Raw genomic sequence first — 56105 nt, forward strand, 5'->3', positions numbered from 1 at the left:
CTGCGATGTCGAAGATCAAGCCCAGCAAGGGTGCCCCGTACGCGCGCATCCTCGGTGTCGGCGGCTACCGCCCGATCCGTGTGGTGCCCAACGAGGTGATCCTGGAGACGATCGACTCCTCCGACGAGTGGATCCGGTCGCGCTCGGGCATCGAGACCCGGCACTGGGCGGGCCCGGACGAGACCGTCGCCGCGATGTCCATCGAGGCCTCCGGCAAGGCGATCGCGGACGCGGGCATCGACGCCGAGCAGATCGGCGCCGTGGTCGTCTCGACCGTCTCGCACTTCAGCCAGACCCCGGCCGTCGCCACCGAGATCGCCGACAAGCTGGGCACGAACAAGGCGGCCGCCTTCGACATCTCCGCCGGCTGCGCGGGCTTCGGCTACGGCCTGACGCTCGCCAAGGGCATGGTGGTGGAAGGTTCCGCCGAGTACGTGCTCGTCATCGGCGTGGAGCGGCTCAGCGACCTGACCGACCTGGAGGACCGGGCCACCGCCTTCCTGTTCGGCGACGGCGCGGGCGCGGTCGTGGTCGGCCCCTCGCAGGAGCCGGCGATCGGCCCGACGGTCTGGGGCTCCGAGGGCGACAAGTCCGAGACCATCAAGCAGACCATCCCCTGGGACCGTTTCCACTTCGGCGACAGGGCCGAGCTTCCGCTGGACAGCCAGGGCAACGTCAAGTTCCCGGCGATCACGCAGGAGGGCCAGGCGGTGTTCCGCTGGGCCGTGTTCGAGATGGCGAAGGTCGCCCAGCAGGCGCTGGACGCGGCCGGGATCAGCGCGGACGACCTGGACGTCTTCATCCCGCACCAGGCCAATGTGCGGATCATCGACTCGATGGTGAAGACTCTCAAGCTGCCGGAGCATGTCACGGTCGCCCGTGACATCCGCACCACCGGCAACACCTCGGCCGCCTCGATCCCGCTCGCTATGGAGCGGCTCCTGGCGACCGGCGAGGCGAAGAGCGGCGACACCGCGCTCGTCATCGGGTTCGGGGCGGGTCTCGTCTACGCCGCCACTGTCGTTACCCTCCCCTAGGCACTCCGTGCCGGATCATGCATCCGGTGCGGGAACGCCGACTGCAACACCGCAGCAACCGTCTGGAACATCTAAGAAGGAGCGCCTGACATGGCCGCCACTCAGGAAGAGATCGTCGAAGGTCTCGCCGAGATCGTGAACGAGATCGCCGGCATCCCGGTTGAGGACGTCCAGCTGGACAAGTCCTTCACCGACGACCTGGACGTCGACTCGCTGTCCATGGTCGAGGTCGTCGTCGCCGCTGAAGAGCGCTTCGACGTCAAGATCCCGGACGAGGACGTCAAGAACCTCAAGACCGTCGGCGACGCGACCGGCTACATCCTCAAGCACCAGGCCTGAGGCAGTTAACTAGCCTCCGGCTGCAATGCCCCGCCACCCGGCGGTGGCGCCGTCGAATCCCGTATCCGTTGGAGAAAGAATTCCCGTGAGCCCGACCAATCGCACCGTGGTCGTCACCGGTATCGGCGCAACCACACCGCTGGGTGGCGACGCAGCTTCGTTCTGGGAGGCCCTGGTCGCCGGCAAGTCCGGCGTCCGCCTCCTGGAGCAGGACTGGGCGGCCGAGCTGCCCGTCCGTATCGCGGCGCAGATCGCCGTCGAGCCGGGCGAGATCATCCCTCGTCCGCAGGCCCGCAAGCTGGACCGGTCCGCGCAGTTCGCGCTGATCGCCGCCAAGGAGGCCTGGAAGGACGCCGGTTTCACCGCCAGGGCCGGTGAGGACGCGTCCGCCGACCCCGACCGGGTCGGCGCGGTCATCGCCTCCGGCATCGGCGGTGTGACGACCCTGCTGGACCAGTACGACGTGCTCAAGGAGAAGGGCGTACGCCGTGTCTCCCCGCACACCGTGCCGATGCTGATGCCCAACTCGCCGGCCGCCAACGTCGGTATCGAGCTGGGTGCGCGGGCCGGTGTGCACACGCCCGTGTCGGCCTGCGCCTCCGGCGCCGAGGCCATCGGGTACGCCATCGAGATGATCCGCACCGGGCGTGCGGACATCGTCGTGGCCGGCGGCACGGAGGCGGCGATCCACCCGCTGCCGATCGTCGCGTTCGGCAACATGATGGCGATGTCCAAGAACAACGACGACCCCGAGGGTGCGTCGCGTCCCTACGACTCCGGCCGTGACGGCTTCGTCCTCGGTGAGGGCGCGGGCGTGATCGTCCTGGAGTCCGAGGAGCACGCGAAGGCGCGCGGGGCGCGCATCTACGCCGAGGCGGTGGGCCAGGGCATCTCGGCCGACGCGCACCACATCACGCAGCCGGAGCCGTCGGGCAACGGGATCGCGCACGCGCTGCAGAACCTGCTCGACAGCACGGATCTGAAGCCGGCCGAGATCGTGCACGTCAACGCGCACGCCACGTCCACGCCGCAGGGTGACGTGGCCGAGATCAAGGCGCTGCGGAAGGTGTTCGGCGACGACGTCGACCACATGGCCATCTCCGCGACCAAGTCGATGACCGGTCACCTGCTGGGTGGTGCCGGTGGTATCGAGACCGTCGCGTCGATCCTGGCGCTGGTGAACCGGACGGCTCCGCCGACCATCAACCTCGACGACCTCGATCCCGAGGTCAACGCGGACGTGGTGCGGGGCGAGGCCCGGCAGCTGCCCGAGGGCAGGATCGCCGCGCTGAACGACTCGTTCGGGTTCGGCGGGCACAACGTGGTCCTTGCGTTCCGGACGATCTGAGAAACGCCGTTTCAAAGCTTGTGGCCCGGACTCCTTGTCGGAGTTCGGGCCACTTCGCGTTTCGTTGTCGGCTGACAGCCCGGTGGGGGCTGATCGCGCAGTTCCCCGCGCCCCTAAAAGACCAGGGGCGAGCGCCCCTTCAGGGGCGCGGGGAACTGCGCGATCAGCCACGACGGCGCCGCAGACGGCAACCGGCGTCAGACCACCTGGTGGAGCCAGCGGACCGGGGCGCCCTCGCCTGCGTAGCGGAAGGGCTCCAGTTCGTCGTCCCAGGGCTTGCCGAGGAGTTTGGCGATCTCTGCTTCCAGGTTGGTCTCGCCGCGCTGTGAGCGGGTCAGGGCGGCCCTCAGGCGGTCCTCAGGGATGAGGATGTCGCCGTGGATGCCGGTGACCGCGTGGAAGATGCCGAGGTCGGGGGTGCAGCTGTAGCGCTCGCCCTCGGCCTTCACGCAGGGCTCGGCCGTGACCTCGAAGCGGAGCAGGTGCCAGCCGCGCAGTGCGGACGCCAGTTTGGAGGCCGTGCCGACCTCGCCCTGCCAGGAGAACTCGGAGCGCCAGGTGCCGGGGGCGGCCGGCTGGCGGATCCAGTCGAGGTTGACGCGCGTGCCTAGCACCCCGGCGACGGCCCACTCGACGTGCGGGCACAGCGCGCGCGGCGCGGAGTGCACGTACAGAACTCCACGTGTCGTCACCGGAACCTCCGGGCAGAGCGGGACATCTTGCTGGCTGGCTGGCTGGCGGCAGTGGCACGACGGCCGCGTTGATGGCGAGGCTACCGTGCGGTGGCGCAAGGAGTGTGACGTACCGTCGGTCCCACAGCCAGGAAACCCCCGCCATTCACCCAGGGGGACGCTTGTACGGGGGTGGTCCGTTGCAGCGCGCGGGGCGGGAACTCCCGTGCGTTGTTATGAAGGGGGACGAACAGGACGACGGAGAGGACCGACGGGGTATGCGCAAGCAGCGACGCCGGCGTTCGCGTGCCCTGGCAGGCGCCGTCGCCGTCACCGCCGCGCTGGGGGTGGCCGGATGCGATGTCCTCGGGGGTTCCTCCGGCGCGACCGGGAGCGAGAAGACGCGGGCCGCCCGGACCGTGCAGGTCTGGGACCGCAGCCCGGCCTCGATCGCGGCCGTCGGTGACTCCATCACGCGCGGCTTCGACGCCTGCACGGTGCTCTCGGACTGCCCGGAGGTGTCCTGGGCGACCGGCACCAGCGACCAGGTGGACAGTCTGGCGGTACGGCTGCTGGGGCGGGCGCAGGCGGCCGACCACAGCTGGAACTACGCGGAGACCGGCGCCCGGATGGCCGACCTGCCGGGACAGATGGCCGACGCGGCCGTACGCAGGCCGCAGTTGGTGACGGTGATGGCGGGGGCGAACGACGCCTGTCGTACGTCGGTGCGGGCGATGACCTCGGTGGCCGACTTCCGCAGCGAGTTCGAGGACGCGCTGGGCACCCTGCGCAGGTCGCTGCCGAAGACGCAGGTGTACGTGGCGAGCGTGCCGAACCTGAAGCGGCTGTGGTCCGAGGGGCGGACCAATCCGCTGGGCAGGCAGGTGTGGAAGCTGGGCATCTGCCCGTCCATGCTGGCCGACGCGGACGATCTGACCAGCGTGGCGACCGTCCGCCGGGACAAGGTGCAGCAGCGGGTCGAGGAGTACAACAAGGTGCTGAAGGAGGTCTGCGCCAAGGACCGGCGGTGCCGTTTCGACGGCGGGGCGGTGTACGCGTACCGCTTCGGGACCGACCAGTTGAGCCATTGGGACTGGTTCCATCCGAGCACCGACGGCCAGTCGAAGCTCGCGGCGATCGCCTACCGGGCCATCACCGCGAAGGACCCGGTGGACTAGACCCTTGGCTTAGGGTTTCCCCATGAGCGAACTTTTCGGCACCCTTTCCGACGGCACCGCGGTGCACCGCTGGACGCTGGAGCGGGCGGGGACCCGGGTGCGGGTGCTGTCGTACGGCGGGATCGTGCAGTCGGTCGAGGTCCCGGACCGGGCCGGGCGGACGGCGGACGTGGTGCTGGGCTTCGCCGGCCTGGACGGCTACCTGGAGAACCCCGGGCCGTACCTCGGCGCCCTGGTCGGCCGGTACGCCAACCGGATCGCGGGGGCCCGCTTCCCGCTGGACGGCGTGACCTATGCCCTGGAGCCGAACAACGGACCCAACTCCCTGCACGGCGGCGCCCGTGGCTTCGACAAGCGGGTGTGGGAGGTGGCCGCCGTCGAGCACGGGGTGCGGCTGTCGCGGGTGAGTCCGCACGGGGAGGAGGGGTTCCCGGGGCGGCTGGAGGTCGCCGTGACGTACACGCTGGACGGCTCGGGCGCGCTGCGCGTCTCCTACGAGGCGGTCACCGACGCGCCGACCGTCGTGAACCTCACCAACCACAGCTACTTCAACCTGGCGGGCTCCGGGAACGCGGGCGGCCAGGAGCTGCGGATCGCGGCCTCGCACTACACCCCCGTCGACGGGGACCTGATCCCGACGGGGTCGCTTGAGGACGTCTCCGGCTCCCGTTTCGACTTCCGTACGGCCCGCAAGGTCGGCTCCGGCTACGACCACAACCTCGTCCTCGACAAGGGGGTGACCAAGGCTCCGGTGGAGATCGCCGAGCTGCACGACCCGGCGTCCGGCCGCACCCTCACCGTGGCGACCACCGAACCCGGCATCCAGCTCTACACCGCCGAGCACCTGTCCGGTCCCTTCGCCCCCGGCGACGGTGTCGCCCTGGAGACCCAGCACTTCCCGGACTCCCCGAACCGCCCCGGGTTCCCGAGCACGCGGCTGGATCCGGGCGGGAGCTACCGTTCGGAGACGGTGTACGGCTTCGGGGTGCGCGACTGACGCCACCGGCACGCAAGCCCCGGTCCAGGGGTCAGGTCCCGGACCGGGGCTGCTCAAGGGGGACTCGTCCCGGCTCCGACCTTAGCCGTGGCTGTGCGGCGACGGCCGGTCATCGGGCGTCGCGCCGCGATCTCGTACGAACCCTTCACAAACGCCCGCGCCCCGTGCCCGGCCGGGCACGGCCTCAGCCGGCCACCGCCGCCACGACCTCCACCTCCACCATCGCCTCCGGCCGGAAGAGGCGCGGCACCTCGAAGGTCATGCTCGTCGGCGGGGTGCCGGTGAGGAACTCCCGGCGCACGGTGCCGTAGTCGGCGAGCCGGGAGATGTCGGTCAGGTAGGTGCGGATGTTGACGACGTCGGCCAGGGTCGCGCCGTGGGCGCGGAGCAGGGCGGCGAGGCCCTCGAAGACGCCCCGGGTCTGCTCCGCGAGGGTCGCGCCCGGGGCGATCTGCCCGGAGACGAACAGCAGGGCGCTGCCGTCGGCGTGTTCGACGCGGGCGACCTGGGAGTAGTAGGGGCTCGCGGGCTGCGGCGCGCCGGCCGGGTTGTCCAGGGTGACCTTCACAGGGGTCCTTCCGGAGGGGTCATTCAGGGGGTCCTTCAGGGGTTCCGGATGCGGGCGGCGGCCCGGCTGATGTCCGCCTGTGCGAGGGCGGGGTCGTCGGCGGCCCGGCGGTAGTCCGCCAGCACGGCTTCCAGGGCGGGCAGTTCCGTCGTCTTCGTCGCCAGCACCAGGTCCTTCATGGCGAGGGCGGTGCCGAAGTGCACCCCGTCGGCGAAGGTGCGGGCGACGGCTCCGCCGATCGGGCCGTTCGCGAGGGCGGCGCGCGCGGTGTCGCCGTCCACGCCGAGGGCGTCGGCGAGCCGCAGCGTCTCGGCCACCAGCGCGACGGCACCGATGACGGACGCGTTGATGACGAGCTTGAGGGCGGCGGCGGTGCCGAGGGCACCGGTGCGGGTGACCGTGCCCAGGCGGGCCAGGACGTGCTCGACACCGGCCGTGTCACCGCCGGCGAGGATGCCCAGCTCGCCGGTCGCCGCCCGGTCGGTGCTGCCCATGACCGGCGCGTCGACGAGGGTGACACCGGCATCGAGGCGGGCGGCGAGTTCCCGTACGGCGTCCGGACCGACGGTCGACATCTCGATCCAGCGGGCGCCCGGGCGCAGCGCGGGCACGATCTCGCCGGCGACCGCGTCGAGTGCGGCCGGGTCGGCGAGCATCGTGACCACCACGTCGGCGTCCCGTACGGCGTCGGCCGGGGCGGCGGCGAGCACGGCGCCCTCGGCGACCAGCGGTTCCGCCTTGGCGGCGGTGCGGTTCCAGACGGTCAGGGGGTGCCCGGCGGCGAGGAGCCTGCGGGCCATGGGGGCGCCCATGTGTCCGAGGCCGAGAAATGCGATCTGTTCCATACCGTCGACGCTAGGCGGGGGCGAGCGATGCGACAAGCGAATGTCTAGCATGGAAGACATGCCGAATCAGCATCCCAAAGCTCCCGCAGGGTCCGCCGGGTCCGCAGGGTCCGCAGGGTCCGCAGGGTCCGCAGGCCCCGCAGGGTCCGCCGGGGTGGTCGCCGCGCCGCCCGCCGTCGGCCTCCCCGACGTCTCCACCGTCTGGCTGCGCGTGTTCCTGGACGTCGCCCGGCACGGTTCGTTCACCGTGGCCGCGCGGACGCTCGGGTGGACGCAGTCGGCCGTGTCCCGGCAGATCTCCTCGCTGGAGGCGGCGCTGGGCGGCGGCCCGCTCTTCGACCGGCTGCCGCGCGGGGTACGGCTCACGGAGGCCGGGCGGGTGCTCGTCCCGCACGCCGAGGCCGTCACCGAGGCACTGCACGGCGCCGCCCGTGAGCTGACCGAGCTGCGTGAGGTGGCGGGCGGGCGGCTGCGGTTCGGGGCGTTCGCCACGGCCGACGCGGCGCTGGTGCCGCAGGCCCTGGCCGCGTTCCGCGCCCGGCACCCCGGCGTGCGGCTGACCCGCGAGGAGGGGATCACGCCCGGGCTCCTGAACCGTCTGGACTCCGGCCACCTGGACCTCGCCGTCGTCTCGACCACGGGCCGCACCCCGCTGGAGCCGTACGAACTCCACCATCTCCTCGACGAGTCGCTGTACGTCGCCGTCCCCGCCGGCCACCCCCTGGCGGGCGCCACCGGCCCGGTCCGGCTCGGCCGGCTCGCCGACGACGACTGGATCTCCGGCAGCTCCCGCCCCGAGGGCACCCTCCTGGACGCGGCCCTGCGCCAGGGTTTCCGCCCGCAGGTGACCCACGTCGTCGGCGAGTGGACCGCCAAGCTGGGCTACGTCGCCGCGGGCCTCGGCGTGACCCTGGTCCCGGCGCTCGCCGCCGCGTCCGTACGCCAGGACGTCGCCCTGCTGCCGGTGCTCGACGAGGGCGCCCCGGCCCGCGCGGTGTACGCGGCCACGGCTCGCGGCCGGTCCATGGCCCCGGCCGCGGCGGCCTTCCTCGGGGCACTGCGGGAGGCGGCCGCCCGCATCCCGCGCTGGGGCCCCGGGGGCACCATGGCGTAGCCCCGTTCCGTCAGGCGATACTGCGGCCGTCCGGCACCACGCACCCCACTGCGACGGAAGGCCAACTCCCTTGAGTTCCCTACGCGTTCGGATCGGCGTCCTCGGAATCGTGCTGCTGGCCGGGGCGCTCGCGCCCACCGCGGCGCAGGCCGCGGCCGCCCCCTCCCCCACCGTCGAGGAGCAGCGGCTGGACCAGGCGGTGCCGCAGGAGATACTCCGCCGGTCCGGGTTCGACGACGTGGCACCGGAGTTCGCACGAGCGCTGGAGAGCGCGCACTCCTACGCACAGGCCCGGCGGGTCGTGGCACGGCAGGGGACGGTGCTGTGGCGGCGGGCCGTGGACCGGGCGCAGGGGCGGGGGCCCACCGGGGGTGATCTGAGCCGGGACGACGACCGGCCGCTGTACTGGGCGCGGCTCGGGATGACCCGTCAGGTGCGCACCTGGGAGCCGGGGTTCGGGGTGAGCGAGCGGCAGCGGGCGGCCCTGCTGGACGCGCTGGAGCGGACCTCGCGCGGGCAGACGGACATCCGGTATCCGGGCAAGGGCGTCCGGCGGATCCTCGTCACCGGGTTCGACCCGTTCACGCTGGACCGGGACATCCGGATCTCCAATCCGTCCGGGGCGAGCGCGCTGGCCCTCGACGAGACGGTGATCGAGACCGACGAGGGGCCCGCACGGGTCGAGACGGCCGTGTTCCCGGTGCGCTGGGACGACTTCGCGGCGGGCACGGTGGAGCGGACCCTGCGGCCGTACCTGCCGAAGGCGGACCTGTTCGCGACCGTGAGCCAGGGGCGGGTCGGGCGGTTCGACGTGGAGCGGACGAACGGGGCCTGGCGGGGCGGGTTCCCCGACAACGACAACATCGGCCGTACCGAGACCGTCCCGGTCACCGACCCGGCCTCGCAGCCCCAGTGGACGACCACCACGCTCCCGTACGCCGCGATCACGGCGGCGGACACGGGGCGTTTCCCGGTGTACGACCACACCGAGGTGACCGAGATCCCCGCGGGAGGGACCGATCCCGTCGTCCGGGCGGACGGGCCGACCGCCGAGTCGACGGCACGGGCCGGAGGGGGCGGGAACTACCTCTCCAACGAGATCGCCTACCGGGCCACCCTGCTGCGCGACCGGCTCGGACTGCACGACACGCTGCCCGGCGGGCATGTGCACACGCCGGTGCTGGAGTTCGGTGCCGGGAACACCACGGAGGTGACCGACCCGGAGTTCGTGCGGAACCGGGTGGACATCATCGACCAGGTGCGGGCGATCGTGACCGTGGCGGCGGACGCGTCCTTCAGGAGGTGACGGGTTCGCCGGTGGTCCGCTCGTCCTCCTCGGCCGTCTCCTCGCCCAGCAGGTCACGGGCGAGGAGGGTGGCGCCCGCGACCGCGCCCGGCATCAGGAACACCGCGACGAACGGGACCAGGAAGGCCAGGCCCAGCGGGGTGCCGAAGCCCCACACCAGGGTCCTGCGGGAGCGCAGCAGGGCGAGCCGGGCGCGCAGGTCGACGCCCCGGCGCTGGAGGGCGACGGCGGCGAGTTCCTCGGTGAGGAAGAAGCCGGTCACGAGGAAGCCGATGACGGGTACGACGGTCTGTCCGACGAAGGGCAGGAAGCCGAGGGCGAAGAGCAGGACGCCCCAGAGACCGGCGCGGAGCAGGATGCGCAGGCTGTCGCGGGCCGAGATCCACAGCTCGCGCCAGAACGGCAGCCCGGACTCGGGCGCGGTGCCGTCGGGCGAGACGTCCGCGTCGACCTTCTCGGAGAGGTTCTCGTAGAACGGCTGGCCGATCAGCAGGGTCACCGCGGTGAAGGTGAGGACGGCGCCGAGGAGGCCGAGGGCGAACAGGACGGCGGTGAGGAAGCCGCGGAAGAGGCCGAGCCAGGGGCTGGACCAGTCGTCGGCGAACGGGGTGGCCCAGCCGACGAAGTCCTCCCCCCATATCGCGAGGGCCACCAGGGCCGCCGCGTAGAGGACGAGGGTGATCAGGCCGGGCAGCAGACCGAAGCCGAACTGCCTGCCGTGCCGGCCGACCCATCGCTGGCCCTTGAGGAGATATCCGAAACCCGCCCCGAGATCACGCATGGCGAAAACTTTACCGGGGGCCGGGCAGCGCCCCGAAGGGGCGCGAGGAACTGCGCGACCGGCCACGACGGCGCCGCGGACGGACGACGGGGCATCCCGGCCATGCCGGCGGAGCGCTTACGCCGGCGTCACCGCCACCACCACGCCCCGGTCCGCGGCCGGGCTGACCGCCGCCGACACCCGTACCGCCGTCGCCCGTGCCGTCCGGCCCGCGCGGGCCGCGGTGGCCAGCAGGACGGGCTGGAGGCGTTCGAGTCCGGTCACGGCGAGTTCCTCGGCGGCGATCAGGGCCGGGCCCGCCGCCCTCGCCGTCCTCGCCGCCGCCTCCGTCAGGTCGGCCAGCGGCGGCAGCGCGGCCCGGACCACGCCCGCGCCCGCCGTGGCCGCGCGGTCGGCCAGGGCCACCTGGAGGGGCATCAGCGGGGCCACGGCCGAGGTGACGGCGTCGGCGATGCGGTGGAGTTCGGGGGCGGAGTCGCGCAGCACCCCGGCCGCCGTGCGCAGCAGCGGGGTGAGGGCCAGCAGGACGCCCGCCGCCCCGCCCGCGGCCGCCGGCAGCAACGGGGCCAGGGCCTCGGTCAGTTCGCGGAGCGCCGCCGCGAACTCCTCGACGGCCGGTTGCACCGCGTCCAGCAGCGGCAGCAGACCGTCTCTGAGGGCCGCCAGCAGCGGCTCGCTCACCGGGTGCACGGCCAGCGGGGCACCGCTGGTGCCGAGCCGGGCGAGGGTCTCGACGATGCGGTAGAAGGCCTCCTGCGCCCCCGGTGCGGCACTCGCCTCGGCCAGCTCCGCGGTGGTACGGCGCAGGACGCGCAGCAGTTCGGGGGCCGAGCCCGCGCGCGGGTCCAGGGTGTTGACCGCGATCCTCGTGAGGTTCCCGGCGGTGTCCAGGAGCTGGCCGGTGATGTCGGTGGTGCTGCGGGCCATGCGCAGCACGTCCGCCCTGCCGGGAAGTGAAGGAATCGTCGCCATGGGCCGGGCCCTCCGCCGCTGTGGGGTCTGTCCGCGGTGTGTCCGCCCTCAGCATGCCCCGGTTGAGTCGAACGGGTACATCTCGCCGTACCGATCTCAGGAACCGGCAGAGGAGGTACACGTGCACCCGGCACCGGCCTCTGTTGCGGGATCGTCCGATGGGGTAGGTCGCCCGGGTGGGTAGGGCGTTGTTCACAGTGGGAGCTGCCCCGGCGGCTCGGTTGAGGAGAACGGATGACGCAGGAGATCACCGTCCAGGGCACGGTCGCGGAGGGCTTCGAGGCGGTGCGCGAGGAGTTCGCCGCCTTCGTCGCCGGCGAACCGGCCGACTACGAGGGACAGTTGTGTGCGTTCGTCCGCGGCCGGCGGGTCGTGGACCTGTGGGCGGGCGAGGGGGCCGGCGGGGACTCCCTGTACGGCGTGTTCTCGTCCACCAAGGGGGCGGCGCACCTGGTCGTGGCGATGCTGGTGCAGGACGGCACGCTGGAACTGGACCGCAAGGTCACCTACTACTGGCCGGAGTTCGGTGCCGAGGGCAAGGGCACGCTGACCCTGCGGGACCTGCTCGCGCACCGGGCGGGCCTGGTCGGCACCGACACCGGGTTCAGCCCGCAGGAGCTGACCGACGACCGGGCGATGGCCGAACGCCTCGCCGACCAGCGGCCGTTCTGGCGCCCGGGCACGGCCTTCGGCTACCACGCCCTGGTGATCGGGGCGCTCACCGGCGAGGTGGTACGGCGCGCGACCGGCCGTACGCTCCAGGACGTGTACGAGGAGCGGGTCCGGGCACCGTACGGCCTCGACTTCTTCCTGGGGCTGCCGGCCGCCCACGAGCCGCGCTTCCGCACGACGCAGCCGATGCGGCCGACACCGGAGCAGCAGGCCCTGCTCGGGTCCGCCCCGTCCGGCCCGCAGACCCTTGCGGGGATCGCCTTCAACGCGCACTCGGCCGAACCAACGGACCTGGCGGCCCTCCCGAACGTCCGGCTGGTCCGCGCCAAGGGCCCGGCGTCCTTCGGCGGGGTGGCGTCGGCGCGCGGCCTGGCCGGGATGTACGCGGCCCTGCTCAGTGAGATCGACGGCAAGGCCCCGCTGCTCAAGGAGGACACGGTGGCCGAGTTCGGCCAGTTCCACTCGGTCGGCTACGACCTGGTGGCCCGGGTCCACAAGTCGTACGGCCTGGGCTTCCAGGCGACGGCGGACACCTGGCACCCGTTCCTGGGCGCGGGCACGATCGGCCACAGCGGAGCAGCGGGCTCCCAGGCCTTCGCGGACCCGAGGAGCGGGGTCGCCTACGGCTACACGAGGCGAAGGTTCGCGTTCCCGGGAGGCGCGGCACCGGAGAACGACCGGCTGGTACTGGCCGTGCACAAGGCAGCGCTGAACTCTTAAGGAGCGCCGCCTGAACGCGCCCCTTCAGGGGCGCGGGGCTGTATAAATTTGCGGCTCCGCCGCGTGGGCGCGAGCAACCACCCACGACCCGCACCCGGCACTGATTCGGCACCCGGCACACGAGAGGCCGCACCCCACGTCCAAGGGTGCGGCCTCCGCCCTGCACAACGACAGTCGAGGGACCGGCGTCACGCGCTCGCGTCAGAGCTTGACGATCATCTTGCCGGTGTTGTCGCCGCGCAGGACCCCGAGGAACGCCTCCACGTTGTTCTCGATGCCCTCGACGACCGTCTCGCCGTACTTCAGCTGCCCGGAGGCCACCCACGGGCCGACCTCGGCGACGAACTGCGGCTGCAGGTCGTAGTGGTCGCCGACCAGGAAGCCCTCGATCCGGCCGCGGGTCTGGATGAGACGGGCGAGGTTCTTCGGGCCGGGGACGGGCTCGGTGCTGTTGTAGACGGAGATCATGCCGCAGACCGCGATCCGGCCGTCCCGGTTCAGCTGGCCGATCGCGGCCTCCAGGTGGTCGCCGCCGACGTTGTCGAAGTAGACGTCCACACCGTCCGGCGCGGCGGCGCGGAGCTGCTCGGCGACAGAGCCGTTCTTGTAGTTGAAGGCGGCGTCGAAGCCGTACTCCTCGACCAGCAGCTTGACCTTCTCGTCGGAGCCGGCCGAGCCGATCACCCGCGAGGCGCCCTTGAGCTTCGCGATCTGGCCGACCTGGCTGCCGACCGCGCCGGCCGCGCCGGAGACGAAGACGGAGTCGCCCTCCTTGAAGGAGGCGGTGCGCAGCAGGCCCGCGTAGGCGGTGAGGCCGGTCATGCCGAGGACGCCGAGGTACGTCGACAGGGGCGCGGCCGCCGCGTCGACCTTGACGGCGTTCTTCGCGTCCACGACCGCGAACTCGCGCCAGCCGAAGAAGTGCAGGACGTGGTCGCCGGCCGAGATGCCCTCGGCGTTCGACTCGACGACCTCGCCGACCGCGCCGCCCTGCATGACCTTGCCCAGCTCGAAGGGGGCGACGTACGACTTCGCGGCACTCATCCGGCCCCGCATGTACGGGTCGACGGAGAGGTACTTGTTCCGCACCAGCACCTGCCCCTCACCCGGCGTGGGGACCTCCGCCTCGACCAGGGCGAAGTCCTCGGGCTTCGGCCAGCCGACGGGACGGCTCTGGAGGTGCCACTCGCGGTTGATCATGACATGCGCCTTTCCGAAATACTTCAGTACCTGAAACAACCATGCTCCTGAATATTTCAGGATGTCAAGTAACGCGGTACCCTGGAGTGCATGTCGTCCACACAGTCCACCCCCGCGCAGACCCGCCGCCCCGACGCCCTGACCCTGGAGGTCGTCGAGCTCATCGGGGACGTCGTGGCCCGTTTCTACGCGGACTACGAGGAGGCGGCGGGCGAGCACACGCTCACCGGGGCGCAGGCGCGGCTGCTCAGCCTGCTGTCGCTGGAGCCGCTGCCGATGCGGAAGCTGGCACAGAAGCTGAAGTGCGAGCCGTCCAACGTGACGGGGATCGTGGACCGGCTGGAGGCACGCGGGCTCGTGGAGCGGCGGCCCGACCCGACGGACCGCCGGGTGAAGCTGGCCGCGGCGACGGACGAGGGCCGACGGGTCGCCCGTGACCTGCGCGAGGGGTTGCGCTTCGCGCGCGAGCCGCTGGCGGGGCTGTCGGACGAGGAGCGGCTGTCGCTGCGGGATCTGCTGCGGCGGATGCTGACGGCGTGACCGCCGAGGGGCCGGCACATCACGGCGGCGGCCCCCTTTCGGAGAGTTACGCGTGCTGACCCGGCCGGTAGTCGCCGGCCGGGATCTGGAAGATGACGTTCAGCCTGTTGAAGGCGTTGATGGCGGCGATGGTCGCCACGATCGCGATGAGCTGGTCGTCGTCGTAGTGCTTGGCCGCGTTCTCCCAGACCTCGTCCGGCACGCCGCCCGCCGCGTCGGCGATCCGCGTGCCCTGCTCGGCGAGTTCCAGAGCCGCGCGCTCGGCCTCGGTGAACACGGTGGCCTCGCGCCAGGCGCCGACCATGTGGAGGCGCTGCTGGGTCTCGCCGGCGGCGGCCGCGTCCTTGGTGTGCATGTCGAGGCAGTAGCCGCAGCCGTTGATCTGACTGGCGCGGATCTTCACGAGCTCCAGGGTGGCCGGGGGTACGCCTGCCTCCGCGGTGACCGCGCCTGCGGCGACGAAGTGCTTGACGAGCTTGTTCGCGACGGGGCTGGCGAAGGGGTTCAGACGGGCTTCCATGGTGTGCTCCCTGTCGTGTGGGTCAGCGGGTTGCACACCTATGACGGAGCGGGTTCGTCGAATGTGACACGTTTGCTGGATTTGCTGCGGTGGATGCTTCGGGTGCGGGCCGGTGGGGGTTGCTCGCGCCCACGCGGCGGAGCCGCAAATCGATACAGCCCCGCGCCCCTAAAGGGGCGCGTTCAAGGGGCCCCTTCTATGTGCACCACCACAGGAACCTGTTGCACGTCTGGCTCGGTGACGGGGCGGGGGCCGACGTCGTCGGGTCTGCCGTCGGGGGCGATGCCGTCGTGGTTGTCGGGGTGGCCGCCGGGGCCGTCGTCGTGCCCGAACCCGTCGTCGCCGACTGGCCCTCCGTGTCCTTCGGGGACGCCGACGGCGAGTCGGACGCCTTGTCCTTCGAGGAGGAGGGGGACGGTGACGCGGAGGGGTCGGCCGAGGCGGAGCCCGCCGCGCCGGTCGCGCCGGAGGTGTCGTCCAGGGGCTGGGCGGTCGTACCCGGGGACGACGTCGAGGTACCGCCGTCGGTCGTGCTGCCGCCGCCCGCGGCCGTGTCCGGGGTCGTGAACGGTATGGCGTCGGTGCCGAGTTCGGCGAGGCTCAGGCCGCCCGCCGCCAGCACGCACGCCGCGGCCACCAACAGGACTCTGCGGCGCCGCCGGCGATGGGCCGCGGCCTTGCGGTCGCGACGGCTTCCGTCGGGGCCGGACGGCTCCTCGGGATCCTCGGCAGGGCTCCCGGCGGCCCGCCCCCGGCTCCGGTCGCCGCGTCCGCGCGCCGCCCGCCGCCGCTCGGCCCGGCCGCCCGCCGGCGCTTCGTCGTCCTCGCCGCCCGTACCGTCGTGGCCGTCGCCGCTCTCGGGGTCGTACCCGTCGGCGGCGAACTCCGGCTCCGCGTACGGCGTCTCACCGGGCAGAGCCGGTCCGGGGGCGGCCGCTTCCGGCGCGGACGCGCGTAGCGTTTCGATCGGTGTGCCGCACCCCGGGCAGGCGAGGGCGCCGTTGAGGTGCCGTCGGCACGGGTGGCAGTAGTCCATGACGCGGGAAGACTAAGTTCCCCACGGGTCACATAACCAGCCACCACTGTGAAGGTTCTGTGGGGGACCGAAAAACCTATCGCAAGCCTTGCCGAAACCGTTACCTGTTCGACCCATTGACACCCCCACCGCCCCGTCCTTACTGTCACGCCAGCATTTCGAACGCGTGACGAAATCTCGAACAGCTGAGGGGCAACTGCCGTGCGCATCACCGGAATCAGCACACACGTGGTCGGGACGCCGTGGCGCAACCTGACGTACGTCCAGGTGCACACCGACGAAGGGATCACCGGAGTCGGCGAGACCCGGATGCTCGGTCACACCGACGCGCTGATCGGCTATCTCCGGGAGGCCGAGGCCAACCACATTCTCGGTTCGGACCCGTTCGCAGTGGAAGACCTCGTACGCCGGATGAAGTACGGCGACTACGGCCGGGCGGGTGAAATCGTCATGTCCGGGATCGCCGTCATCGAGATGGCCTGCTGGGACATCAAGGGCAAGGCGCTGGGCGTGCCCGTGTGGCAGCTGCTCGGCGGGAAGGTCACCGACAAGGTCAAGGCGTACGCCAACGGCTGGTACACCACCGAGCGGACCCCGGAGGCCTACCACAAGGCCGCCCAGCAGGTCGTGGAGCGCGGGTACAAGGCGCTGAAGATCGACCCGTTCGGTACCGGCCACTTCGAGCTGGACCACGAGCAGACCCTGTACGCCGTGTCGCTCATCGAGGCCGTGCGGGACGCCATCGGGCCGGACGCCGAGCTGATGCTGGAGATGCACGGCCGGTTCTCGCCCTCGACCGCGGTACGGCTGGTGCGCGAGCTCGCGCCCTTCAAGCCGGCCTGGCTGGAGGAGCCCTGCCCGCCGGAGAACCTGAAGGCGCTGGAGAAGGTCGCCGCCAAGGTGGACATCCCGGTCGCCACCGGTGAGCGCATCCACGACCGCATCGAGTTCCGCGAGCTCTTCGAGAGCCAGGCCGTGGACATCATCCAGCCGGACGTCGGCCATATCGGTGGAATCTGGGAGACGCGCAAGCTCGCCGCCACCGCCGAGACGCACTACGTACTGGTCGCCCCGCACAACGTCGGCGGGTCCGTGCTGACCGCCGCCTCCCTCCAGGTCGGGTTCACCTCCCCGAACTTCAAGATCCTGGAGCACTTCAACGACTTCGCCGACGCCGAGATCAAGAAGGTGGTCAAGGGGGCGCCGGAGGTCGTGGACGGGTACTTCCACCTGTCGGACGCGCCGGGGCTCGGGGTCGAGTTCGACGCCGACGCGGCCGCCGAGTTCCCGCAGCAGCAGGCCCGGTTCGACCTGTGGGCCGAGGGCTGGGAGCAGCGCAAGCCCAAGGGGACGTCGAAGTGAGTTCCCAGGTCGTCGTCGAGGCGCCCGGCGCCCACCGGGTCGAGGCGCACACGCCCCGCGAGCCCGGTCCCGGCGAGGCGCTGGTCGCCGTGCACGCGGTCGGGATTTGCGGGAGCGACCGCGAGGTGTACCAGGGGAACCGGCCCGAGGGGTATGTGCGATACCCGTTGACGCCGGGGCACGAGTGGTCGGGGACCGTGTCGGAGGTGGGCTCCGGGGTGCCGGCCTCGCTCGTCGGCCGCAAGGTCGTCGGCGAGGGGTTCCGGAACTGCCAGGTGTGCGACCGCTGCCACGCCGGGGAGACCACCCTGTGCACCGACGGCTACGAGGAGACCGGCTTCACCCAGCCGGGCGCCATGGCCGCCACCCTCACCCTCCCGGCCCGCCTGCTGCACGCCCTCCCGGACGACGCGGATCTGACCGCCGCCGCCCTCCTTGAGCCCGCCGCCTGTATCGCGGCGGCCGCGCTGAAGGGCAACGCCCAGCCGGGCGAGCGGGTCGCGGTGGTCGGCACCGGGACGCTGGGCATGTTCGCCGTGCAGTTCCTGCACGCGATCTCACCGAGCGAACTGCTGGTGGTCGGCACCCGGAACGACCGGGAGGCGCTCTCCCGGCAGTTCGGGGCCACCGACTTCCGTACCAAGAGCGCCGAAAGTCCAGCGCTCCCCGACGACTTCGACGTCGTCATCGAGACCGCCGGGTCCGCGTCCGCCGCGCGCACCGCCGCCTCCCTGCTCAGGCGCGGCGGACGCCTGGTCCTGACCGGCATCCCGGCCGCCGGCGCCGAGGGCCTGGACCCGACCGACCTGGTCGTCCGGCAGCTGGAGGTGCACACCGTCTTCGGGGCACCGCCGGACGCCTGGGCGCACACGGTACGGGTCTTCGGGGCCGGTCTCCTCGATCCGCTGCCCCTGATCACGCACGAGCTGCCGCTGACCGAGTTCCCGCAGGCCATCGAGCTGATGGGGGCCGGAGATCCGAAGGTGGGCAAGGTGCTGCTCCGCCCCTAGTCGTACGCCGGTCGCGGCGTGCCCTGACCTCGCCGTGACCGGCGTACCACCAAGCCGTTTTTGCTACCCAGAGCCGCGAACCTTGTCCGAAATACCGAACATGAAGGACAGCTTGTGACGACCGACGCTTCCGTTACGGCGGCCCGCCGACCCGGTGAGCAGGCGCTCGCCGCCCTCGGCCTGGGTGCGCCCGCCCTCGACCCCGCCGACGCCTCCGCCCACAGTTTCCCGGGCGGCGGCAAGTGGCGCACCGAGATCCCCTCCTGCGAGGGTCCCGAGGCGCTGGCCGTCGTTCTCAAGGAGTCCTCGCGCCTGGACGTGCCGATCCACCGGATCAGCCAGGGCAGCGGCGTGTGGATGCTCACCGACGCCGAGATCACCGAGATGGTCGAGGCGACGAACGAACGGGACATCGAGCTCTGCCTGTTCACCGGCCCGCGCGGCACCTGGGACATCGGCGGCTCGGTGCGCTCCGACTCGCGGGGCGCCGGACTGCGCGCCCGCGGCCACGACGCCGTCGCCGGGTGCGTCGAAGACGCGGTCCGGGCGACCGAGCTGGGCGTCAAGTGCCTGCTCGTCGCCGACGAGGGCGTGCTGTGGACGCTGCACCGGGCCCGGCAGGCCGGGATCATCCCGGCCGACACCACCCTGAAGGTGTCCGCGCTGATCGGACCGGTCAACCCGGCCTCGTACTCGGTCTTCGAGCACCTCGGCGCCGACTCCGTCAACGTACCGAGCGATCTGACGCTCGACCACCTCACCGAGATCCGCCGGGTGTCCGGCGCCCCCCTGGACATGTACATCGAGGCCCCCGACGACCTCGGCGGCTACATCCGGATGTACGAGGTCGCCGAGCTGATCCGGCGCGGCGCCCCGATCTACCTGAAGTTCGGCCTCTCCAAGGCCCCCGGCATCTACCCGTGGGGCACCCACCTGCGGGACGTGACCCTGAACACCGCCCGGGAGCGGGTGCGGCGCGGCCGGCTCGCCCTGGACCTGCTCGCCCGGCACGGGGCGGACGGCGACATGGCGCCGCTGGGGTCGCGGCTGCCGGGGGTTCTCAACCGGTTCCCCGTCGAGGGTTCCGCCTGATGAACGTTGGGGACTGCAGGTCCGTCGTGGCTGGTCGCGCCCACGCGGCGGAGCCGCAAATCAACTGCAGCCCCGCGCCCCTCAAAGGGCGCTTCAAGTGACCTTGCTTGCAACATCTCAACGACGAGAAGAACAGGGACCGATCACATGCGCACTCGTAGAAGCGCCCTTACCCTCATAGCCGGGGCCGCCTCCCTCGCTCTGACCCTGTCCGCGTGCGGCCAGAGCAGCGACGGCGGCAGCAAGACCGAGGGTGGCAGCGCCAAGGGCGGCACCATCGGTATCGCCATGCCGACCAAGTCCTCCGAGCGCTGGATCGCGGACGGCAAGAACGTCGTCAAGGACCTGGAGTCCAAGGGCTACAAGACCAAGCTGGTCTACGGCGAGGACGACCCCGACACCCAGGTCTCGCAGATCGAGAACCTGATCACGCAGGGCGTCAAGGGCCTGATCATCGCGGCCATCGACAACAAGTCCCTGAACAACGTGCTCCAGGAGGCCGCGGACGCCAACATCCCGGTCATCGCCTACGACCGGCTGATCCTCGGCACCAAGAACGTCGACTACTACGCGTCCTTCGACAACACCAAGGTCGGTGTCGAGCAGGGCACGTACATCGTGCACAAGCTGGGCCTGGACAGCGGCAAGAAGGGCCCGTTCAACATCGAGCTGTTCGCCGGCTCGAACGACGACAACAACACCAAGTACTTCTTCAACGGCGCGATGAGCGTGCTCCAGCCGTACATCGACAAGAAGGAGCTGGTGGTCAAGTCCGGCCAGACCGCGCTGAACAAGGTCACCACCCTGCGCTGGGACGGCGCGACCGCGCAGTCGCGCATGGAGGACATCCTCACCTCCTCCTACAAGTCCGCCAAGGTCAACGCGGTGCTCTCGCCGTACGACGGCATCTCGATCGGCATCCTCGCCGCGCTGAAGTCGGACGGCTACGGCTCCGGCAGCCAGCCGCTGCCCGTCATCACCGGCCAGGACGCCGAGCTGGCCTCGGTGAAGTCGATCATCGCGGGCGAGCAGACGCAGACCGTCTACAAGGACACCCGGCAGCTCGCCAAGGTCGCCGCGACCATGGTCGACGACGTCCTGAACAAGAAGACCCCGCAGGTCAACGACACCAAGACGTACGACAACGGCTCCAAGGTCGTCCCCGCCTACCTGCTGCAGCCGGTGAGCGTCGACAAGTCCAACTACGAGGACGTCCTGGTCAAGGGCGGCTACTACACCGACGCCGAGCTCAAGTAACCGCCACTCCCTACTGATTGGAAGGCAGACCATGGCGGGCCCCGTCCTGGAAATGCGCTCGATCGTCAAGACCTTTCCCGGTGTCAAGGCGCTGTCGGACGTCACGCTGACCGTCCGCCAGGGCGAGGTCCACGCCATCTGCGGGGAGAACGGCGCCGGCAAGTCGACCCTGATGAAGGTCCTCTCCGGCGTCCACCCGCACGGCAGTTACGAGGGAGACATCCTCTTCGAGGGGGAGCTCTGCAAGTTCGGTGACATCCGGGCCAGCGAACAGCGCGGCATCGTGATCATCCACCAGGAGCTGGCGCTGTCGCCGTACCTCTCGCTCGCGGAGAACATCTTCCTCGGCAACGAACACGCCAGGGGCGGGTTCATCGACTGGCGGGAGACCCTGCGGCACGCCACCGAGCTGCTGCGCCGGGTCGGTCTCGACGACCACCCGGAGACCCGCGTCACCGACATCGGCGTGGGCAAGCAGCAGCTGGTGGAGATCGCGAAGGCGCTGTCGAAGAAGGTGAAGCTCCTCATCCTCGACGAGCCGACCGCGGCCCTGAACGACGAGGACAGCGGCAAACTCCTCGACCTGATCCTGGAGCTGAAGAACCAGGGCATCACCTCGATCATCATCTCGCACAAGCTCAACGAGATCCGCCGGGTCGCCGACTCGGTGACGATCATCCGCGACGGCCACTCCATCGAGACCCTCGACGTGAAGTCGAAGGAGACCACGGAGGAGCGGATCATCGCGGGCATGGTGGGCCGCGACCTGGACCACCGCTTCCCGGAGCGGACCGCGTACCAGGGCGAGGCGGACGCGGCACCGGCCCTGGAGATCCGCAACTGGACCGTGCGGCACCCGATCGACCAGGAGCGCAAGGTCGTCGACGACGTGTCGGTCCACGTCCGGCGCGGCGAGATCGTCGGCATCGCGGGCCTGATGGGCGCCGGCCGCACCGAACTCGCGATGAGCGTCTTCGGGCGGACCTACGGCCGCTACGACGGCGGCTCGGTCCTCAAGGACGGCACGGAGATCCGTACCAAGTCCGTCGCGGAGGCGGTCGGGCACGGCATCGCGTACGTCACCGAGGACCGCAAGCACTACGGCCTCAACCTGATCGACACCATCAACCGCAACATCTCGCTGACCGCGCTGAACAAGGTCGCCCGGCGCGGGATCGTGGACGAGCACGAGGAGCGGCAGGTCTCCGAGGGCTACCGCACGTCCATGAACATCAAGGCGCCGACGGTTTTCGAGCCGGTGGGCAAGCTGTCCGGCGGCAACCAGCAGAAGGTCGTCCTCAGCAAGTGGATCTTCGCCGGTCCGGACGTGCTGATCCTGGACGAGCCGACCCGCGGGATCGACGTGGGCGCCAAGTACGAGATCTACACGGTCATCGACCAGCTCGCCGCCCAGGGCAAGGCGGTCGTCTTCATCTCCTCCGAGCTGCCCGAACTGCTCGGCATGTGCGACCGCATCTACACCATGGCCGCGGGCCGCCTGACCGGCGAGGTGCCCAGGGCCGAGGCCACGCAGGAAGTGCTGATGCGCCAGATGACGAAGGACAAAGAGGTATCGCGATGAGCACGGATGTCACCGCCAAGAGCCCGGCCCCCGTGCCGCCGGGCTGGAGCGAGCCCGGCGACGACGGCGGCCTGCTCCAGCTGGTGCTGAACGGGCTGCGCCGCAACATGCGCCAGTACGGCATGCTGATCGCGCTCGGTCTGATCGTCGCCCTGTTCGCCGTCTGGACCAACGGGGACCTGCTGCTGCCGCGCAACGTCTCCAACCTGGTCCTGCAGAACAGCTACATCCTGATCCTCGCCATCGGCATGATGATGGTGATCATCGCCGGGCACATCGACCTGTCGGTCGGCTCGCTGACCGCGTTCGTGGGCGCCTTCGCGGCCGTCCTGACGGTCAATCACGGGATTCCGTGGCCGGTCGCACTGCTCCTGTGTCTGGCGATGGGTGCCGTGGCCGGCGCGCTGCAAGGGTTCTTCATCGCCTACCTGGGCATACCGTCGTTCATCGTCACCCTCGCCGGGATGCTGCTCTTCCGGGGTCTCACCGAGATCCTGCTCCAGGGGCAGACCATCGGCCCGTTCCCGAACGGCCTGCAGAACCTGGGCAACGGCTTCCTCCCCGAGGTGGGCCCGCACACCAACTACCACAACATCACGCTGCTGCTGGGCATCGTGCTGATCGCCGCCGTGGTCTGGCAGGAGTTCCGCGACCGGCGCCGCCAGCAGGAGTTCTCCCTGGACGTCCTGCCCACCCGGCTCTTCCTGGTCAAGCTGGTCGCGCTGGGCGCCGCGATCCTCGTCCTCACCCTGCTGCTCGCCAGCTACAAGGGTGCGCCGATCGTCCTGATCGTGCTGGGTGCGCTGGTCGTCGGCTACGGCTACGTGATGCGCAACGCGGTCTTCGGCCGGCACATCTACGCGATCGGCGGCAACCTGCCGGCGGCCAAGCTGTCCGGCGTCAAGGACAAGAAGGTCACCTTCTACGTCTTCCTGAACATGGGCGTGCTCGCGGCCCTGGCCGGTCTGGTGGTCGCCGCCCGGCTGAACGCGGCCTCGCCGAAGGCGGGCGACGGCTTCGAACTGGAGGCGATCGCCTCCTCGTTCATCGGCGGCGCCTCCATGAGCGGCGGTGTCGGCACCATCCTCGGTGCCATCATCGGCGGCCTCGTCCTCGGCGTGCTGAACAACGGCATGAACCTCCTCAGCGTCGGCACCGACTGGCAGCAGGTCATCAAGGGCCTCGCCCTGCTGGTGGCGGTCGGATTCGACGTGTGGAACAAGCGCAAGTCCGGTTCGTAAGTCAGCGATGACGCTCCGCTGGGAGGGCCGAATGAAAACTGCAGGCCGGCGGGGGCTGGTCGCGCCCACGCGGCGGCAGCCGCACATTCGAGACCGTCCCGCGCCCCTTCGGGGCGCGGGACCCGGTGGGCGCCTTTCAACTCTCTTTTTAAGGAGCCGCTAGATGGAACTGAACAGACGCACGGTCATTGCAGGCGCGGCAGCCGCGGGCATCGCCGCCACCACTCTTGGCACCGGTACCGCCGAGGCCGCCTCGGGAGGCAGGAAGCCGGTGAAGGAGTCCTTCGGGAAGCTCGCCGACGGCACGAAGATCTACCGCTGGTCGCTGGAGAACGGCGGCACCCGGCTGAAGGTCCTCAACTGGGGCGGAGTCGTCCAGACCCTGGAGATCCCGGACCGCCGCGGCCACTACACCAACGTCGCCCTGGGCTTCGACAACATCGACGACTACGTCGCCAAGACCCCGTACTTCGGCGCCCTGATCGGCCGCTACGGCAACCGCATCGCCAAGGGCCAGTTCACCCTCGACGGCAAGAGCTACCAGCTCTCCGTCAACGACGGTGTGAACAGCCTGCACGGCGGCACCCAGGGCTTCGACAAGCACGTCTGGGACGTCGAGCCGTTCGTGAAGGGCTCGGACGTCGGGCTCGTCCTGCACTACACCAGCGTCGACGGCGAGATGGGCTACCCGGGCACGCTCAAGGCCAAGGTGACGTACACCCTCACCAGGCGCGGCGAGTGGATCATCGACTACGAGGCCACCACCGACAAGGCCACGGTCGTCAACCTCACCAGCCACGTCTACTGGAACCTCGCCGGCGAGGGCAGCGGGACCATCGAGGACCACGAGCTCACCATCGCGGCGGGCAAGTACACGCCGACGGACTCCGGGCTGATCCCCACCGGTGAGCTGGCCACCGTCCACGGCACCCCGTTCGACTTCCGCGAGACGAAGACGATCGGGCGGGACATCCGGGCCGGGCACGTCCAGCAGGTGCAGGCCAAGGGCTTCGACCACAACTGGGCCCTGGACAAGGGCATCACCGCGAAGCCCGAGCACGTGGCCACGCTGCGCGACCCGCGCTCCGGCCGCACCCTGAAGATCGCCACCGACCAGCCGGGGCTCCAGTTCTACTCCGGGAACTTCCTCGACGGGACGCTGACCGGCACGGGCGGGCGGACGTACCGGCAGGGTGACGCGCTGTGCCTGGAGACACAGCACTTCCCCGACTCGCCGAACCACGCCAACTTCCCGTCGACGGTGCTCCGGCCGGGGCAGGTCTACAGGACGCGGACGGTTCACACGTTCGACGCCTGAGTCAGCGTGGGCGCGGCCGGTAAGGGGCTGGTCGCGCCCACGTTGGGGAAGAAACGTAAACTCACACTTTTTTCACACTGGTTGAACGGCGCCGCTCGCGCCTCCGTACTCAAAGGCGGCCCGTGCTCCCCCGCGCGGGCCGCCCAAGACGACGGGCCCGGACGTCCCCATCGGGCCCGCCTCATACGGAGGTTCAATGGCCGGCAGCGTCACCTCGTTGTTCCGCAGCGGTGCTCACAGCCCGTCGATGGCGGCGCTGGCACGCGAGGGGGGCGACGGAACCGGTCCGGTCGACTTCTGCATTCCCTGCAACCCGTACTTCCCCACCCCGGCCATGATGGAAACGATGGCGGCCCGGCTGAAGGACATCATCACCTTCTACCCGAGCAGCGCCGACACCATCACCGCCGAGCTCTGCCAGCTCCTCCAGCTCCCGCCGCAGGCCGTGGCCATGGGCAACGGCTCCACCGAGCTGATCACCTGGATCGACCACCTGCTGGTCCGCGAGTCCCTCGCCATCCCCGTCCCCACCTTCGGCCGCTGGACCGACCAGCCGATGGAGACCGGCAAGCGCGTCGACATGTTCCCGCTCCAGGAGTCCAACGGCTTCGCCCTGGACCTCGCGCAGTACGCCGAGTTCATCCGCAAGCGGGGCACCAAGGTCGCCGTCATCTGCAATCCCAACAACCCCGACGGCGGCTTCCTGCACAAGCAGCAGCTGGTGCAGTTCATGGACGCGATGGCCGACCTGGACCTGATCGTCATCGACGAGTCCTTCCTGGAGTTCGCCGACGCCGAGGCCGAGCCCAGCGTCGTCCAGGAGGCCATGCTGCGGCCCAACGTCATCGTGCTGCGCAGCCTCGGCAAGAACTTCGGCCTGCACGGCATCCGCTTCGGCTACATGGTCGCCAACCCCGCCCTGGCCGGCAAGGTCCGCTCGATGCTCCCGAAGTGGAACCTCAACGCCTTCGCCGAGTACGTCGTCTTCATGCTCAAGGAGCACGGCGCCGAGTACGCGCAGAGCCTGCTGCAGGTGCGCCGCGACCGTCTGGAGATGGCCAGCCAGCTCTCCCTGCTGCCCGGCCTGACGGTCTACCCCTCGCAGGGCAACTTCCTCTTCGTGCGCCTTCCCGTCGGCGCCGAGGGCACCGTGGTGCGGGACCGGATGCTCACCGAGCACCGGATCCTGGTCCGCGAGTGCGGCAACAAGATCGGGTCTTCCAGCCGCTTCCTGCGTCTCGTGGTGCGCCCCGAGGTGGACGTGCGTCGCCTGGTGTCCGCCATGGAACAGGTGCTCTACGGGACCAGGAGGGGAGCCGCCGTACCCGAGCTGAGCACCGGGACCAGCTACAGCTCGGGTACGGCGGCGGTGGACCGGCTGGTGAGCGAGACCAACGGGGCGGGCATGCAGCTCGCGCAGGCCGTCGGCGCGATGTCCGTCCCGGGGCTCGCCGCCGCTCCCGCCGCCGGCGTCGGCATGCCGCTCCCCGTCGCCGCGCAGCAGGGCGCCGGGATGCCGATGCCGGCGGCAGCCATGCAGATGCAGCAGCCTCAGCAACAGCCCCAGCAGCAGCCGATGATGGCGCCGGTGGCTCAGATGTCACCCCTGGCTCAGATGGCCCAGATGGCCCAGGCGCCCGCACCGGCTCCGATACAGATGCAGATGCAGACCCCGGTCCAGGCACCCGCTCCGGCCCCCGCGCCGGCCGGGCCCACGCCGCCCGGGGTGCCGGCCCGGGGTGGGCTGACGGCCGCGCAGGTACGCGGAATGACGGCGCCCGCGCCGCCGGTACCGGATCTGGCACCGGCACCGGCCACCGGCTGGCCGAACGCGCAGAGCTGGCCCAATGCGGCAGGCATGGGGCAGGCCGGCTAGTCGCCTCGCCGTAGGGGTGCGGTACGTGGCCGGGCGCGGCACCGTCGTGGCTGGTCGCGCAGTTCCCCGCGCCCCTTACGGGGCGCTTGATCTGGTCGCGCCCCGCGGCGGTAGCCGCAAATCCAGTACAGCCCCGCGCCCCTTACGGGGCACGGTTGGGGCAGCGCCCCTGAAAGGGGCGCGGGGAACTGCGCGGCCGGCCCCCACCGGCCCGCGGTGGACGAACCGCCCGACCAGCGGAGCGCCTAGCCTCGCACGGCGTGCAGCAGTGAGGCTCCCAGCGGCAACTCCTGGCAGGCCACCTGCCTGAAGCCCGTCTCCTCCAGCAGGCGCCCGTAGTGGGCCTCTTCCCGCTCCCTCCCGCCCACGTTGCACAGCATGTGGAGGTCCCAGGCCGCCGCCGTGTCGCCGGGGAGCAGGCGTTCCACGATCAGGAGGCGGCTGCCCTGGGGCATCGCCTCCGCGCAGCGGCGCAGGATGGTCAGGCAGCGTTCGTCGTCCCAGTCGTGCAGGACGCGGGACAGGAGATAGACGTCGCCGCCGGAGGGGACGGCGTCGGTGAAGTCGCCCGCGGTGAAGGTGCAGCGGCCGGTGAGGTCGGACAGTTCCGACCGGGCCGCCGCCAGGGCCTCGGGGCGTTCCAGCAGGACGCCGTCCAGGTGGGCGTGGGCCCGCAGGACCCGGCCCAGCAGTGCGCCGTTGCCGCCGCCGACGTCGACCACGCGTCGTACGCCGGAGAAGTCGACGAGGTCCGGTACCGGTGTGAACATCTCCGCGCTCGCCGCCATCGACCGGTGGAAGAGGTCGCTGAGTTCGGGGCGGGCGGCGAAGTAGGGGAAGTGGTGCTCGCCGTAGCGGTGGGCGAAAGCTTCCTGCCCAGTGCTGACGGCGTACGGGAGCCCGGCGAAGGAGTCGTAGAACGGGCCGCCGTAGAGCAGTGCCAGGGGGTGGAGGGAGTGCTCGGTGCCGGTGCACAGGGGTTCGCCGAGGGCGGTGAGGTGGTACGTGCCGTCGCGGGAGGACGTCAGCAGGCCCAGCGTGGCGAGGTAGCGGAGGAGGCGGCGCAGGGCGTCCGGGTCGGTGCCGGTGCGGGTCGCGAGGGTGGTGGCGTCGAGGGCGGGGTGGTCGGCCAGGTGGTCGGCGATGCCCAGTTCGGCCATGGTGCGGACGGCCTGGGTGGCCCAGGCGCCGGTCATGACGCCGAGGAGGGCGAGGGTGGGGTCGGGGAGGGGTTCCTGGCGGCCGGGGAGGCGGAGTTCGAAGCGGCGGTGGGCGGTGGTGCGGAAGTAGAGGACGGTGACGTTCTCGTGGTTGTTGTAGCCGCCGCCGTCCGGGACCGCGCCGCCGCGTTCCGTCAGCAGGGTGCGCAGTCCGGCGGGGATCACCCGGCCCGGCGCCGTGACCACGAAGGCGTGGTGGGACTCGTGGTCCGCGGCGCGTTCGTCGGCGGCGACGGCCTCCAGCGGGGAGCCGGGCGGCACGGGCAGCGCGAAGATCTCCACGGTCCGCCCGGCCACGGGCACGTGCACGATCCCGACCGGGCTGTCGCCGACGGCGGCGCCGTAGCGCCGGGCCAGCCGTCCGCGCACCACCACGCTCGGGGTGACGGGGCCCGGGTCGAGGCCGGCGCTGCGCAGTTCGTCGCGGAGCCCGTCGAGGGAGGCGGGGAAGACCAGTACGGCGGTGTGGTCGTAGCCGAGGTGGCGGGCGACGTCGGTCCGCTCGTCGGCCGTCAGGCCGGGCAGCAGCTCGGCGAGGACCTGGTCCGTGTCGTGGCCGCGGACGTGGTCGGCCGCGCGCCGGATGCGTACCAGGTCGGTTTCCGTCAGACATGCCTGTACGACGGAGAGGTTCATGAAGGGTTCCCGATGATCGTGGGGCAGGAAGAACCGGGGACGATGGGCCCCGGGGGTCAGATGCCGGTGTAGTTCTCGGCGAAGAAGTCCTGGTGCGTGCGGGAGGTGCGCAGGCTCTCCAGGCGGGCGTACTGCAGGGCACGCCCGTAGCGGGCCTCGTCGTCCTCGCCGGCCGGGCCGTGCAGCAGGCCGCTCATCCAGTGCGAGAACTCATGGGCCCGCCAGACGCGGGGCAGGCAGTCGGCGGCGTACCGGGCGAGGCCCGTTCCATCGCCGTGGGCCAGCGCCCCTTCGAGGGCACGGGCCAGCAACTCGGCCTGGAGTACGGCGAGATTGGCGCCCTTGGCCGCCGAGGGGCTGATGAGTCCGGCCGCGTCGCCGGCCAGCCAGAGCCGACCGGTGCCCGGGGACTCCAGGACGTCGGAGCGCAGGTCGACGACCGCCTTCTCCAGGACGGCGCCCTGGCGCAGCGGCCCGAACTCGTCGGTCCGCAGCCGGATCGCCAGCTCCGTCCAGATCCGGTCCTCGCTCCAGTCGGCGGGATCGGTGCCGCGCGGGCACTGGAGGTAGTAGCGGGTGACGGCGGCGGTCCGTGCCATGTGGCCGGCGAACCCGCGCTCGTGCAGGGCGTATCCGACCGCCTCCAGGCTGGGCGGGGCGGCGACCAGCACAGCCAGCCAGGAGACCCCGTGGTCCCGGCGGGCGGTCCGGGTGCCGTGGGCCGTCAGTGCGGCGCGGCCGATCCCCCGGTGCCCGTCGCAGCCGGCGACGTACCGCCCGGTGACGTCCGCGCCGTCCCCGCCGCCGCGCACCCGCACCCGGCCCCCGGCCGCTTCCCCGGTCACTTCCGCCGCCTCGGCGCCGAACCGGATCTCCCCGCCGCGCCGCAGGTACTCGGCGATCAGGTCCCGTACGAGCTCCTGCTGGGGGTAGACGGTGTGCGGCTCACCGAGGCCCAATTTCCCGTAGTCCAGGGTGAATTGGCCGCGGTCGCTGCGGAACAGGCAGGTGGTGTGGGTCTTCCCGCGGGCCAGCAGGCCGGCCGCCAGGCCGTGCTCCGTCAGTACGCGCACGGAGTGGGCGGCGAGGAATCCGGCCCTGGCCCGGCCCTCCACCGCGGCCCGGTCGCGCCGCTCCAGGATCACGCAGTCGATGCCGCGGTCCAGCAGCAGGTTCCCCAGGACGAGCCCTGCCGGGCCGGCGCCGACGATCACTACCCCGGCCTGTGCTGTTGCCATGCCCCGCCCCTGAGTTGCCCTTTACCCAGAAGGTTTCATATCAGCCACATCCCGCACATAAGCGGAAGAAGCGAACTAATTACCCCTAAAGGGTTGTTGAGGGTGGCGAGAGCTGCCAGGAATCGGGGGGAAACGGCACGGTGCCCGTCCGCATCGAATGCGAACGGGCACCGGATCGAGCGCCGGGCAGGCCTTGCACCTGCATTTCCCCGCAGGAAGCGGAGCGTCTTTCCTTGGACCACCAACGCAGCACCAGCCACCGTGAATTGCGGCGACCAGCTCTGTAACGATCATACCGTACGCCGCGCGTCGCCCTGCCCCTCGTCGAGCTTGCTGACCAGGCCGCGCAGCACCGGCCCGTACTCGGGGTGGGCGAGGGCGAAGGCCATCTGCGCGACGAGGTAGTCGGCGGGATTGCCGGTGTCGTACCAACGGCCCTGGATGACCTGCCCGTACACGGCCCGGCTGGTGGCGTAGGCGTTGATGGCGTCGGTCAGGTAGACCTCGCCGGTCCGGCGCTCGTACCAGCGGCGGGTCTGCTCGCGCAGCTCGTCGATGATGCCGGGGGTGACGACGTAGCCGCCGATGGCCGCGTACGGCGACGGCGCGTCGGCCGGCGCGGGCTTCTCGACCAGGCCGGTGATGCGCAGCTGGCCGTCGCCGAGGCCCTCCTTGACGATGGGCACGCCGTAGCGCTGGGAGTCGGCGGGGTCCATGGGCAGCAGGGCCAGCACCGGGCAGCCGGTCTGCTCGTAGGCGCGGATCAGCTGCTGGGCGCGGGGCACCTCGGCGACGAACACGTCGTCGGGCCAGAGCACGAGGACGGGCTCGTTGCCGAACGAGCGGGCGGCGTTCAGCACGGGCGTGCCGTTGCCGTACGGGCCGTACTGGTCGAGGTAGGTGATGTGCCCCTTGCGGGCCAGCTCGGCGACCTCCTCGACGGCGTCCGCGTAGGCCGTCTTCCCGTCGTGGCGCAGTTGCTCGACGAGTGCCGGGTTGGGCCGGAAATGGTCCTGGATCAGGCTCTTGCCGCCCGAGACGACGATGGTGATGTCGGTGATGCCCGAGTTCACCAGCTCGCGCACGGTGTGCTCGATCACCGGTTTGTCGCCGACCGGGAGCATCTCCTTCGGCGTGGCCTTGGTCAGGGGAAGCAGGCGGGAGCCCAGTCCGGCGGCCGGGATCACGGCCCTGCGGATCGTCGGGGACATCAGGTCTCTCTCGGTCGAACGGCACGGGGTACGCGGACGTTACCAACGGACCTTGTGCCGCTCGGGAAACGCCGACCGTCCGGTTCCCTTCGTCCAGACGATTTCCGGGCGAAGTCGAGATGAAGCGGGACGGACGTTCCGGCCCGCGGACTTCTCCGAGGCCGTCCTCAGCGCGGCGGCTCCGTCCGCGGGACGTCGGGGACCGCTCCCCGGGCGTGCAGTTCGGCGATCTCGGCGGGGCCGAATCCCAGCTCGGCGAGGATCTCGTCGTTGTGCTCGCCGAGGTCCGGCGCGCGTTTCGCCGGCACCTTCGACACCCCTCGGAGGTTGACCGGGCTGCCGACGGTCTCCGCCAGCCCGCTGACTCCGGTGAGCGGCACGACGATGCCGTTCTCGCGCAGCTGCGGGTCCCGCGCGGCCTCTTCCGGCGTCTGGATGAGGCTGTAAATGATGCGTTCGCGGTCCAGCGCGTCCTTCCAGTCCGCGAAGGACCGCGATCGGAACGCGGTGTCGAGCAGCTCGGCCAGCGCGGCGGAGTGCTCGACCAGGCCCTCCAGGTCGGAGAACCGGGGGTCCTCAAGCAGTTCGGGGTGTCCGACGGCGCGTGCCAGTCCCTGCCAGCGGGCGGGTGAGGCGACCAGCATGAGCCACTCGCCGTCCGCGGTCCGGTAGGGGTTGTTCAGCGGGTTCGCCGGTGCCTTCCGGTCGTGCAGCTCGAAGGGGGTGCCGTCGGCGAGGGCGGCGGCCACGAGGGTTCCGGTGGCCCAGACACCCGTGGCGAGCAGTGACGTCCCGACGTCGGCCCCTTGTCCCGTTCGCTCGCGGCGGTAGAGGGCGGTCGTGATCGCCGCGTAGATGGCGATCGCCGTCGTGTAGTCGCCGCTGCCCCAGACCGGTACGGTCGGCGGGGCGCCCGCGTCGCGGGTGGCGGCCAGCAGACCGCTCCGTGACCAGTAGGCGGTCAGGTCGAAGCCCGGCTGCCGGGCGTCGGGGCCCGTGTCCCCGAAGCCGGTGAGGTCGGCGTAGACGACCCGCGGGTTCCAGCCCGAGACCTCCTCGTAGCCGAGGTGCAGCTTCTCGCGCGTGCCGTGCGGGAAGTTGGTGATCACCACGTCGGCCCACTCGACGAGCCGCTTGAGCACCTCGACGGCCGCCGGTGACTTCAGGTCCAGCACCATGCCCCGCTTGTTGCGGTTGGCGAGGTGCCAGCTGTAGTTCGCCCGCGCCTGCGGACTGGGCGGCACGGAACTCAGCCGCCGCTGGGGGTCGCCCGTCCCCGGCGGCTCGATCTTGATGACGTCCGCTCCGAAGTCGGAGAGCATGGTGGCCGCGGCCGGTGCCGCGATGAACGAGGACGCGTCGAGGACCTTCAGGCCGCTGAAGACGGGTTCAGTGGTGCCGGACTCGGTGGTCACGGATTCGGTGGTCACGGATTCGGTGGTCACGGATTCGGTGGTCACGGATTCGGTGGTCATCGTCGTCACTTCACGAAGGCGCTCAGGCCGTCGGTGACGGCGCGGCCCACGATCAGGGTCTGGATCTCCCGCGTGCCCTCGTACGAGTAGAGCGCCTCGGCGTCGGCGACGAAGCGGCCGACCTTGTAGTCGAGGATGATGCCGTTGCCGGCCAGCAGCTCCCGGGCCCAGCCGACGTTCTCCCGCATCCGCACGGTGCAGTACGCCTTCGCCAGGGCGGAGTGCTCGTCCCGGTAGATCCCGGCGTCCTGCAACTGGGCCAGGCGCGTCACCATCCCGCACGAGGCCGTGGCGTTGCCGAGCATCTTCACCAGCAGGTCCTGGACGAGCTGGAAGCCGCCGATCGGGCGCCCGAACTGCTCACGTTCCTTCGCGTACTGCAGGGCGATCTCGTACGCGCCGAACATCACGCCCACGGCCTGCCACGCCACCCCGCTGCGCGTCTGGCGCAGGATGCCCGCGGTGTCCTTGAACGAGTTCGCGTTCTGCAGCCGGTTGGCCTCCGGAACGCGGCAGCCGTCGAGCACGATGTCGGCGTTCTGCACGATCCGCAGCGCCATCTTGTTCTCGATCTTCGTCGCCGTGAACCCGGGGGTGTCCTTCTCCACGACGAAGCCCAGCACGTGGTTGGTCTCGGTGTCCCGCGCCCAGATCACCACCAGGTCGGCGAAGGTCGCGTTCCCGATCCAGCGCTTGGCCCCGTCGAGGACCCAGCCGTCGCCGTCGCGGCGCGCGGTCGTCCGCAGGCCGCCGGCCACGTCGGAGCCCCCGTGCGGCTCGGTCAGCCCGAAGGCTCCGATCTTCTCGAAGCGGCTCATCGCCGGCAGCCACCGCCGCTTCTGCTCCTCGGAGCCGCAGGCGAGGATCGAGCCCATGGCGAGCCCCGTGTGCACGCCGGAGAAGGTCGCCAAGGACGCGTCGGCATGCGCGAATTCCAGCGCGAGGAATCCCGAGAGGAGATTGCTCGGCTTGGATTCCGCGGAGTCCGGGTCCGCCCAGTCCACCAGCCCGAGCCTGCCGAATCCCTGCACCAGCTGGAAGGGGAACTCGGCCCGGGCCCAGTAGTCGTCGACGAGGGGAGCGGCCTGCGTGGCGAGGAATTCACGGACGCGCTCGATCTTCTCCCGCTCGCCGTCCGTCAGCATTTCCTCGAAGGAGTAGAAGTCGGCGGGAAGCAGCCCTTTGCCCAGGTAGGGACCGGACGGCGTCGGCAGAAGCGGGGTGGCACCCATGGGAATGTTCCTCCAGCGCTGCGGGACACGGTTGCGGCTTCGAAGTCCCTCGCCACGCGGCACTCTCCGTGCGGTGTCTCGGTTCTCCGGCGCGATTAGACCCGGCTCCCGCGCCGATTCAAGCGAGCCCTCGCCGTTCAAAGGGTGCCCTCGTCGCGGCGAACTACCCTAATGGCCCCTTCGTGCCCGGTACCGGCGAGGAGTGCGGTGCGTGCGGGCGCGGCCCATGAGTGACCGCTTCGCCCAGTGTCCGTGATATCGAACAGCGGCCGCCAATTCGACTGTCTCAACTCAAGACTTGACGGGTGTTCACTTTGCTGAGCTGACAGCTTTCCGACAGCAACCATTCCTACGGTGCCGTGTTCATGACAGACACCTCAGATGGCGCCCGCTCCGTCGGCCGCCGTACCGTACTCGTCGCCACCGGGACGACCGCCGCTGCCCTGGCCGTAGGTGCAGCGGTCTCGACCGAGGCCCCCGCGGCAGCCGCTGCCCCCGACCTCCAGCCGGCCGCCGCCGCGGCGGTCTGCACCCTCACGGAGGAGCAGACCGAAGGCCCCTACTACCTCAGCGGTGCGCTGGTCCGCACCAACATCACCGAGGGCAAGGCGGGCATCACGCTGAACCTCGCGCTCACCGTCGTCAACTCCGCCTGCACCGTCATCCCCAACGCGCTGGTGGAGATCTGGCACTCCGACGCGCTCGGCGAGTACTCGGGCTACGTCGGCAACAACGGGCACAGCGAGGCCGACGACGGCACCTTCCTGCGCGGCGGTGTGCTCACCAACTCCAGCGGCGTCGCCAACATCACCACGATCTACCCGGGTTGGTACCGGGGCCGCTGCATCCACATCCACGTGAAGGTCCACACGGGCGTCACCCTGACCTCCAACGGCTCCTTCACCGGCGGTACGACCGTGCACACGGGCCAGCTCTTCATCAACGAGACCATCACCACGGCGGTCGCGAAGGTCTCGCCCTACTCGACCAACACGGTCACCCGCACCACCCTCTCCGGGGACTCGATCTACGACGGCGGCGGCGCCTCCTCCGGCCTCATGACCGTCACCGGCTCCACCACCGCCGGCTACACCGGCACACTCACCCTGGGCGTCTCCAGCTGACACCCCCGGGCCCCGGGGGCGCGTCTCCCGGGGCCCGGCTCAGGGTCTGCGACGCAGTGGCAGGTCCACCTCGGCCCGTACGGTCTTGCCCGGTGCGCCGTCGCAGTCCCGCTCCAGCACCTCCCACCGATCGGCCAGCGCGGCCACGAGCACGAGCCCGCGCCCACCGGCGTCCAGCGGCCCAGACGGCCGTACGCCCCGGGGGCCGGGCGGCCGCCGTTCGGCCCGGGTGTCGGTGACCTCGACCCGCACACTCCCCGTCACCAGCGAGAGCCGCAGCTCGAAGTCCCGTCCCGGCACACGCCCGTGCGTCACGGCGTTGGCCGCCAGCTCCGCGACGATCACCTCGACCCTGTCGATCACTTCCGCCGACGCGAACCGGCCACCCCACGCGTGGAGTTGGGCGACGGCGAGATGCCTCGCGAGCCGGGCGCCCCGCGGGGTGCCACTGAGCCGCTGGGCGAGTGTTCGACTGACGGTGACGGTGGTGGGGGGTGCGTCCATGCCCCCAATCTGGCCCCTGGAAGCGGCAGTTCTCCAGGTGAGAGCCGCGTACGCCGACCCCGCGTACGCGGTGACGGACTGGACCGTACCGGTGACTCGCCGTCACCATGGGGGCGGGAGGTGGCCTAGGTGGGCGATGGAGCGGAGCCGGAGTCGTCGGACAGTCTGCGGACCTTCGGGGCGGTGGTCCAGGCCTTGCGCGAGCATGCGGGGCTGAGCAGGGAGGAGTTCGGGGAACGGGTGCGGTTCTCCAAACACACGGTGGCGTCTGTGGAGTTGGGCCGCCGCATGCCGGACGAGTCCTTCGTGGAGGCGGCGGAGGAGGCCCTCGGCAACACGGGTGCCTTGCGGCGGGCGGCGGGGCATGTGGCTCGGCAGCCGGGGCTGGCGGCCTGGTTCCGGCGGTGGGCGAGGATGGAGGCGACGGCGATCACGTTGTACACGTACGAGAGCCGAATGCTGCCGGGGTTGCTCCAGACGAAAGCCTACGCGGACGCACTGTCCGCAGCTCAGCTTCCGCCCCTGGACGACGCGGAGATCGAGGAGCGGTGGGCTGCGCGAGCGGAACGTCAGAAGCTGCTACGGGAACGGGCGAACACCGCCTTCAGCTTCATCCTCGAAGAGCACCTGTTCCTCCGACGCACAGGGGGCCCTGAAGTCACGCGGAAGCTCATCGACCACGTCCTGGAGGTCTCCGAACTCCGGAACGTCGAGATCCAGGTCATGCCTCTCGTCCAGGAGTCACACTCGGGCCTACAAGGTCCGATCTGCCTGCTGGAAACCCCCGAGAACAGGTGGTACGCCTACAACGAGGGCCAGGAAGGCGGGCAGTTGATCTCCGACCCGAAAGTGGTCAGCGTTCTCCAGAGGCGGTATGCCAGGATGCGTTCGCAGGCTCTCACCATCCAGGACTCCGTGAGCCTGTTGCGACGGATGCGAGGGGACCTATGAGTACGTCCGACCTGGCCTGGTTCAAGAGCAGCTACAGCAGCGCTTCCGGCGACAACTGCATCGAAGTCGCCTTGGCCTGGCACAAGTCGAGCTACAGCAGCGGCAGTTCCGGCGACTGCGTCGAAGTGTCCCTCTCCTGGCGCAAGTCCGTCTACAGCATCGGCGGTTCCGGCGACTGCGTCGACGTCGGCACCCGCCCCGCCACCATCCACGTCCGCGACTCGAAGCACCGGCAGGGCCCCCAACTGGCCCTCTCCCCCGCCGCCTGGGCCGACTTCCTCGGGTTCGCCGGAAAGTGACCGTGGGGCCGCCCGCTTCTCGGTCAGTGTCGTGCTTCTATGAGCTGAGTCAAGGGCGCTCCACTGCGTTCCGCGTCGCCTGCGGCGATGCCCCTTCGGGTCACCCTTGACACGCCTCGTTCCAGCACGGGGAAGAAGCGAGCGGGCAGCCCGGGGAAAGTGGCCGGCTCACGCCAGTCGGCCCCTCGCGTCGGCTGCGATCTCGCCGCGTGCTGTGGGACGCGACCGCGCCTCGCATGCACGCCGGGACGGCTAAGCGGCGAACGCCCGGCGGGACGAAAGCACCCGCCGCCTTCCCCCTCCGGGGGGCAGCGTTTGGAGGATCTGTGTCACGGGAGGGGCACGACGCCCCCGCTTCCGCCCGGAAATCCACCAGTGCCTCTGACACTAATCCGCCAATGACCGCTCACCGCCTCGGCCCCGCCCCGCCCCGCCGTCCGATGAGGGCTCGGGCGGGTGTCTGATGGGTTGCCCGTACCGGGCCGCAGCCGCCGAGCGCTCCCGGCGTGCAGGCGAGGCGCTGCCGCGACCGTCGGCCGACGGTGAGGGCTCGGCGCACGGCTGTCGTGAACCCCGGTTGAGCCACCGCCTTTCCGGGCCGCTCGCTCGCTTCTTCCCCGTGCTGGAGCGAGCCGTGTCCAGGGTCGGCCGGAGGCCGATCGCCGCAGGCGACGCGGAACGCAGTGGAGCGCCCTTGACTCGGCTCGTGGAAGCACGACACTGACCGAGAAGCGGGCGGCCCCGACGGCCACGGCTCCAAGACACGCCCGCTCAAATGGCTAGTCGTGCGCCGCGGGGTCGAACCCCTCGGGTGCCCGGTCGAGGAAGACCGTGACGGAGCTGATCCGGCCGTCCCCGTCGAGATGCAGCACATCGGTTCCGGTGGCGAAGGAGGTGTCCGCGCCCTCGCCGGTGAGGATCTCCCACCGGAGCCGGGCGCGGTCGTGGTGGACCTGGGGCTGGTCGCGCAGGCGGAGCGTGACCGGGCCCATGTGGGCGGCGAACTGGTTGCGGAAGTCGATCAACGCCTTTGTCCCGTTGAGGATTCCGATCTGGGCGCGGTACTCGACGCCGTCGGCGAAGGCGGCTGCCGCGTGTGCGCGCTGCTCCTGCTCGGTCCCGGTGTTCCAGAACCGTACGTACTCGTCCAGCCGTTCTGCGGTCTCGGTCATGATGGTCGTCCTCTCGCGGTGAAGTGGGCTGTCTGCTCACGACTTTGGAGCCGCGCGGCGCGTGCTGTCGATGACCTGCGAGGTCATTGCCGTGGCCCGCGCCGCCGGGCAGCCTGGGGTTCATGACGACGACCACCACCGAGCCGGTCGGGGTGCTGGTGCGGCGCTGGCGCGAGCGGCGCCGGCGTTCGCAGCTGGACGTGTCGCTCGCCGCCGAGTTGTCGACCCGGCACCTGAGCTGCATCGAGACCGGGCGGGCGAACCCCAGCCGGGACATGGTCCGGCGGCTGTGCGAGGAACTCGACGTGCCGCTGCGGGAGCGCAACGCGCTCTATCTGGCGGCCGGCTTCGCCCCGGTGCACCGCGAACGCGCCTACGCCGATCTGGGGGCGGCGCGCGCGGCGGTGGAGGCCGTCCTCACCGGGCACGAGCCGAATCCGGCGCTCGCCGTCAACGTGCGGTGGGAGCTGCTGGCCGCGAACCGTGCCATGGGGCTGTTCCTCGGTGACGTCGCGGCGGACGTGACCGGGCCGCCGCTCAACGTGCTGCGGGCGACCCTGCACCCCGACGGCCTCGCCGGACGCATCCGCAACCTCGCGCAGTGGCGTGCGCACGTGCTGCGCCGGGTCCGCCGCCAGCTGGACCGGACATCGGCCGCGGGCCTCGCCGAACTGCTCGCGGAACTGGAGAGCTACCCGGCCCCCGAGCCGGACGAGCCCCGGGACGCCGGATCACCCCACGACGACCTGGTGGTCCCCCTGCGCCTGTTTTTCTAATGATACGGCGACCACCGAGATCTACACCACCACGGTGTTCGGTTCCCCGCGGGACGTGACCCTGGACGAGATCGCCATCGAAACCTTCTTCCCGGCGGACGCACGCACGGCTGCGACACTGCGGGCGATACTCTCCGGCGGCCGATGACCTGCGGCCGGCTGCACGCGCCCGCAGCGCCGCTGGTGCGGGCACTCCGGGCCGAATCTAGACTGACGAAGGCATGGAAAGTCCCGGATTAGGGAGATGTGCACCATGGCCAAGCGAGGGAACAAGCGACGTGGCCGCAAGAAGAAGAAGGCGAATCACGGCAAGCGCCCCAACGCCTGAGCCAACCTGAGCAGAGGGCCCCTCAGGCTCGAACGGTGACCGTGCCGGTGGGGGCCGACGACAGTGCCGGCCCCCACCGGTGCGCCCCGCCGGCGGTCAGAACGCCGCGAGGCCGTTCGGCGAGCCGTTGCCCGTGGGGCCGTCGTAGCCGGTGACCCCGTTGCACTGGTAGTCGCCGCCGCAGTCCACGCGCTCCGCGTTGCCGCCGCCCACGACGTCGTTGAGCCCGGCCGTGCCGCCGTAGAAGTACGACGCGTCCGCGTACCGCTCCGGGTTGCCCGCCAGGGCGATGACCCCGGCGATGTACGGCGCGGAGGCGCTGGTGCCGCCGATGACGACCCACCCGGCATAGCCGCCGTAGCTGTCGTACACCGCCGGACCGGTCAGCGGGTCGGCGACCGCCGAGACGTCGGCGACCATCCGGCCGGGGCAGTTCTCGTCTGTCTGCCAGGCCGGTTTGCCGACCCACGCCGAACAGCCGCTGCCGGCGCCGCCGTAGGCGTTGCCCCACGCCCGCTCGGTCCAGCCGCGGGCGTTGTCCGCCCGGCTGAGCGAGGTGCCGCCGACCGCGGTGACACTGGTGAGATCGGCCGGCCAGTTCGGCACGCCGTACCCGTAGTCGCCGGAGGACACGGTGATCGCCACGCCCGGGTGGGCGTAGGAGGCCGAGTAGCTCTGCAGTCCGTTCGCCTCGGCCGTGCCGTAGCTGTTGGACACCTCGGTGGCGCCCAGCGCGACGGCGGTGTCCACGGCCTTGGACAGGTTGGCGACGCTCGCGTCGTTGCCCTCGACGAGCAGGATGCGGCAGTCCGGGCAGGCCGCGGACACCATGTCCAGGTCGAGGGAGATCTCGGCGCCCCAGCCGCGGTCGGCCGGCAGCGGTGCGCTCTGCCCCTGCTGGTTGACCTTGCCGAAGCAGCCGTTGGCCGTCGTGCAGGGCGGCAGGCCGTACGTCTGCCGGTACACCGCCAGATCGGCCTCGGCCTTCGGGTCGTCGCCGGCGTCGACGACCGCCACCGTCTGGTCCGCGCCGCCCGAACTCGGCAGGTTGTAGGCCGCGTCCAGGTCGGCCGGGCCGTACCCGCTGGGCAGGGAGGTGAGGGCGGCCGTGGTGCCCGCGGCGTTCGGGCCCCGGACCCCCCTGCCGCCGTCGATGTCGGTGCGGACCAGGGAGAGGCAGCGTGCGAAGCCGGGGCTCGCGGCGCCGCACGCCGGGGTCACGTTCGCCGAGGTGGCGTGCGCCGTGGACGCGGTCGTGGCCGCCACCGCGGCGGTCAGCGCCACCAGCAGGGCGCGGATACGGGCCGGGGTCGCCGGGGTCATCGGGCACCTCCACTGGCAGCGGCGGACGACGTGGTGGCGGGCTTGGCGATGGTGTACGCGTTGGTGATGGTCTGGGTGATCGAGCCGCCTGCCGCGTCGGTGGCGGTCACCTTGAGCGCGGGTGAAGTGCCGTGCGCGGAAGCCGGGTTGAGCCACGCGACCTGGTACGTCCCGTGCGCGCCCACGACGAGTGCGGGCTTCCAGGTGGTGCCTCCGTCGTAGGAGACGGACACCTTCGCCGAGGTGATCCGGGAGTGCGAGCCGGCGCCGTCGTAGGAGACGTGGCCGACGTCGAGCCGCATGGTCTGGATCGGCCGGTCGCTCGTGTTGTTGTTGTCGGAGGCCAGCCGGTAGCCGAGGGTGAGGGCGGGGAGGATCTGGCAGGGGGTGTCCGCCGACTTGCCGAAGCAGGTGTCCGTGTCGGGCAGCGCGCTGCCGCCGCCGGTCTGCGGGGTGTACCGGAACGTCAGGTCGGTGTGCGTCCTGGTCGACTGGCTGAACGCCGGATCGGCGCTCAGATCGGTGTCGTACACCGTGCGGTAGGTCGTCGGCGTCGTCGGTGTCCCCTTGAGCTCGACACCGTCCTGGTACGTCGAGTCGAAGACCTGCTGCCCGTCCGCGTACAGGGTGAAGTGCTGCGGCACCGCCACGAACGCGTAGAAGCCGACGTGCGTCGGGACGCTGTCGACCGCCGGGTCCAGGATCATCGTGAGGTTCGGCCCCGCCGCGCAGGCGGCGCAGAACTGGTATCCGACGTGCCGGGCGAGCGCGGGCCTCAGCGGGCCGTGGTTCCAGTCGACCGAGTACGAGCGGCCGCCGGCGAAGGTGACGGGATCGGCGTACTGCCACACGGCCCCCGGGGAGCTGGCCATCTGGGCCCAGGTGCCGCCGTCGCCCGTGCCGAGGTACTCGGTCAGGTCGGCGGGCCACTGCTGCCCGTTCCACGGGCTGACCTGCGTGTACCCGCCGGCGGAGTTGTAGGAGTCGACGAAGCCGTTCAGCAGGGAGCCGTGGTAACTGTTGTTCGCCGCCGGGTCGATGGCGAAGTGCTGGTGCACCGTGGCGAGCGTGCGGGCCGTCTCCACATGCGTCTGGTCCGCGGGCACCCCGTCCGACCCGTACGCCAGGTCGTAGCGGTATGCGTCGCTCGCCGTGGCCGCCGTGGCGCCCCACTGGATGACGTCGTGGATCTCGCCGACCTCGGCGGCGGGCTGTGCGTTGGTGTACAGCGGGGTGCTGCCCCACATCGTCAGCAGCATGCCGGCCAGGGCGCCGGTCGCGTCCCGCCGGAAGTAGCTCGCCATGAGGATGTCCTGGACCGCCGGACGCGGTGTCCGGACCGAGAACAGCGAGCTCGCGGTGGTCTCGTCGAGCGACACCGTGGTGGTCCCGGTGGCGGAGACGGTGAAGTCGCTGAGGGTGAACTGGCGCACGGCGGACAGCCGGCCCTGCGCGTCGTAGTCGTAGAAGAGGCCGTAGAGCCCGTAGTTCCCGGCCGGCACCGCGACCCGTGCGACACCGTCCACCACGGCGACGGAGGTGTTCTCGCGCGTGAGCGAATCCGTGTTGTACAGCTGCAGGTAGGCGGTGGCCGGCAGCCCGGTCAGCCCCGTCGCGTTGATCTGCAGGATCTTCAGGGGGTACTTGGGGCTGACGGTGCCGTCGGGGGTGTCTTCGCTCGGCGCACCGGCCAGGCTCATCGAGGTCAGCCCGTCGGACAGCGGTGTGCTGCCCGGCCGGCGGCCCGCGGCCACGTCGGCGCCGATCGCCCTGCGCAGCGCCGCGGTGAACGCGGTGTCCGACGAGGCGGTCAGATATCCCCGCGCGGTGGCACCGGACACGGAGGTCAGGGTGACCCCCGCGGGGGCGGCCGGAGTCGTGCCCGGGGCGAAGGACAGGTCGACGGATATTCGGCCGCCGTCACCAGCGCTGGCAACGTTGTCAGAGGTCGCGCCGGCGGTGCCGGAACCTTCCTGGTCCTGGGCGAGCCGGGTGATGTCGAAGAGCGAGCGGTCGAGTCCGTTGCCCAGGTAGGGCATCGCCACCGCGGGGATGGCGTAGTGGTCGCCGGACGCGTCGTCGTACGACTCGACGGCGCCGTCCTCGCCCGCGGCGGGGAGCGCGACGTACGTGGGCTTCCGGCCGGGCCGGGTGGTCACGACGATCCGGTCGCCGGTCACCAGCGTGACGGTCGTCGTGTCGGTGCCGACACCGGTCGCCGTTGACGAGGCGGCGGCGGTGCCCGTGCCGGCACCGGCGTCCGCGGCGGCGGGAAGCGTGGTCAGGAGAGCGCAGGCCAGGCCGACGGAGACGGCCGCGAGACGGCGCCGGCCGACGTGTCTCTTCGGGGGTCTGAGCAGGGAAAACGGCATCGGGAGTCCAGCCTCCTCGGGTTCGGGCACGAGAACTCACCACAGAGAGGCCGCACTTCGCGCGCGACAGCGACTTTGCACCCGAAGCCGTGACCTCAACTGGGGCAAGCACGCCGCCTTTGGCGCGTGGTTCGCGATCAGTATCGGGACGGGAGAGGCATCGCACAAGAACGCCGCGTCGGCCGGAATCCGGCTCCTGACGCATCGCCAGGCGGCTGTCCGCGGGCGGCTGTCAGCCGAGCACGGCGATCTCGCGCCGCGCGCCGCACCACCACCGTGTCCGGTGCGCAGCGGCACGTGACGCCGGACGGGATCACCGTCGGGACGCTCTTCCCGGCGGGTGCCGCTGCGGCCGCGCCGCCGCGCGCGATGGCCTGATAGACGGCAGGCGATAGAATCGTGCCATGTCCGTCAGTGTCGAATTCCGGCCCGCCCGCCCCCACCGGGTCGTCGTGCTCGCCCTCGACGGGGTCTACCCGTTCGAGCTGGGGATGCCGAACCGGATCTTCCCCTATGTCCCGGGGGCCTACGACGTGGTGACCTGCGCGGCGACGGAGGACCGCACGGTGGCTACCAACGCCGACTTCACGATCACCGTCGGGCACGGGCCCGAGGCGCTGGAGAGCGCGGACACCGTGGTCGTGCCGCCGTACGACATGGCGCGGATCGCCGACGAGCTGCCCGAGCCCGTCGCCGCCGCGCTGGCGCGGATCCGGCCCGGCACCCGGATCGTCTCCATCTGCACGGGGGCGTTCACGCTCGCGGCGGCCGGGATGCTCGACGGGCGGCCGGCGACGACGCACTGGGCGCTGGCGCCGCGGTTCCGCCGGATGTTCCCCCAGGTGGCCCTGGATCCGGACGTGTTGTTCATCGACGACGGAGACGTGCTGACCTCGGCGGGCGCCGCCTCCGGTGTCGACGTCTGTCTGCACGTGGTGCGCTCCGACCATGGCAGCGCGGTCGCCAACAGTGTGGCCCGGCAGTGCGTCGTACCGCCGTGGCGGGACGGCGGCCAGGCGCAGTACATCGACCTGCCGGTGCCGGACGAGGGCGCCACCGGCACGGCGGCCACCCGGGCGTGGGCCCTGGAGAACCTGGAACGGCCGCTCGCCCTGCAGGAGCTGGCGGAGCATGCCCGGATGAGCCGGCGCACCTTCGCCCGCCGCTTCCAGGAGGAGACGGGGACGAGCCCGGGGCGCTGGCTGATCCAGCAGCGGGTGCACCGCGCCCGCCACCTCCTGGAGAGCAGCGAGCTCTCGGTCGACCGCATCGCGGCCGAGGTCGGCTTCGCCACCGGCACGTCACTGCGGCAGCACCTGCACGCGGCGATCGGCGTCTCCCCGCAGGCGTACCGGAACACGTTCCGCGCCACGGCGGCGAGCAAGGTCTGAACGGCAGGCCCGGACCCGCCGCCCGGCATCGGCGTGCGGGGCGTCCGCCGTCGCCGCCAGGGCGAGGGCGAGTTTGGCGCGGCCCTGGCTGAGGCGGCTGCGCACCGTGCCCACCGGGACCCCGCAGGCGACCGCGACCTGCTCGTAGGAGGCGACGGTGGGGGTGAGGTAGCGCAGGACCAGCGGTGTGCGCAGGGCAGGGGAGAGCCGGTCCAGGGCCTCCCAGAGCCAGTCGCGTGCCGCGTGCCGCTCCAGCCACTGCTCCGGACCGGCCTCCGGGGAGGGGAGGTCCACCTCGTCCACCGGCCGCACCGGAACGCGCTCGCGCAGCACGGCCCGGCTCGCGTTGCGCACGACCGTGCGCAGCCAGGCGCCGACCGCCGCCGGGTCACGGACGTCCCCGATGCGTTGCAGCGCCGTCAGCGCGGCGTCCTGGAGTACGTCCTCGACGTCGGGACCCGAGCCCAGCAGGCTCAGCGCGACCGCCCGCATCCCCGCCCGGTGCCGTTCCAGCAGGTCCGCGAGGGCGTCGGCCTCGCCGGACTGGGCCGCGCGCGTCAGCGCCGCGTCGTCGGCCCGCGCGGTACCGGCCGCCGCCGCTTCCCGGGAGGAGTTCGCCGCCACAGCTGCACCTTCTTCATGCGTTCGGTCGTCTTCGGCCGCGATCCAGCCTGGTGCAGGGCGGCGCGGCGGTCTTTCGCCCCGGCGCGCGGTCCTTTCGCCGGGACGCATCGCGCCGGGTTCGGCTGTGATGTCTCCGATCCTCACCGGAGCATGGAAATGAGCCAGAGAGCAGGCATCAGATCGCGAATGCAGGCCATATGATCCGGAGACATGGAGAAAGCGCGCCATCGGCTGGACGAGACCGACAGACGGATCGCCGCCGCGATGCTGGCCTCCCCGCGTGCCTCGTGGCGCACGGTCGGCCGGGTCCTCGGGATCTCGGAGCGGACCGTGGTCCGGCGGGCCGCGCCGCTCTACCACGACGGCACGCTGCGGGCCACGGCCGTCCGCAACCCCCTGTGCTTCCCCGACCTGATCCCGCTGGCCCTGCGCATCCGGTGCAAGCCCAACCGGATCAGCGCCATCGCCGCCACCCTGGCCCGCCGCCCCGACACGATCTGGGTGGACGTCCTCGGCGGCGGCGACGAGATCTGCACCATCCTGTTCCTGGACGGCCCGGACGCCCGCAACAACCTGCTGCTGCGCGACCTTCCGGCCACCGCGGCGGTCCGGTCCTGGACCTCGCACGCGCTGCTGCGGGTCTTCCCGGCCGGCTTCGGCTGGAGCGGCGGCCTGCTGTCGGCGGAGGAGCTGGCCGGTCTGCGCCAGGACCTGCCGGAGGCCGCCGCGCGCCCCTCGCTCACTCCCGTCGACCACCAGCTGGTCGCCGGGCTGGTCGAGGACGGGCGGGCCTCCTACACGGAGCTCGCGCACCGCGCCGGCATCAGCGCCCTGACCGTCCGCCGGCGCCTGGAGGCGCTGGCGGACGGCCTGGTCGTCAGGCTCGCGACCGAGGTCGATCTCGCCCGGCTGGGCATCCGTACCGAGGCGCTGCTGTGGATGACGGTCGCCCCCGGCCGTCTGGAGGAGACCGGCCGGCGGCTGAGCCGCCATCCACAGGTCCGTTTCGCCTCGGCCACCACCGGCTCGGCCAACCTGCTCGTGGCCGTCGCGGCGACCGACCCCGACGCGCTCTACCGCTTCCTGAGCGACACGATCGGCGCCCTGGAACACGTCTCCGCGATGGAGGTCACGCCGATCCTGAGCGGGGTCAAGCGGACCGGACTGGTGCGGCCCGGCAGCCTGTGACCGGCACGGCAGTCCGTGACCGGCCCTGGAGCCGGTGACCGGCCGGGAGCCGGTGACCGGCCGGGAGCCGGTGACCGGCCGGGAGCCGGTGACCGTCGGGCTACTTGCCGGGGCACTGCTTCCAGGCCAGGTGGTAGACGGTGCTGATGTCGCCGTCGGTGGAGTCCATGGTCATGAAGCTGACCTTGCCGGGGTTCGCGCTCCCGGCGTTCACCCGCAGCTCCGTGTTGATGTTGAAGTTGCGCTGGACCCCGCAGGGCGCCCAGACCAGCTGGGCCCAGTCGTTGGTGTCGGTGGCCTGCCAGTTGTCGTTGTAGGGGCCGCTGAAGGGGTGGCTCGCGGCGGCGGTGTTGGACGAGCCCTGGAAGTAGTACGAGGCGCGCTGGGTACCGATGGCGCCCGGCTGGAGCGAGGCGAAACCGCGGTAGTCGGCGCTGGCGATGGCGTAGGTGAAGCCGCCCGGCACATGAACGACCAGGTTGAGCTGGCAGTTGCGCCGGAAGGCGGTGGGGTCGGAGTTGCCGCCGGCCTGGGCGAGGTAGGCGCTGTAGGTGACGGTGAAGGCCTCGTTGTCCTCGGACACGGCTACGGCGGTGGTCCCTTGCGGACAGCCGGAGCCGTTCACCGTGGCGACGTTGATCACGATCTTGTCCGGCGGCGGGTCGTCGAAGACCGGCGACGACGAGGCCTTGGCCTGGGCGGGCAGCCCGGCGGTGAGCAGCGCGGCGAGCGCTCCGCCGAGCAGGAGTCCGCGTCTCCTGGATCCCATGGTTTCTCCAGTTCGGTGATCGGGTGGGGGGTTACGCCCGCGGCCCTCCGTAGTTCACCTTTGAAGAATCTGTGTGTTTCCTGTGAAGACCGGGGCGCTCGCATCGTAGGAACGCCCGCACGGACCGGTCAGGGCGAACTCCGGCCATTCACAGTCCCGGATTTCACAGCCGCCAGGGCTTCAGGGGTTCTCCCACGCCGCCGGTTCCGCCGCCAGGGCCCGGACCGGCTCCGGCAGGGCGTCCGCCGCGATGTCCGCCACCGTGACGCCTTCGAGGATCTTGCGGACGTTGGCGCGCAGGGCGATCCACAGGGGCAGCAGCGGCTGGGCGGTGCCGGTGTAGGCCAGACCCGTCGGGCGTTCCCCCCGTACCGAGACGATCGGGCCGTCCACCGCGCGGATCAGGTCCGCCACGGTGATCGCGGACGCGTCCCGCGCCAGCCGGTAGCCGCCGCCCCCGCCACGCCGGCTGTCGACGATCCCGGCGCGCCGGAGGTCACCCAGAATGCCCTCCAGGAACTTGTGCGGAATCTCCTGCGCACCGGCGATCTCCTCCGCCTTCACAGGGCCCTCCCCCTGCCGTACGGCGAGCTCCAGTACCGCCCGTACCGCGTAATCCGCTCGTGCCGAGATCCTCATGCGTCCATTGTGGGGCGTCCTCCCGTGGACAATGGCCGCACCCGCGCCCCGTAAGATCGCCCGGGAGGATCCCTTGGCGCTCAGCAGACGTACCTTCAGTGCCCTCGCCGGCTCGGCCGCGCTCGGTTTCGCCCTGGGCGGCAGCGGCGGGCCAGGAGCGCCCTCGGCGTACGCGGCGCGCAGCGTGCCGACCGGTCCGCCCCCCGCCGCGCCGCACGCCGACGGGCAGCGGCACACGATCGGCTACGACCACTACTCCCTCCTCGTCGACGGCAGGCGGCTGGTGGTCTGGTCCGGCGAGCTGCACCCCTTCCGGCTCCCGAGCCCGTCCCTGTGGCGGGACGTCCTGGAGAAGATGCGGGCACACGGCTACAACACGGTCAGCATCTACGTGGCGTGGAACTACCACTCCCCCGCACCCGGCGCGTACGACTTCACCGGCGTACGCGACCTCGACCTCTTCCTCCGCACAGCGGCCGAGACCGGGCTGTACGTCATCCTCCGCCCCGGCCCCTACATCAACGCCGAGGTCGACGCCGGCGGCTTCCCCGGCTGGCTCACCGCCACCGAGGGCGCCGCCCGCTCCACCGACCCCACCTACCTCGGCCACGTCGACGGGTGGCTGGCGGCCGTCAACCGCATCGTGCGCCGCCACCAGCACACGGACGGCGGCGGAACCGTCCTCCTCTACCAGATCGAGAACGAGTACGACGGCCACGTCACCGACCCGACCGGCCCCGCCTACATGTCCCACCTCTACAAGAAGGTGCGGGCCGACGGCATCGACATCCCCCTCTTCCACAACGACAAGGGCCGCAACGGCTACTGGATCCCCGGCTCCTTCGACACCGGCGGCGAGACCGGCAAGTGGCTGTACGGCTTCGACGGCTATCCCTCGCCCTCTCAACCCGCCCCGGACTGGGGTGACTTCGGGATCGGCGGCCTCAAGGGCGGCGCGACCGCGAGCCCGCGTACGCCCGGGTTCGTGCCGGAGTTCGGGGGCGGCTGGTTCGACCCGTGGGGCGGGGTCGAGTTCGGCGGCAAGGGGTACGCCGAGTCCCGGCGCACCCGGGACGCGGCCTACGAACGCCGCTTCTACTTCACCAACCTCGCCAACGGCCTCACCCTCCACAACGTCTACATGACGTACGGCGGCACCACCTGGGGCTGGCTGCCGGCACCGGTGGTCTACACGTCGTACGACTACGGCGCGGCCATCGACGAGGCCCGCAACGTGACGCCGAAGATCGCGCCGATGCACCAGCTCGGCCACCTCCTCCAGCGCGTCCCGGACTTCGCGAAGCTGGACCGCGCGGCCGACGTCCACGTGCCCGGACTGAAGGCGTACCACCTCACCAACCCCGACACCCAGGCGCACTTCTACGTCCTGCGCAACGACGGCGCGAGCGAGGTCACCTCCACGCTCCGCACGGCCGCGGGCGACGACGTCGAAATGACGGTCCCGGCCCAGGACGCCCGGCTCGTCACCACCGGCCTCTCCCTCGGCAAGCGGAAGCTGCGCTACTGCACCGCCCAGCCGATGTTCGTGCTCACCGCGGGACGCCAGGACATCGCCCTGTTCACCGGCCGGTACGGCGAGATGGCGCACCTCGTGCTGGAGTGCCCGACCGAGCCGTTCGTCCAGCGCCTCGACGCCGAGGCGGCCTGGGTCTACGACCAGGGCGTCCTGCACGTCACCGCTCCGCTCGGGCAGGGCGGGCTCACCCGGGTCCTGGTCCAGCGCGGCGACAGCGACACCCCGCTGCTTCTCCTCTTCGCCGACGACGCGACGTCCCTGCGGCTGTTCCCGTACGACACCCCGTCCGGCACGCTCCTCGTCTACGGTCCTGCGCTGCTGCGCCACGCCAGGCTCGACGGGTCGGCCGTCCGGCTCACCGGGGACACGGTCGGCGCGACCGGCCTGGAGGTCTGGGGCCCCCGCGGGATCGCCTCGGTCACCTGGAACGGACGGCCGGTACCGACGCGGGTGAGCCTCTCGGAGAGCCTGGTCGCCCTGTCGGACATGCCGGGGGCGCCCCGGCCGGCGCTGCCGGTCCTTGCCGACTGGCGCCGCAAGGCCGAGAACCCCGAAGCGGCGACCGGCTTCGACGACTCGGCATGGACGGTCGCCGACAGGAAGACGTCGTTCAGCACGACGGCCCTCCCGGCGGGTCAGCCGGTGCTCTTCGCCGACGACTACGGCTTCCACTACGGGGACGTCTGGTACCGGGGGCGGGTGGAGGGGGACATCGAGGACCTGGAGTCGGTCTCCCTCGCCTACAGCACGGGCACCCAGGGCATGCTGATGGCCTGGCTGGACGGGGTACCGCTGGGCTCGCACCGGATGCCGGTGCCGGACGCGAAGACGGTACGGAAGGGGAGCTGGACGGCCACGGCCGAGTTCCCCGTCGCCGGGCTGAAGAAAAAGCAGCGGAAGAAGCCGGGGCACGTGCTGTCCGTGCTGGTGCGGCGGATGCAGCACGACATGGACGGCGGGTCGCTGGACACCCACAAGGCGGCGCGCGGGCTGACCGCCGCCGCCTTCAAGGGGGCCTCGCCGGAGGTGAGTTGGCGGATCCAGGGGGCTGCGGCGCCGGATCCCGTGCGGGGGCCGCAGAACAACGGCGGGCTGTACGGGGAGCGGGAGGGGTGGCATCTGCCCGGGTTCGCGGACGATGGGTGGGAGGCGGCCGAACTTCCGCGCGCCGACAAGGGGATGGGGGTCACCTGGTACCGGACCGGGTTCCGGATGTCCGTGCCGGAGGGGGTCGATGCCTCGGTGGGGCTGGTGCTGGAGGACGACCCCGGGCGGGCGTACCGGGTGCAGATCTTCCTCAACGGGTGGAATCTGGGGCAGTACGTCAATGACGTGGGGCCGCAGCATACGTTCGTGCTGCCGAGCGGGGTGTTGCGGACCCGGGGTGACAACACGCTGGCGCTGGCTGTGCTTTCGGATGGGACGAGTGAGGTTGGGCCGGGGGTTGTGCGGCTGGAGTTGCTGGGGAGTGCGGCAGGGGGAGTGCCGGTGACTTCGGTGGTCTCCCCCGGCCGTTGACTGCGGGTTGTGTGTGGTTGCGCGCGCAGTTCCCCGCGCCCCTGAAGGGGCGCGTTGACCCCTACGTCAGTCGAATCACGTTCCAGGAAAGGGGTTCGAGGACGGCGCTCAGTGTGCCGTCGTTCAGCGACGTGCCCTCGGCCGGACGAGGGGTTACCCGCTCGGGTTCCTCCAGGGTGTTGCGGGCGTTCGCGTCCTCGTCCGACAGGACGCTGTGCTCCGCCACGGACGTCAGGCCGAGTCCGCCCAGGGCCACTTCCAGCGGCAGCGCCTCCGTCCGGCTGCGGTTCACGGCGAAGACGGTGACCGTGCCGTCCTCGGCCCTGACCGCCGTCGCATGCAGCAGGCTCGTCTCGCCGTACTTCTTCGTGTCGTACGTCGGTGAGTCCACGCGTACGTCCAGGACCTGGCCCCTGCCGTACCGGGACGCCTGGGCGAAGGGGAAGAACGTCGTCTGGCGCCAGGCCGGGCCGCCGGGCTCCGTCATGATCGGGGCGATGACGTTGACCAGCTGGGCCAGGCAGGCGACCGTGACGCGGTCGGCGTGGCGGAGCAGGGCGATGAGGAGGGAGCCGAAGACCACGGCGTCCAGGACGCTGTAGTTGTCCTCCAGGAGGCGGGGGGCCTCGGGCCAGTCCCGCGCGTCGGAGTTCTCGATCGCATGCCACTTCGAGGTGTACCAGACGTTCCACTCGTCGAAGGAGAGGTTGATCTTCTTCTGGGACTTCAGCCTGGCACCCACGTGGTCACAGGTGGCGACCACGTTCTCGATGAAGGACTCCATGTCGACGGCGGAGGCCAGGAAGGAGTCGACGTCGCCGTCCTGGGGCTCGTAGTAGGCGTGCAGGGAGATGTAGTCGACCAGGTCGTACGTCTCCGCGAGGACCGTCGCCTCCCACTCGGCGAAGGTCGGCATGGACTGGCTGGAGGAACCGCAGGCGACCAGTTCCACGGACGGGTCCATCTGGCGCATGGCGCGGGCGGTCTCGGCGGCGATGCGGCCGTATTCGCCGGCGGTCTTGTGGCCGGTCTGCCAGGGGCCGTCCATCTCGTTGCCCAGACACCAGAGCCTGATGCCGAAGGGGTCCTTGTCGCCGTGGGCGGCGCGGAGGTCCGACAGGGCGGTTCCGGAGGGCTGGTTGGCGTACTCCTGGAGTTCCAGGGCCTCCGCCACGCCCCGCGTGCCGAGGTTGATCGCCATCATGGGCTCGGCCTGCGGGCCGACCTTCTTCAGGAAGGCGATGTACTCGCTGAGTCCGAAGCGGTTGGTCTCCGTCGACCGCCAGGCGAGGTCGAGGCGGCGGGGGCGCTCCTCCACCGGGCCGACCGAGTCCTCCCACTTGTAGCCGGAGACGAAGTTGCCGCCGGGGTAGCGGAGGGTGGTGACGCCGAGTTCGCGGACGAGGTCGAGGACGTCGGTGCGGAGGCCTTCGGCGTCGGCCGTGGGGTGGGTCGGCTCGAAGATGCCGGTGTAGACGCAGCGGCCGAGGTGTTCTACGAACGAGCCGAACAGACGGGGGTTGACTTCGCCGATGGTGAAGGCGCGGTCGAGGGTGAAGCGGGCGGTGCGCAATGTTCGCCTTTCGGGGGTGGGTTGTTCTCGATCGTGGGCGAGTGCGGGTGGGTGGGGGTTGCTCGCGCAGTTCCCCGCGCCCCTAAAGGGGCGCTGGCCAACCCTCTCTTGTCCAGCTCAGGGGGTTGAGCCCCAGCTTTGGGGTGCCGTTGTCGTCTGCGTCGTAGTAGTGGTAGGCCAGCCAGGTCTTGCCGTGGGTGTGGAAGGTTGATTCGCCGCCCGGGCCCATGTAGCGGCCGTGGCTCGCCAGGAGCAGGTCGCCGCCGCCCTGCAGCATCGGGGTGCCCGTGCTGTCCGCGTACGGGCCCGTCACCGATGTCGAGCGGCCCACCCTGATCTTGTAGGTGGAGTTCACTCCGGCACAGCAGGCGTCGTACGAGGCGAAGAGGTAGTAGTAGCGGCCGTGGCGGAGGATCGAGGCGCCCTCGACGGCGTAGGGGGCGTCCGGGCGGGTGGCGAGGTGGGCGACCGTGGTGCCGGGGATCGCCTTGCCCGTGCGCGGGTTCAGCTGGACCATGCGGATGCCCGTCCAGTACGAGCCGAACGCCATCCAGAGCTTGCCGTCGGCCCGGGTGACCGCCGGGTCGATGGCGTTCCAGGAGTCGGTCGTGTCGGAGGTGAAGGCGGGGCCGTGGTCGGTCCAGGTGCCGGGGAGGCCGGTCGGGGAGGTGGCCACGCCGATCGCGGAGTGGTTGGTGCCCCAGGAGGAGACGGCGTAGTAGAGCCAGTAGCGGCCGTCGCGGTAGGAGAGGTCGGGGGCCCAGGGGTCGGCGGTGGAGTTGTAGTCGTACCACCAGCTCGGCGGTGTGGTGAACGCGTTGCCCGCGTCGGTCCAGTCGCGGAGGTTCGTGGAGAGGCGGGCGCCGATGATGCCGCCGGTGGAGTAGGCGACGTACCGGCCGTCCTTGAGGTGGTGGACGGTGGGGTCGTGGATGATCTGCTGGCCGGTCAGGGGGAGCGGGTCGGGGTAGGCGGCGTCCGCGGAGGCGGTGGCGGGGAGGAGGGCCATGGCCGCGGCCGCGAGCAGGGCGGCGAGTCTCGGGAAACGCTTCAACTCCGGCTCCTCACTGGCCGGCCAGGCCCGTGTGGGCCACGCCGCGCACGATCTGGCTCTGGAAGAAGACGAACACGATGATCAGCGGGAGGCCCGCGATCAGGCCGCCGGCCATCAGCTGCGGCCAGACGATACCGAAGGCGTTCTGCACGGTCGCGATGCCGTTCGGCATGGTCATCAGGTCGGGGTTGTTGGTCACCATGTACGGCCACAGGAAGTTGTTCCAGGAGGCGATGAAGGTGAAGATGCCCACCGCCGAGAGGGCCGGCTTGGAGAGGGGGAGGACGATCGTGAAGAAGATGCGCCAGCGGCCGGCGCCGTCGATGAAGGCGGCCTCCTCCAGCTCCTTGGGCAGGGACTGGAAGAACTTGTAGAGGATGTAGACCATCGCGGCAGGGGCGCACTGGGGGAGGATCATGCCCCAGTAGGTGTCCACCATGCCGAGCGACTGGACCGTGGTGAACAGCGGGACGCCGAGGATCGCCGGGGAGAACATCAGCCCCGCCATGGTGAGCGAGAGCAGGACGCCCTTGCCGCGGAACTCCGTGCGGGCGAAGCCGTATCCGGCGAGGGACGCGACGAGCAGCACGACGAAGGTGACGCAGACCGAGACGACGACCGAGTTGACGAACCAGTCGGGGATGTTGCCCGCGTCGAAGATGCCCTTCCAGGAGTCCCAGGTGACGTGGTCCGGGATCCAGTGCGGGGAGGCGACCGACTCGGTCGAGGTCTTGAGCGAGGTCGACAGGGCCCAGAAGAGCGGGGCGATCCAGAGGAGGGAGAGGGCGGCGGCGATCGCCGTGAGGGCGATCTGGGCCGGGGTCCAGGTGGAGCGCGGCCCGCGGACGGCGCGGGGCGTGGTGCTGGTCATCGGGTGGCCTCCTCGCGGGTGCGCAGCAGCCACATCCGGGCGAGGGCGACGGCCGCGACGATGATGAAGAGGATCATGGAGATCGCGGAGGCGTAGCCCACCCGGTAGCTGGTGAAGCCCTGTTCGATCATGTACTGCACGAAGGTCCGGGTGGAGCTCTCGGGTCCGGAGCCGAACTGGAACATGATGACGACCTGGTCGTAGACCTGCAGCGAGGCCAGGATCTGGAGCGCGACGACCAGGCCGGTGATGTTGCGCAGGTTGGGGACCGTGATGTGGATCATGCGCTGGAAGGCGTTCGCGCCGTCCAGTTCGGCCGCCTCGTAGAGGTGCTGGGGGATGTTCTGGAGGGCGGCCAGGTAGAGGAGGAAGGAGAAGCCGACGGTCCACCAGAGGGTGGCGATGACGCTCGCCAGCAGGGCCGTGGACTTCTGGGTGAGCCAGGGCGTGTCCAGGCCGAGGGTGTGGTTGACCAGGCCGTTGACCGGCTGGAAGAGCCAGTACCAGAGGTTGGCAACGACGGCCGACGGGAGCAGGAACGGGGCGAAGAAGCAGAACCGCCACAGCCACTTGAAGTGGACGGTGTGGTGGGCGATCAGCGCCATCAGGAGCGCCAGGACGACGATCAGCGGGACCACCCAGAGGGTGAACTTGACGCTGTGCCACAGGGACTGCCAGACGAGGTCGTCCTGGAGGGCCTCGCGGTAGTTGTCGAGGCCGATGAAACTGGTGTGGTCGCCGGAGATGTTGGCGTCGGTGAAGGACAGGTACAGCCCGCGGACGATGGGGACCAGCACGAAGAGGCCGTACAGGACGAAGAACGGGGTGACGAACCAGCCGCCGTGCTGGAGGCGGCGGCCCCAGCGCAGGCGCAGGGTGTCGGTGCCGGTGGCGGTGCGTGCCACGCGCGGGGCGGCGGGGACGGCCGTGGTGGACGCGGTGGAGGCGGTGGAGCTCATGCGCCGGCTCCCTTCAGCTCCTGGGCGGCGGTCCTGCCGTCCATCGGGTTCTTCGAGGCGAGCAGGGCTTCCAGGGCGCTCTTCATGGCGCGGGCGGTGGCGTCCGGCTTGGTGGAGCCGAGGTTGGAACCGGCGATGAGCGGGCCGACCCGCTTGGAGAGGGTGCCGGTGGAGCCCGCGAACCAGATGTGCGGCTCGGTGGCGAGGTGCCGCATGGCGTCCTGGGAGTACTCGCGCTGCGGCGAGAGCTTCGTGTACGCCGGGTCCTTGAAAGTCGGCAGGTAGGCGGGCACATGGCCGCCCTGGGCCCAGGTCGCCGCGTTCTTCACCAGGTAGGCGGCGAGCGCGTAGGCGCCCTCGTTCGTGGCGCCGCCGCGGCCGGTCTGGTGGGGCAGGACGAAGGAGTGGGACTCGGCGTGGGTGCCGGGGGTGCCGAAGACCGGGGGCAGGGGTGTGGCGCCGTAGTCGATCTTCGCGGGGGTGTAGACCGGGACCGACCAGTCGCCCTCCCAGACGAAGGGGGCGCCGGCCAGGAACATCGCGGCGTCGTCCGAACCCGCGATCGCGTAGCCGTCGGTGACGTGCTTGCGGAGGAACTCCAGGACCCGGGTGGCCTTGTCGGTGTCGAAGACGACGCCGGTCTGGCCGGCGTCGAAGTAGCCGCCGCCGAGCTGCTGGTAGAAGGCGACGAAGAACCACCAGGAGAAGTTCTGGTCGTTGGCGTGCATGCCGAGGGTCTGCAGACCGCCCTTGAGCTTCGCCTTGGCGGCCTTGAGCATGGCGAACCAGTCGTCCTCGGAGGCGGCGTGCGGCAGCCTGCCGTCCGCGTCGAGCAGGCCCGCCTTCCGGCAGACGTCCTTGCGGTAGAAGTTCAGCTGGACGTGGACGTCCAGGGGCAGGGCGTACAACTCGCCGCCGACGATGCCGCGTTTCCACAGGGTGGGGTTGAAGTCGGCCTCGCGGACGCCGTGTTCGGCGAGCTTGCCGATGTCCCAGGGGTCGAGCAGGCGCCCGGGTGCGAAGCCGGGGACCCGGCCCTGGTGCATGACGGCCAGGTCGGGGGCGCGGTTGCCGGCGGCCGCCATGGCGAGCTTGGTGTAGTAGGGGTCGCCCCAGGTGAGCGTGGACGCCTTGACGTCCGTGTCCGGGTGGGCCGCGTGGAAGGCGTCCACCATGGCCTGCATGTTGGCGCCGTCGCCGCCGGAGAAGAGGTTCCAGTAGCGGACGCGGGTGCGCGCGCTCGATGTCAGCGCGTCGGCGCCGGTGCCGAGGGCCGCGAAGCCGAAGCTCGCCGCCACCGCCAGCCCGCTCGCCGTGCCCAGTAGTTGCCTGCGACTGAGGCCAGGTCGTCCCATGCCATTGCCTGCCCTTGCCTTCGGGATCCGTCGTGCTCGTGATCGCGCTCGTGACCCTTGTTCGAGATATCGGCTCATGCCCGTAACTTCGAACGGGACCGTAAAATCGAAGCGCTTGCGCGTCAATGGGTCCGGCGCGACTTTCCTGCATCGAGCAGTTGTTCTCGTGTGAACTACCGCTCGA

The 56105-nt window shown here is 70.9% G+C and carries 50 protein-coding genes; 25 read left to right on the forward strand and 25 right to left on the reverse strand.

From position 1 onward, the window contains the following. Positions 1–5: 5 nt before the first annotated feature. From SSP29_RS16885 to fabF, 3 genes are all read left to right on the forward strand, one after another. Complete coding sequence (locus tag SSP29_RS16885; RefSeq protein WP_089101451.1) at positions 6–1037, forward strand: ketoacyl-ACP synthase III; 1032 nt, start codon at positions 6–8, stop codon at positions 1035–1037. Between the two features lie 90 nt (positions 1038–1127). After that, a complete protein-coding gene (locus tag SSP29_RS16890; RefSeq protein ID WP_089101452.1) occupies positions 1128–1376 on the forward strand; it encodes an acyl carrier protein in 249 nt (82 codons plus the stop codon). 85 nt (positions 1377–1461) lie between these two features. Continuing rightward, positions 1462–2724 carry a beta-ketoacyl-ACP synthase II gene (gene fabF, locus SSP29_RS16895; RefSeq protein WP_089101453.1) on the forward strand — a complete coding sequence of 421 codons (1263 nt, stop codon included), beginning with the start codon at positions 1462–1464 and terminating at the stop codon, positions 2722–2724. Between the two features lie 197 nt (positions 2725–2921). Here fabF and SSP29_RS16900 read toward each other — a convergent pair whose 3' ends face one another. Further along, entirely contained in the window at positions 2922–3416 is a 495-nt protein-coding gene (locus SSP29_RS16900) for a DUF3145 domain-containing protein (protein WP_089101454.1), read from the reverse strand. 257 nt (positions 3417–3673) lie between these two features. Between SSP29_RS16900 and SSP29_RS16905 the strand changes: the two genes are divergently transcribed. Then, the gene (locus SSP29_RS16905) at positions 3674–4573 is read left to right on the forward strand and encodes an SGNH/GDSL hydrolase family protein (RefSeq protein ID WP_089101654.1); all 900 of its coding nucleotides are present in this window, start codon (positions 3674–3676) and stop codon (positions 4571–4573) included. A 22-nt stretch (positions 4574–4595) separates the two neighbouring features. Continuing rightward, entirely contained in the window at positions 4596–5570 is a 975-nt protein-coding gene (locus tag SSP29_RS16910; RefSeq protein WP_089101455.1) for an aldose epimerase family protein, read from the forward strand. A gap of 184 nt (positions 5571–5754) precedes the next feature. Here the strand turns inward: SSP29_RS16910 and SSP29_RS16915 are convergent, their stop codons facing one another. Further along, complete coding sequence (locus SSP29_RS16915) at positions 5755–6138, reverse strand: RidA family protein (protein WP_089101456.1); 384 nt, start codon at positions 6136–6138, stop codon at positions 5755–5757. Positions 6139–6173: 35 nt separating this feature from the next. Then, complete coding sequence (locus SSP29_RS16920) at positions 6174–6983, reverse strand: NAD(P)-dependent oxidoreductase (protein ID WP_089101457.1); 810 nt, start codon at positions 6981–6983, stop codon at positions 6174–6176. Positions 6984–7137: 154 nt separating this feature from the next. Between SSP29_RS16920 and SSP29_RS16925 the strand changes: the two genes are divergently transcribed. Next, positions 7138–8097 (forward strand): LysR family transcriptional regulator, encoded by a 960-nt coding sequence (locus SSP29_RS16925; protein ID WP_245883113.1) that lies wholly within the window; start codon positions 7138–7140, stop codon positions 8095–8097. Positions 8098–8167: 70 nt separating this feature from the next. After that, entirely contained in the window at positions 8168–9403 is a 1236-nt protein-coding gene (locus SSP29_RS16930; RefSeq protein WP_089101459.1) for a pyroglutamyl-peptidase I, read from the forward strand. On the opposite strand, the gene SSP29_RS16935 is transcribed toward SSP29_RS16930, so the two are convergent. Continuing rightward, entirely contained in the window at positions 9393–10184 is a 792-nt protein-coding gene (locus tag SSP29_RS16935) for an EI24 domain-containing protein (protein ID WP_089101460.1), read from the reverse strand. The genes SSP29_RS16930 and SSP29_RS16935 overlap by 11 nt on opposite strands. A gap of 117 nt (positions 10185–10301) precedes the next feature. After that, positions 10302–11156: a hypothetical protein gene (locus SSP29_RS16940; protein ID WP_089101461.1), complete on the reverse strand. Its 855-nt coding sequence runs from the start codon at positions 11154–11156 to the stop codon at positions 10302–10304. A 234-nt stretch (positions 11157–11390) separates the two neighbouring features. Between SSP29_RS16940 and SSP29_RS16945 the strand changes: the two genes are divergently transcribed. Continuing rightward, entirely contained in the window at positions 11391–12548 is a 1158-nt protein-coding gene (locus SSP29_RS16945; protein WP_089101462.1) for a serine hydrolase domain-containing protein, read from the forward strand. Positions 12549–12749: 201 nt separating this feature from the next. On the opposite strand, the gene SSP29_RS16950 is transcribed toward SSP29_RS16945, so the two are convergent. Further along, complete coding sequence (locus SSP29_RS16950) at positions 12750–13748, reverse strand: NADP-dependent oxidoreductase (RefSeq protein WP_089101655.1); 999 nt, start codon at positions 13746–13748, stop codon at positions 12750–12752. A gap of 90 nt (positions 13749–13838) precedes the next feature. Between SSP29_RS16950 and SSP29_RS16955 the strand changes: the two genes are divergently transcribed. Continuing rightward, positions 13839–14288, forward strand: coding sequence for a MarR family winged helix-turn-helix transcriptional regulator (locus SSP29_RS16955; protein ID WP_089101463.1), 450 nt, complete (start codon positions 13839–13841; stop codon positions 14286–14288). Positions 14289–14334: 46 nt separating this feature from the next. Here the strand turns inward: SSP29_RS16955 and SSP29_RS16960 are convergent, their stop codons facing one another. Next, the gene (locus SSP29_RS16960) at positions 14335–14808 is read right to left on the reverse strand and encodes a carboxymuconolactone decarboxylase family protein (protein ID WP_089101464.1); all 474 of its coding nucleotides are present in this window, start codon (positions 14806–14808) and stop codon (positions 14335–14337) included. A 196-nt stretch (positions 14809–15004) separates the two neighbouring features. After that, on the reverse strand, positions 15005–15844 hold the full coding sequence (locus tag SSP29_RS16965) for an SCO2400 family protein (protein WP_150134332.1): 840 nt from the start codon (positions 15842–15844) through the stop codon (positions 15005–15007). 201 nt (positions 15845–16045) lie between these two features. Here SSP29_RS16965 and SSP29_RS16970 point away from each other — a divergent pair, with 201 nt between their 5' ends. The 8 genes from SSP29_RS16970 to SSP29_RS17005 all read left to right on the forward strand — a co-directional run bounded on the left by SSP29_RS16970 (position 16046) and on the right by SSP29_RS17005 (position 26582). After that, entirely contained in the window at positions 16046–17206 is a 1161-nt protein-coding gene (locus SSP29_RS16970) for a mandelate racemase/muconate lactonizing enzyme family protein (protein ID WP_089101465.1), read from the forward strand. Beyond that, entirely contained in the window at positions 17203–18216 is a 1014-nt protein-coding gene (locus tag SSP29_RS16975; protein WP_089101466.1) for a zinc-dependent alcohol dehydrogenase, read from the forward strand. Before SSP29_RS16970 ends, SSP29_RS16975 begins: the two co-directional genes overlap by 4 nt. A gap of 114 nt (positions 18217–18330) precedes the next feature. Beyond that, positions 18331–19308, forward strand: coding sequence for a hypothetical protein (locus SSP29_RS16980; RefSeq protein ID WP_089101467.1), 978 nt, complete (start codon positions 18331–18333; stop codon positions 19306–19308). A gap of 147 nt (positions 19309–19455) precedes the next feature. Then, positions 19456–20565, forward strand: coding sequence for a multiple monosaccharide ABC transporter substrate-binding protein (gene chvE / locus SSP29_RS16985; RefSeq protein ID WP_089101468.1), 1110 nt, complete (start codon positions 19456–19458; stop codon positions 20563–20565). A gap of 31 nt (positions 20566–20596) precedes the next feature. Continuing rightward, complete coding sequence (gene mmsA, locus SSP29_RS16990) at positions 20597–22147, forward strand: multiple monosaccharide ABC transporter ATP-binding protein (RefSeq protein ID WP_089101469.1); 1551 nt, start codon at positions 20597–20599, stop codon at positions 22145–22147. After that, the gene (gene mmsB, locus SSP29_RS16995) at positions 22144–23388 is read left to right on the forward strand and encodes a multiple monosaccharide ABC transporter permease (protein WP_089101470.1); all 1245 of its coding nucleotides are present in this window, start codon (positions 22144–22146) and stop codon (positions 23386–23388) included. Before mmsA ends, mmsB begins: the two co-directional genes overlap by 4 nt. Positions 23389–23551: 163 nt before the next feature. Then, the gene (locus tag SSP29_RS17000; protein WP_150134334.1) at positions 23552–24706 is read left to right on the forward strand and encodes an aldose epimerase family protein; all 1155 of its coding nucleotides are present in this window, start codon (positions 23552–23554) and stop codon (positions 24704–24706) included. 196 nt (positions 24707–24902) lie between these two features. Beyond that, positions 24903–26582, forward strand: a complete 1680-nt coding sequence (locus tag SSP29_RS17005; protein ID WP_089101471.1) for a pyridoxal phosphate-dependent aminotransferase — start codon at positions 24903–24905, stop codon at positions 26580–26582. Positions 26583–26827: 245 nt separating this feature from the next. Here SSP29_RS17005 and SSP29_RS17010 read toward each other — a convergent pair whose 3' ends face one another. The 5 genes from SSP29_RS17010 to SSP29_RS17030 all read right to left on the reverse strand — a co-directional run bounded on the left by SSP29_RS17010 (position 26828) and on the right by SSP29_RS17030 (position 33594). Then, positions 26828–28438: a methyltransferase gene (locus SSP29_RS17010; RefSeq protein WP_089101472.1), complete on the reverse strand. Its 1611-nt coding sequence runs from the start codon at positions 28436–28438 to the stop codon at positions 26828–26830. 56 nt (positions 28439–28494) lie between these two features. Then, positions 28495–29676 (reverse strand): 4-hydroxybenzoate 3-monooxygenase, encoded by a 1182-nt coding sequence (locus tag SSP29_RS17015; RefSeq protein WP_089101473.1) that lies wholly within the window; start codon positions 29674–29676, stop codon positions 28495–28497. A 290-nt stretch (positions 29677–29966) separates the two neighbouring features. Further along, positions 29967–30887, reverse strand: coding sequence for a UTP--glucose-1-phosphate uridylyltransferase (locus SSP29_RS17020; protein ID WP_089101474.1), 921 nt, complete (start codon positions 30885–30887; stop codon positions 29967–29969). 167 nt (positions 30888–31054) lie between these two features. Beyond that, positions 31055–32362 (reverse strand): CaiB/BaiF CoA transferase family protein, encoded by a 1308-nt coding sequence (locus SSP29_RS17025; RefSeq protein ID WP_089101658.1) that lies wholly within the window; start codon positions 32360–32362, stop codon positions 31055–31057. A 5-nt stretch (positions 32363–32367) separates the two neighbouring features. Continuing rightward, complete coding sequence (locus SSP29_RS17030; protein WP_089101475.1) at positions 32368–33594, reverse strand: acyl-CoA dehydrogenase family protein; 1227 nt, start codon at positions 33592–33594, stop codon at positions 32368–32370. 365 nt (positions 33595–33959) lie between these two features. Between SSP29_RS17030 and SSP29_RS17035 the strand changes: the two genes are divergently transcribed. Then, entirely contained in the window at positions 33960–34718 is a 759-nt protein-coding gene (locus SSP29_RS17035) for an intradiol ring-cleavage dioxygenase (RefSeq protein ID WP_089101659.1), read from the forward strand. Positions 34719–34757: 39 nt separating this feature from the next. Here SSP29_RS17035 and SSP29_RS17040 read toward each other — a convergent pair whose 3' ends face one another. After that, positions 34758–35222 (reverse strand): ATP-binding protein, encoded by a 465-nt coding sequence (locus tag SSP29_RS17040; RefSeq protein ID WP_089101476.1) that lies wholly within the window; start codon positions 35220–35222, stop codon positions 34758–34760. 129 nt (positions 35223–35351) lie between these two features. Between SSP29_RS17040 and SSP29_RS17045 the strand changes: the two genes are divergently transcribed. Then, positions 35352–36173: a helix-turn-helix domain-containing protein gene (locus SSP29_RS17045; RefSeq protein ID WP_089101477.1), complete on the forward strand. Its 822-nt coding sequence runs from the start codon at positions 35352–35354 to the stop codon at positions 36171–36173. After that, on the forward strand, positions 36170–36472 hold the full coding sequence (locus SSP29_RS17050; RefSeq protein WP_089101478.1) for a DUF397 domain-containing protein: 303 nt from the start codon (positions 36170–36172) through the stop codon (positions 36470–36472). Before SSP29_RS17045 ends, SSP29_RS17050 begins: the two co-directional genes overlap by 4 nt. A 779-nt stretch (positions 36473–37251) precedes the next feature. Here the strand turns inward: SSP29_RS17050 and SSP29_RS17055 are convergent. Beyond that, positions 37252–37644: a nuclear transport factor 2 family protein gene (locus SSP29_RS17055; RefSeq protein ID WP_089101479.1), complete on the reverse strand. Its 393-nt coding sequence runs from the start codon at positions 37642–37644 to the stop codon at positions 37252–37254. A 122-nt stretch (positions 37645–37766) separates the two neighbouring features. Between SSP29_RS17055 and SSP29_RS17060 the strand changes: the two genes are divergently transcribed. Together SSP29_RS17060 and SSP29_RS61545 are read left to right on the forward strand one after the other, a co-directional pair. After that, a complete protein-coding gene (locus SSP29_RS17060) occupies positions 37767–38420 on the forward strand; it encodes a helix-turn-helix domain-containing protein (RefSeq protein WP_150134335.1) in 654 nt (217 codons plus the stop codon). Between the two features lie 253 nt (positions 38421–38673). Beyond that, entirely contained in the window at positions 38674–38748 is a 75-nt protein-coding gene (locus SSP29_RS61545) for a 50S ribosomal protein bL37 (protein WP_099504217.1), read from the forward strand. Positions 38749–38844: 96 nt separating this feature from the next. Here SSP29_RS61545 and SSP29_RS17065 read toward each other — a convergent pair whose 3' ends face one another. Together SSP29_RS17065 and SSP29_RS17070 are read right to left on the reverse strand one after the other, a co-directional pair. Further along, complete coding sequence (locus tag SSP29_RS17065; RefSeq protein ID WP_089101480.1) at positions 38845–40071, reverse strand: S53 family peptidase; 1227 nt, start codon at positions 40069–40071, stop codon at positions 38845–38847. Beyond that, complete coding sequence (locus SSP29_RS17070; RefSeq protein WP_089101481.1) at positions 40068–42443, reverse strand: hypothetical protein; 2376 nt, start codon at positions 42441–42443, stop codon at positions 40068–40070. The genes SSP29_RS17065 and SSP29_RS17070 overlap by 4 nt, the downstream gene beginning before the upstream one ends. Positions 42444–42847: 404 nt before the next feature. On the opposite strand from SSP29_RS17070, the gene SSP29_RS17075 reads away from it, so the two are divergent. After that, positions 42848–43834, forward strand: a complete 987-nt coding sequence (locus SSP29_RS17075) for a GlxA family transcriptional regulator (protein WP_089101482.1) — start codon at positions 42848–42850, stop codon at positions 43832–43834. Here SSP29_RS17075 and SSP29_RS17080 read toward each other — a convergent pair. Then, positions 43745–44458 (reverse strand): RNA polymerase sigma factor, encoded by a 714-nt coding sequence (locus SSP29_RS17080; RefSeq protein ID WP_245883114.1) that lies wholly within the window; start codon positions 44456–44458, stop codon positions 43745–43747. The genes SSP29_RS17075 and SSP29_RS17080 overlap by 90 nt on opposite strands. A gap of 210 nt (positions 44459–44668) precedes the next feature. On the opposite strand from SSP29_RS17080, the gene SSP29_RS17085 reads away from it, so the two are divergent. Beyond that, positions 44669–45646, forward strand: coding sequence for an Lrp/AsnC family transcriptional regulator (locus SSP29_RS17085; RefSeq protein ID WP_089101484.1), 978 nt, complete (start codon positions 44669–44671; stop codon positions 45644–45646). Between the two features lie 100 nt (positions 45647–45746). Here SSP29_RS17085 and SSP29_RS17090 read toward each other — a convergent pair whose 3' ends face one another. Then, positions 45747–46415: a DUF4360 domain-containing protein gene (locus SSP29_RS17090; RefSeq protein ID WP_089101485.1), complete on the reverse strand. Its 669-nt coding sequence runs from the start codon at positions 46413–46415 to the stop codon at positions 45747–45749. A gap of 180 nt (positions 46416–46595) precedes the next feature. After that, positions 46596–47054: an RrF2 family transcriptional regulator gene (locus tag SSP29_RS17095; RefSeq protein WP_089101486.1), complete on the reverse strand. Its 459-nt coding sequence runs from the start codon at positions 47052–47054 to the stop codon at positions 46596–46598. A 73-nt stretch (positions 47055–47127) separates the two neighbouring features. On the opposite strand from SSP29_RS17095, the gene SSP29_RS17100 reads away from it, so the two are divergent. Next, entirely contained in the window at positions 47128–50109 is a 2982-nt protein-coding gene (locus SSP29_RS17100) for a beta-galactosidase (protein WP_089101487.1), read from the forward strand. Between the two features lie 61 nt (positions 50110–50170). Here SSP29_RS17100 and arfA read toward each other — a convergent pair whose 3' ends face one another. The 5 genes from arfA to SSP29_RS17125 all read right to left on the reverse strand — a co-directional run bounded on the left by arfA (position 50171) and on the right by SSP29_RS17125 (position 55921). After that, on the reverse strand, positions 50171–51682 hold the full coding sequence (gene arfA / locus SSP29_RS17105) for an arabinosylfuranosidase ArfA (protein WP_089101488.1): 1512 nt from the start codon (positions 51680–51682) through the stop codon (positions 50171–50173). Positions 51683–51764: 82 nt separating this feature from the next. Then, positions 51765–52691 carry an arabinan endo-1,5-alpha-L-arabinosidase gene (locus tag SSP29_RS17110; protein WP_089101660.1) on the reverse strand — a complete coding sequence of 309 codons (927 nt, stop codon included), beginning with the start codon at positions 52689–52691 and terminating at the stop codon, positions 51765–51767. 55 nt (positions 52692–52746) lie between these two features. After that, positions 52747–53607: a carbohydrate ABC transporter permease gene (locus SSP29_RS17115; protein ID WP_089101489.1), complete on the reverse strand. Its 861-nt coding sequence runs from the start codon at positions 53605–53607 to the stop codon at positions 52747–52749. Continuing rightward, positions 53604–54566 carry a carbohydrate ABC transporter permease gene (locus SSP29_RS17120; protein ID WP_089101490.1) on the reverse strand — a complete coding sequence of 321 codons (963 nt, stop codon included), beginning with the start codon at positions 54564–54566 and terminating at the stop codon, positions 53604–53606. Before SSP29_RS17120 ends, SSP29_RS17115 begins: the two co-directional genes overlap by 4 nt. After that, a complete protein-coding gene (locus tag SSP29_RS17125; protein WP_089101491.1) occupies positions 54563–55921 on the reverse strand; it encodes an extracellular solute-binding protein in 1359 nt (452 codons plus the stop codon). Before SSP29_RS17125 ends, SSP29_RS17120 begins: the two co-directional genes overlap by 4 nt. Positions 55922–56105 lie beyond the last annotated feature (184 nt).

The organism is Streptomyces hyaluromycini (assembly GCF_002217755.1).
In the GTDB taxonomy this organism is placed as follows: Bacteria; Actinomycetota; Actinomycetes; order Streptomycetales; family Streptomycetaceae; genus Streptomyces; species Streptomyces hyaluromycini.

What these genes read in the sequence shown, in the direction of transcription:
- SSP29_RS17070 (WP_089101481.1), bottom strand. Translation starts at nt 42,443, where the DNA reads ATGCCGTTTTCCCTGCTCAGACCCCCGAAGAGACACGTCGGCCGGCGC.
- SSP29_RS17055 (WP_089101479.1), bottom strand. Translation starts at nt 37,644, where the DNA reads ATGACCGAGACCGCAGAACGGCTGGACGAGTACGTACGGTTCTGGAAC.
- SSP29_RS17030 (WP_089101475.1), bottom strand. Translation starts at nt 33,594, where the DNA reads ATGGGTGCCACCCCGCTTCTGCCGACGCCGTCCGGTCCCTACCTGGGC.
- SSP29_RS16950 (WP_089101655.1), bottom strand. Translation starts at nt 13,748, where the DNA reads ATGATCAACCGCGAGTGGCACCTCCAGAGCCGTCCCGTCGGCTGGCCG.
- SSP29_RS17065 (WP_089101480.1), bottom strand. Translation starts at nt 40,071, where the DNA reads ATGACCCCGGCGACCCCGGCCCGTATCCGCGCCCTGCTGGTGGCGCTG.
- mmsA (WP_089101469.1), top strand. Translation starts at nt 20,597, where the DNA reads ATGGCGGGCCCCGTCCTGGAAATGCGCTCGATCGTCAAGACCTTTCCC.
- SSP29_RS16945 (WP_089101462.1), top strand. Translation starts at nt 11,391, where the DNA reads ATGACGCAGGAGATCACCGTCCAGGGCACGGTCGCGGAGGGCTTCGAG.
- SSP29_RS16905 (WP_089101654.1), top strand. Translation starts at nt 3,674, where the DNA reads ATGCGCAAGCAGCGACGCCGGCGTTCGCGTGCCCTGGCAGGCGCCGTC.
- SSP29_RS17000 (WP_150134334.1), top strand. Translation starts at nt 23,552, where the DNA reads ATGGAACTGAACAGACGCACGGTCATTGCAGGCGCGGCAGCCGCGGGC.
- SSP29_RS16960 (WP_089101464.1), bottom strand. Translation starts at nt 14,808, where the DNA reads ATGGAAGCCCGTCTGAACCCCTTCGCCAGCCCCGTCGCGAACAAGCTC.
- SSP29_RS16920 (WP_089101457.1), bottom strand. Translation starts at nt 6,983, where the DNA reads ATGGAACAGATCGCATTTCTCGGCCTCGGACACATGGGCGCCCCCATG.
- SSP29_RS16965 (WP_150134332.1), bottom strand. Translation starts at nt 15,844, where the DNA reads ATGGACTACTGCCACCCGTGCCGACGGCACCTCAACGGCGCCCTCGCC.
- SSP29_RS17090 (WP_089101485.1), bottom strand. Translation starts at nt 46,415, where the DNA reads ATGGGATCCAGGAGACGCGGACTCCTGCTCGGCGGAGCGCTCGCCGCG.
- SSP29_RS17025 (WP_089101658.1), bottom strand. Translation starts at nt 32,362, where the DNA reads ATGACCACCGAATCCGTGACCACCGAATCCGTGACCACCGAATCCGTG.
- SSP29_RS17020 (WP_089101474.1), bottom strand. Translation starts at nt 30,887, where the DNA reads ATGTCCCCGACGATCCGCAGGGCCGTGATCCCGGCCGCCGGACTGGGC.
- SSP29_RS17005 (WP_089101471.1), top strand. Translation starts at nt 24,903, where the DNA reads ATGGCCGGCAGCGTCACCTCGTTGTTCCGCAGCGGTGCTCACAGCCCG.
- SSP29_RS17115 (WP_089101489.1), bottom strand. Translation starts at nt 53,607, where the DNA reads ATGACCAGCACCACGCCCCGCGCCGTCCGCGGGCCGCGCTCCACCTGG.
- SSP29_RS17050 (WP_089101478.1), top strand. Translation starts at nt 36,170, where the DNA reads ATGAGTACGTCCGACCTGGCCTGGTTCAAGAGCAGCTACAGCAGCGCT.
- SSP29_RS17095 (WP_089101486.1), bottom strand. Translation starts at nt 47,054, where the DNA reads ATGAGGATCTCGGCACGAGCGGATTACGCGGTACGGGCGGTACTGGAG.
- SSP29_RS16885 (WP_089101451.1), top strand. Translation starts at nt 6, where the DNA reads ATGTCGAAGATCAAGCCCAGCAAGGGTGCCCCGTACGCGCGCATCCTC.
- chvE (WP_089101468.1), top strand. Translation starts at nt 19,456, where the DNA reads ATGCGCACTCGTAGAAGCGCCCTTACCCTCATAGCCGGGGCCGCCTCC.
- SSP29_RS17120 (WP_089101490.1), bottom strand. Translation starts at nt 54,566, where the DNA reads ATGAGCTCCACCGCCTCCACCGCGTCCACCACGGCCGTCCCCGCCGCC.
- SSP29_RS17075 (WP_089101482.1), top strand. Translation starts at nt 42,848, where the DNA reads ATGTCCGTCAGTGTCGAATTCCGGCCCGCCCGCCCCCACCGGGTCGTC.
- SSP29_RS16935 (WP_089101460.1), bottom strand. Translation starts at nt 10,184, where the DNA reads ATGCGTGATCTCGGGGCGGGTTTCGGATATCTCCTCAAGGGCCAGCGA.
- SSP29_RS16955 (WP_089101463.1), top strand. Translation starts at nt 13,839, where the DNA reads ATGTCGTCCACACAGTCCACCCCCGCGCAGACCCGCCGCCCCGACGCC.
- SSP29_RS17125 (WP_089101491.1), bottom strand. Translation starts at nt 55,921, where the DNA reads ATGGGACGACCTGGCCTCAGTCGCAGGCAACTACTGGGCACGGCGAGC.
- SSP29_RS17060 (WP_150134335.1), top strand. Translation starts at nt 37,767, where the DNA reads ATGACGACGACCACCACCGAGCCGGTCGGGGTGCTGGTGCGGCGCTGG.
- SSP29_RS17035 (WP_089101659.1), top strand. Translation starts at nt 33,960, where the DNA reads ATGACAGACACCTCAGATGGCGCCCGCTCCGTCGGCCGCCGTACCGTA.
- SSP29_RS17085 (WP_089101484.1), top strand. Translation starts at nt 44,669, where the DNA reads ATGGAGAAAGCGCGCCATCGGCTGGACGAGACCGACAGACGGATCGCC.
- SSP29_RS16890 (WP_089101452.1), top strand. Translation starts at nt 1,128, where the DNA reads ATGGCCGCCACTCAGGAAGAGATCGTCGAAGGTCTCGCCGAGATCGTG.
- SSP29_RS17010 (WP_089101472.1), bottom strand. Translation starts at nt 28,438, where the DNA reads ATGAACCTCTCCGTCGTACAGGCATGTCTGACGGAAACCGACCTGGTA.
- SSP29_RS17040 (WP_089101476.1), bottom strand. Translation starts at nt 35,222, where the DNA reads ATGGACGCACCCCCCACCACCGTCACCGTCAGTCGAACACTCGCCCAG.
- SSP29_RS17110 (WP_089101660.1), bottom strand. Translation starts at nt 52,691, where the DNA reads ATGGCCCTCCTCCCCGCCACCGCCTCCGCGGACGCCGCCTACCCCGAC.
- SSP29_RS16910 (WP_089101455.1), top strand. Translation starts at nt 4,596, where the DNA reads ATGAGCGAACTTTTCGGCACCCTTTCCGACGGCACCGCGGTGCACCGC.
- SSP29_RS16940 (WP_089101461.1), bottom strand. Translation starts at nt 11,156, where the DNA reads ATGGCGACGATTCCTTCACTTCCCGGCAGGGCGGACGTGCTGCGCATG.
- mmsB (WP_089101470.1), top strand. Translation starts at nt 22,144, where the DNA reads ATGAGCACGGATGTCACCGCCAAGAGCCCGGCCCCCGTGCCGCCGGGC.
- SSP29_RS17015 (WP_089101473.1), bottom strand. Translation starts at nt 29,676, where the DNA reads ATGGCAACAGCACAGGCCGGGGTAGTGATCGTCGGCGCCGGCCCGGCA.